53 protein-coding genes (2 of these 53 cut by a window edge) are annotated in these 57,671 nt (G+C 54.0%); 31 read left to right on the top strand and 22 right to left on the bottom strand.

Annotation, left to right across the window (positions count from 1 at the left end):
* From dksA to L384_RS22325, 14 genes are all read left to right on the top strand, one after another.
* On the top strand, positions 1-227 hold the 3' end of the coding sequence (gene dksA, locus L384_RS11505) for an RNA polymerase-binding protein DksA (protein WP_001155232.1). Its footprint begins 229 nt before the window's first position; 227 of the gene's 456 nt are visible here — the last part of the coding sequence; the start codon falls outside the window, past its left edge; the stop codon is at positions 225-227.
* A gap of 59 nt (positions 228-286) precedes the next feature.
* On the top strand, positions 287-1,177 hold the full coding sequence (gene gluQRS, locus L384_RS11510; RefSeq protein WP_023324171.1) for a tRNA glutamyl-Q(34) synthetase GluQRS: 891 nt from the start codon (positions 287-289) through the stop codon (positions 1,175-1,177).
* Between the two features lie 42 nt (positions 1,178-1,219).
* The gene (gene pcnB / locus L384_RS11515) at positions 1,220-2,617 is read left to right on the top strand and encodes a polynucleotide adenylyltransferase PcnB (RefSeq protein ID WP_071785222.1); all 1,398 of its coding nucleotides are present in this window, start codon (positions 1,220-1,222) and stop codon (positions 2,615-2,617) included.
* Positions 2,614-3,093, top strand: coding sequence for a 2-amino-4-hydroxy-6-hydroxymethyldihydropteridine diphosphokinase (gene folK / locus L384_RS11520; RefSeq protein WP_023324170.1), 480 nt, complete (start codon positions 2,614-2,616; stop codon positions 3,091-3,093). Before pcnB ends, folK begins: the two co-directional genes overlap by 4 nt.
* Before the next feature lie 123 nt (positions 3,094-3,216).
* The gene (gene panB, locus L384_RS11525) at positions 3,217-4,008 is read left to right on the top strand and encodes a 3-methyl-2-oxobutanoate hydroxymethyltransferase (RefSeq protein ID WP_003856280.1); all 792 of its coding nucleotides are present in this window, start codon (positions 3,217-3,219) and stop codon (positions 4,006-4,008) included.
* A gap of 11 nt (positions 4,009-4,019) precedes the next feature.
* On the top strand, positions 4,020-4,871 hold the full coding sequence (gene panC, locus L384_RS11530) for a pantoate--beta-alanine ligase (protein ID WP_003856282.1): 852 nt from the start codon (positions 4,020-4,022) through the stop codon (positions 4,869-4,871).
* 31 nt (positions 4,872-4,902) lie between these two features.
* Positions 4,903-5,283 carry an aspartate 1-decarboxylase gene (gene panD / locus L384_RS11535; RefSeq protein WP_003856284.1) on the top strand — a complete coding sequence of 127 codons (381 nt, stop codon included), beginning with the start codon at positions 4,903-4,905 and terminating at the stop codon, positions 5,281-5,283.
* 326 nt (positions 5,284-5,609) lie between these two features.
* The gene (locus tag L384_RS11540) at positions 5,610-6,221 is read left to right on the top strand and encodes a fimbrial protein (RefSeq protein WP_023324169.1); all 612 of its coding nucleotides are present in this window, start codon (positions 5,610-5,612) and stop codon (positions 6,219-6,221) included.
* 85 nt (positions 6,222-6,306) lie between these two features.
* On the top strand, positions 6,307-7,050 hold the full coding sequence (locus L384_RS11545) for a fimbrial chaperone (RefSeq protein WP_023324168.1): 744 nt from the start codon (positions 6,307-6,309) through the stop codon (positions 7,048-7,050).
* An 81-nt stretch (positions 7,051-7,131) separates the two neighbouring features.
* The gene (locus L384_RS11550) at positions 7,132-9,726 is read left to right on the top strand and encodes an outer membrane usher protein (protein ID WP_023324167.1); all 2,595 of its coding nucleotides are present in this window, start codon (positions 7,132-7,134) and stop codon (positions 9,724-9,726) included.
* Positions 9,727-9,764: 38 nt separating this feature from the next.
* Positions 9,765-10,334, top strand: a complete 570-nt coding sequence (locus L384_RS11555) for a fimbrial protein (protein ID WP_032610176.1) — start codon at positions 9,765-9,767, stop codon at positions 10,332-10,334.
* Between the two features lie 26 nt (positions 10,335-10,360).
* The gene (locus L384_RS11560) at positions 10,361-10,924 is read left to right on the top strand and encodes a fimbrial protein (protein ID WP_023324165.1); all 564 of its coding nucleotides are present in this window, start codon (positions 10,361-10,363) and stop codon (positions 10,922-10,924) included.
* A 14-nt stretch (positions 10,925-10,938) separates the two neighbouring features.
* Entirely contained in the window at positions 10,939-11,541 is a 603-nt protein-coding gene (locus L384_RS11565) for a fimbrial-like protein (RefSeq protein ID WP_023324164.1), read from the top strand.
* 20 nt (positions 11,542-11,561) lie between these two features.
* Entirely contained in the window at positions 11,562-12,647 is a 1,086-nt protein-coding gene (locus L384_RS22325; protein ID WP_048859459.1) for a fimbrial protein, read from the top strand.
* Between the two features lie 3 nt (positions 12,648-12,650).
* Here the strand turns inward: L384_RS22325 and L384_RS11570 are convergent, their stop codons facing one another.
* The 4 genes from L384_RS11570 to L384_RS11585 all read right to left on the bottom strand — a co-directional run bounded on the left by L384_RS11570 (position 12,651) and on the right by L384_RS11585 (position 16,208).
* Positions 12,651-13,898, bottom strand: a complete 1,248-nt coding sequence (locus L384_RS11570; RefSeq protein WP_032628042.1) for a polysaccharide deacetylase family protein — start codon at positions 13,896-13,898, stop codon at positions 12,651-12,653.
* A gap of 63 nt (positions 13,899-13,961) precedes the next feature.
* Positions 13,962-14,402, bottom strand: a complete 441-nt coding sequence (locus tag L384_RS11575; RefSeq protein ID WP_003856295.1) for a PTS sugar transporter subunit IIA — start codon at positions 14,400-14,402, stop codon at positions 13,962-13,964.
* Between the two features lie 112 nt (positions 14,403-14,514).
* Positions 14,515-15,285 (bottom strand): ABC transporter permease, encoded by a 771-nt coding sequence (locus L384_RS11580; protein ID WP_023324161.1) that lies wholly within the window; start codon positions 15,283-15,285, stop codon positions 14,515-14,517.
* On the bottom strand, positions 15,282-16,208 hold the full coding sequence (locus L384_RS11585) for an ABC transporter ATP-binding protein (protein ID WP_003856300.1): 927 nt from the start codon (positions 16,206-16,208) through the stop codon (positions 15,282-15,284). The genes L384_RS11580 and L384_RS11585 overlap by 4 nt, the downstream gene beginning before the upstream one ends.
* Before the next feature lie 107 nt (positions 16,209-16,315).
* Between L384_RS11585 and can the strand changes: the two genes are divergently transcribed.
* Positions 16,316-16,978, top strand: a complete 663-nt coding sequence (can, locus tag L384_RS11590; protein ID WP_003856301.1) for a carbonate dehydratase — start codon at positions 16,316-16,318, stop codon at positions 16,976-16,978.
* 64 nt (positions 16,979-17,042) lie between these two features.
* On the opposite strand, the gene hpt is transcribed toward can, so the two are convergent.
* Positions 17,043-17,579, bottom strand: a complete 537-nt coding sequence (gene hpt, locus L384_RS11595; RefSeq protein WP_003856303.1) for a hypoxanthine phosphoribosyltransferase — start codon at positions 17,577-17,579, stop codon at positions 17,043-17,045.
* A gap of 206 nt (positions 17,580-17,785) precedes the next feature.
* On the opposite strand from hpt, the gene L384_RS11600 reads away from it, so the two are divergent.
* Positions 17,786-20,176 (top strand): glucose/quinate/shikimate family membrane-bound PQQ-dependent dehydrogenase, encoded by a 2,391-nt coding sequence (locus L384_RS11600; protein ID WP_003856304.1) that lies wholly within the window; start codon positions 17,786-17,788, stop codon positions 20,174-20,176.
* Between the two features lie 86 nt (positions 20,177-20,262).
* Here the strand turns inward: L384_RS11600 and cueO are convergent, their stop codons facing one another.
* Positions 20,263-21,822: a multicopper oxidase CueO gene (cueO, locus tag L384_RS11605; RefSeq protein ID WP_032628039.1), complete on the bottom strand. Its 1,560-nt coding sequence runs from the start codon at positions 21,820-21,822 to the stop codon at positions 20,263-20,265.
* Positions 21,823-21,967: 145 nt separating this feature from the next.
* Here cueO and L384_RS11610 point away from each other — a divergent pair, with 145 nt between their 5' ends.
* From L384_RS11610 to speD, 3 genes are all read left to right on the top strand, one after another.
* Positions 21,968-22,315 (top strand): YacC family pilotin-like protein, encoded by a 348-nt coding sequence (locus L384_RS11610; protein ID WP_003856306.1) that lies wholly within the window; start codon positions 21,968-21,970, stop codon positions 22,313-22,315.
* 101 nt (positions 22,316-22,416) lie between these two features.
* Positions 22,417-23,286, top strand: coding sequence for a polyamine aminopropyltransferase (gene speE, locus L384_RS11615; RefSeq protein WP_023324159.1), 870 nt, complete (start codon positions 22,417-22,419; stop codon positions 23,284-23,286).
* A complete protein-coding gene (speD, locus tag L384_RS11620; RefSeq protein ID WP_003856308.1) occupies positions 23,287-24,081 on the top strand; it encodes an adenosylmethionine decarboxylase in 795 nt (264 codons plus the stop codon).
* Between the two features lie 31 nt (positions 24,082-24,112).
* Here the strand turns inward: speD and yacL are convergent, their stop codons facing one another.
* Both yacL and acnB read right to left on the bottom strand, forming a co-directional pair.
* Entirely contained in the window at positions 24,113-24,475 is a 363-nt protein-coding gene (gene yacL / locus L384_RS11625) for a protein YacL (protein ID WP_003856309.1), read from the bottom strand.
* A gap of 189 nt (positions 24,476-24,664) precedes the next feature.
* The gene (gene acnB, locus L384_RS11630) at positions 24,665-27,262 is read right to left on the bottom strand and encodes a bifunctional aconitate hydratase 2/2-methylisocitrate dehydratase (RefSeq protein ID WP_023315407.1); all 2,598 of its coding nucleotides are present in this window, start codon (positions 27,260-27,262) and stop codon (positions 24,665-24,667) included.
* A gap of 449 nt (positions 27,263-27,711) precedes the next feature.
* Here acnB and L384_RS11635 point away from each other — a divergent pair, with 449 nt between their 5' ends.
* Positions 27,712-29,196, top strand: coding sequence for a DUF3300 domain-containing protein (locus L384_RS11635; RefSeq protein WP_023324158.1), 1,485 nt, complete (start codon positions 27,712-27,714; stop codon positions 29,194-29,196).
* Between the two features lie 10 nt (positions 29,197-29,206).
* Positions 29,207-29,998: a DUF2950 family protein gene (locus L384_RS11640; RefSeq protein ID WP_023324157.1), complete on the top strand. Its 792-nt coding sequence runs from the start codon at positions 29,207-29,209 to the stop codon at positions 29,996-29,998.
* A 52-nt stretch (positions 29,999-30,050) separates the two neighbouring features.
* Here L384_RS11640 and lpdA read toward each other — a convergent pair whose 3' ends face one another.
* The 4 genes from lpdA to pdhR all read right to left on the bottom strand — a co-directional run bounded on the left by lpdA (position 30,051) and on the right by pdhR (position 37,115).
* Positions 30,051-31,475: a dihydrolipoyl dehydrogenase gene (lpdA, locus tag L384_RS11645; RefSeq protein ID WP_003856313.1), complete on the bottom strand. Its 1,425-nt coding sequence runs from the start codon at positions 31,473-31,475 to the stop codon at positions 30,051-30,053.
* Between the two features lie 175 nt (positions 31,476-31,650).
* Positions 31,651-33,549, bottom strand: a complete 1,899-nt coding sequence (gene aceF, locus L384_RS11650) for a pyruvate dehydrogenase complex dihydrolipoyllysine-residue acetyltransferase (RefSeq protein WP_023315404.1) — start codon at positions 33,547-33,549, stop codon at positions 31,651-31,653.
* Between the two features lie 14 nt (positions 33,550-33,563).
* Positions 33,564-36,227, bottom strand: coding sequence for a pyruvate dehydrogenase (acetyl-transferring), homodimeric type (gene aceE, locus L384_RS11655; RefSeq protein ID WP_003856315.1), 2,664 nt, complete (start codon positions 36,225-36,227; stop codon positions 33,564-33,566).
* A gap of 123 nt (positions 36,228-36,350) precedes the next feature.
* Positions 36,351-37,115: a pyruvate dehydrogenase complex transcriptional repressor PdhR gene (gene pdhR, locus L384_RS11660; RefSeq protein WP_006173806.1), complete on the bottom strand. Its 765-nt coding sequence runs from the start codon at positions 37,113-37,115 to the stop codon at positions 36,351-36,353.
* 537 nt (positions 37,116-37,652) lie between these two features.
* Here pdhR and aroP point away from each other — a divergent pair.
* The 3 genes from aroP to L384_RS11675 all read left to right on the top strand — a co-directional run bounded on the left by aroP (position 37,653) and on the right by L384_RS11675 (position 41,546).
* A complete protein-coding gene (gene aroP / locus L384_RS11665) occupies positions 37,653-39,023 on the top strand; it encodes an aromatic amino acid transporter AroP (protein WP_003856317.1) in 1,371 nt (456 codons plus the stop codon).
* A 164-nt stretch (positions 39,024-39,187) separates the two neighbouring features.
* On the top strand, positions 39,188-40,585 hold the full coding sequence (locus L384_RS11670; protein ID WP_003856318.1) for a glycoside-pentoside-hexuronide (GPH):cation symporter: 1,398 nt from the start codon (positions 39,188-39,190) through the stop codon (positions 40,583-40,585).
* Between the two features lie 10 nt (positions 40,586-40,595).
* Positions 40,596-41,546 (top strand): glycoside hydrolase family 43 protein, encoded by a 951-nt coding sequence (locus L384_RS11675; RefSeq protein ID WP_003856319.1) that lies wholly within the window; start codon positions 40,596-40,598, stop codon positions 41,544-41,546.
* 18 nt (positions 41,547-41,564) lie between these two features.
* On the opposite strand, the gene ampE is transcribed toward L384_RS11675, so the two are convergent.
* Both ampE and ampD read right to left on the bottom strand, forming a co-directional pair.
* A complete protein-coding gene (gene ampE / locus L384_RS11680; protein WP_023324156.1) occupies positions 41,565-42,419 on the bottom strand; it encodes a beta-lactamase regulator AmpE in 855 nt (284 codons plus the stop codon).
* Positions 42,416-42,979, bottom strand: a complete 564-nt coding sequence (gene ampD / locus L384_RS11685; protein WP_003856321.1) for a 1,6-anhydro-N-acetylmuramyl-L-alanine amidase AmpD — start codon at positions 42,977-42,979, stop codon at positions 42,416-42,418. Before ampD ends, ampE begins: the two co-directional genes overlap by 4 nt.
* 87 nt (positions 42,980-43,066) lie before the next feature.
* On the opposite strand from ampD, the gene nadC reads away from it, so the two are divergent.
* The 4 genes from nadC to hofC all read left to right on the top strand — a co-directional run bounded on the left by nadC (position 43,067) and on the right by hofC (position 47,137).
* A complete protein-coding gene (gene nadC / locus L384_RS11690) occupies positions 43,067-43,960 on the top strand; it encodes a carboxylating nicotinate-nucleotide diphosphorylase (protein WP_023324155.1) in 894 nt (297 codons plus the stop codon).
* Positions 43,961-44,133: 173 nt separating this feature from the next.
* Positions 44,134-44,571: a prepilin peptidase-dependent pilin gene (gene ppdD / locus L384_RS11695; RefSeq protein WP_003856324.1), complete on the top strand. Its 438-nt coding sequence runs from the start codon at positions 44,134-44,136 to the stop codon at positions 44,569-44,571.
* A 12-nt stretch (positions 44,572-44,583) separates the two neighbouring features.
* Positions 44,584-45,963, top strand: a complete 1,380-nt coding sequence (gene gspE, locus L384_RS11700) for a type II secretion system protein GspE (RefSeq protein WP_023324154.1) — start codon at positions 44,584-44,586, stop codon at positions 45,961-45,963.
* The gene (gene hofC, locus L384_RS11705; RefSeq protein WP_023324153.1) at positions 45,953-47,137 is read left to right on the top strand and encodes a protein transport protein HofC; all 1,185 of its coding nucleotides are present in this window, start codon (positions 45,953-45,955) and stop codon (positions 47,135-47,137) included. Before gspE ends, hofC begins: the two co-directional genes overlap by 11 nt.
* Positions 47,138-47,170: 33 nt before the next feature.
* Here hofC and L384_RS11710 read toward each other — a convergent pair whose 3' ends face one another.
* Positions 47,171-48,214 (bottom strand): GMP reductase, encoded by a 1,044-nt coding sequence (locus L384_RS11710; RefSeq protein ID WP_017383777.1) that lies wholly within the window; start codon positions 48,212-48,214, stop codon positions 47,171-47,173.
* A 228-nt stretch (positions 48,215-48,442) separates the two neighbouring features.
* Here L384_RS11710 and coaE point away from each other — a divergent pair, with 228 nt between their 5' ends.
* Genes coaE through yacG form a run of 3 tightly spaced genes read left to right on the top strand, consistent with a single transcriptional unit; the run spans position 48,443 to position 50,010 of the window.
* On the top strand, positions 48,443-49,063 hold the full coding sequence (gene coaE / locus L384_RS11715; RefSeq protein ID WP_003856328.1) for a dephospho-CoA kinase: 621 nt from the start codon (positions 48,443-48,445) through the stop codon (positions 49,061-49,063).
* Positions 49,063-49,806 (top strand): cell division protein ZapD, encoded by a 744-nt coding sequence (zapD, locus tag L384_RS11720; protein WP_003856329.1) that lies wholly within the window; start codon positions 49,063-49,065, stop codon positions 49,804-49,806. The genes coaE and zapD overlap by 1 nt, the downstream gene beginning before the upstream one ends.
* 9 nt (positions 49,807-49,815) lie before the next feature.
* The gene (gene yacG, locus L384_RS11725; RefSeq protein WP_003856332.1) at positions 49,816-50,010 is read left to right on the top strand and encodes a DNA gyrase inhibitor YacG; all 195 of its coding nucleotides are present in this window, start codon (positions 49,816-49,818) and stop codon (positions 50,008-50,010) included.
* Positions 50,011-50,044: 34 nt separating this feature from the next.
* On the opposite strand, the gene mutT is transcribed toward yacG, so the two are convergent.
* The 7 genes from mutT to ftsQ form a co-directional block, all read right to left on the bottom strand.
* Positions 50,045-50,437, bottom strand: a complete 393-nt coding sequence (gene mutT, locus L384_RS11730) for an 8-oxo-dGTP diphosphatase MutT (protein ID WP_032610174.1) — start codon at positions 50,435-50,437, stop codon at positions 50,045-50,047.
* Between the two features lie 57 nt (positions 50,438-50,494).
* Positions 50,495-53,200, bottom strand: a complete 2,706-nt coding sequence (gene secA, locus L384_RS11735; protein ID WP_003856335.1) for a preprotein translocase subunit SecA — start codon at positions 53,198-53,200, stop codon at positions 50,495-50,497.
* A gap of 58 nt (positions 53,201-53,258) precedes the next feature.
* The gene (secM, locus tag L384_RS11740; RefSeq protein ID WP_032628081.1) at positions 53,259-53,762 is read right to left on the bottom strand and encodes a secA translation cis-regulator SecM; all 504 of its coding nucleotides are present in this window, start codon (positions 53,760-53,762) and stop codon (positions 53,259-53,261) included.
* 280 nt (positions 53,763-54,042) lie between these two features.
* Complete coding sequence (gene lpxC, locus L384_RS11745; protein ID WP_003856337.1) at positions 54,043-54,960, bottom strand: UDP-3-O-acyl-N-acetylglucosamine deacetylase; 918 nt, start codon at positions 54,958-54,960, stop codon at positions 54,043-54,045.
* Between the two features lie 101 nt (positions 54,961-55,061).
* A complete protein-coding gene (gene ftsZ / locus L384_RS11750; RefSeq protein ID WP_003856338.1) occupies positions 55,062-56,213 on the bottom strand; it encodes a cell division protein FtsZ in 1,152 nt (383 codons plus the stop codon).
* Positions 56,214-56,276: 63 nt separating this feature from the next.
* Complete coding sequence (ftsA, locus tag L384_RS11755) at positions 56,277-57,533, bottom strand: cell division protein FtsA (protein WP_003856340.1); 1,257 nt, start codon at positions 57,531-57,533, stop codon at positions 56,277-56,279.
* Positions 57,530-57,671, bottom strand: the final stretch of a protein-coding gene (gene ftsQ / locus L384_RS11760; protein ID WP_003856342.1) for a cell division protein FtsQ. It continues 701 nt past the right edge of the window; 142 of the gene's 843 nt are visible here — the last part of the coding sequence; its start codon lies beyond the right edge, outside the window; its stop codon occupies positions 57,530-57,532. The genes ftsA and ftsQ overlap by 4 nt, the downstream gene beginning before the upstream one ends.

The following is a 57,671-nucleotide window of genomic DNA, read 5'->3' as shown; positions in this document are numbered from 1 at the left end:
CTCAGGAAGAAGAGTTCAGCCTCGAACTGCGTAACCGTGACCGCGAGCGCAAACTGATCAAAAAGATCGAAAAAACGCTGAAGAAGGTCGAGGACGAAGATTTTGGCTACTGCGAATCCTGCGGTGTTGAAATCGGTATTCGTCGCCTGGAAGCGCGTCCAACAGCCGATCTGTGCATCGACTGTAAAACGCTGGCAGAAATCCGCGAAAAACAGATGGCTGGCTAACGCCTGCCCTCTCACTACTCTGCTAAGGCGGGAGTCTCTCCCGCCTTGTTACCGTTGATATGTCTGAATCTCACTATATCGGGCGCTTTGCGCCATCTCCCTCCGGTGAATTACACTTCGGCTCATTAATTGCCGCGCTTGGCAGCTACCTACAGGCTCGCGCCCGTCAGGGTCAATGGCTGGTCCGCATTGAAGATATCGATCCTCCGCGTGAAGTTCCCGGTGCAGCAGAAACTATTCTGCGTCAGCTGGAACATTACGGTCTTCACTGGGACGGCGACGTACTCTGGCAGTCTCAACGCCATGATGCCTACCGTGAACGTCTGGCGTGGCTTGCTGAACAGGGCCTTTCCTATAACTGCACCTGCACGCGGGCGCGAATTCAAAGCGTGGGTGGCGTTTACGACGGCCACTGTCGTACGCGGCACAACGGTCCTGAGAATGCTGCCGTACGGCTGATACAGCGTTCTCCGGTGACGCAGTTTACCGACGTTCTCTCAGGAACCATTCAGGCGGATGAACGCCTGGCGCGTGAAGATTTTATTATTCACCGTCGTGATGGTTTGTTTGCCTATAACCTGGCGGTGGTTGTTGATGACCATTTCCAGGGCGTTACGGAAATCGTGCGCGGGGCGGATCTGGTTGAGCCTACCGTGCGGCAAATATCGCTTTACCAGCAGTTTGGCTGGACGGTGCCGGATTACATCCATCTGCCGCTGGCAGTCAATGATCAGGGAAATAAGCTGTCGAAACAGAATCATGCCCCGGCGCTGCCTGACGGCGATCCGCGCCCGGTTTTGATCGACGCGCTGCGATTTCTCAACCAGAATGTAACGCAGGAATGGCAGGATCTGAGTCTGGATGAATTGCTGAAAACGGCCATTGCTGACTGGGCGCTTATCGCCGTGCCAAAAATCCAGCATTCTCAAATGCGTTGCGCTGAGCTATGATTAGCCGCTTTTTTGATAACAAAACACACTACGAGGTGTACTATTTTTACCCGAGTCGCTAATTTTTGCCGTAAAGTGCTGAGCCGCGAAGAGAGCATGGCGAACGACGCTATTGCACAGCCACACATGTCGGTCATTCCGCGTGAGCAGCACAATATTTCCCGCAAAGATATCAGTGAAAATGCCCTCAAGGTGCTCTATCGTCTGAATAAAGCAGGCTACGAGGCCTATCTCGTCGGCGGCGGGGTGCGCGATTTACTGCTGGGCAAAAAACCAAAAGATTTCGACGTGACGACCAGCGCCACGCCTGAGCAGGTGCGTAAATTATTCCGCAACTGCCGTCTGGTTGGCCGCCGTTTCCGTCTGGCGCACGTGATGTTTGGACCAGAAATCATTGAAGTGGCGACCTTCCGCGGTCACCACGAAGCGGGCGTCAACGATCGCACGACTTCCCAGCGCGGCCAAAATGGCATGCTGCTGCGCGACAACATCTTCGGCTCTATTGAAGAAGATGCTCAGCGTCGCGATTTCACCATCAACAGCCTTTACTACAGCGTGGCGGATTTTACCGTGCGCGATTACGTCGGCGGTATGCAGGATCTGAAAGACGGCCTGATTCGCCTGATCGGCACGCCGGAAACGCGCTATCGCGAAGATCCGGTCCGAATGCTGCGCGCCGTGCGTTTCGCCGCCAAGCTGAACATGCGTATCAGTCCGGAAACCGCAGAGCCGATCCCGCGCCTGGCGACGCTGATTAACGACGTCCCCCCTGCCCGTCTGTTTGAGGAGTCGTTAAAGCTGCTCCAGGCAGGCTACGGGTTTGAAACCTACAATTTGCTGCGTGAATACAACCTGTTCCAGCCGCTGTTCCCGACCATTACCCGCTACTTCACCGAAAACGGTGACAGCGCAATGGAGAGGATGATTGCACAGGTGCTGAAGAACACGGATACCCGTATTCATAACGATATGCGCGTGAATCCAGCGTTCCTGTTCGCGGCCATGTTCTGGTATCCGCTGCTGGAAACGGCGCAGCGCATCACTCAGGAGAGTGGTCTCGCCTATTATGATGCGTTCGCGCTGGCGGCAAACGACGTGCTGGACGAAGGCTGTCGCACGCTGGCGATCCCGAAACGTATTACCACGCTGGTGCGTGATATCTGGCAGCTTCAGCTGCGTATGTCCCGCCGTCAGGGTAAACGCGCCTGGAAGCTGATGGAACATCCTAAGTTCCGCGCCGCGTTCGATTTGCTCTCTCTGCGTGCTGAAGTCGAAAGAAACCAGGAGCTACAGCGTCTGGCGCAGTGGTGGGGAGAATTTCAGGTCTCTGCACCACCAGAGCAGAAAGATATGCTTACGGATCTGGATGACGAGCCGGCACCGCGCCGTCGTCACCGTCGCCCGCGCAAACGCGCACCGCGTCGTGAAGGCACGGCATGACCCTTGCGTATATCGCCATCGGCAGCAATCTGGCCTCTCCGCTGGAGCAGGTTAACGCTGCCGTGCAGGCGCTGGGGAAGATCCCGCAAAGCCGCATCGTCGCGCTGTCCTCATTTTACCGTACGCCGCCGCTCGGCCCGCAGGATCAGCCTGATTATCTGAACGCCGCCGTGGTGCTGGAAACGACCCTTGACGCAGAAACGCTGCTGGATAATACCCAGCGTATTGAGCTACAGCAGGGTCGCGTCCGCAAAGCCGAACGCTGGGGACCGCGCACCCTCGATCTCGATATTATGCTTTTCGGCCACGAGGTGATTAACACCGAACGCCTCACCGTTCCGCATTACGACATGAAAAACCGCGGGTTTATGCTCTGGCCGCTGTTTGAAGTCACGCCCGATCTCACCTTCCCTGACGGCGCCTCGCTGCAAGCCGTTCTGCAAAATCTCAACGCGGATAAACCGGCCCGCTGGTAATCCCGCCTCTGCATCGATTAACCATTCCTTATTTGCGGTTAATCGATTGCCTAAAATCATTGTTCCCTCGAATGTTACTGTTAGAATGCGCAAAGATTCGCTTTTGGGCCATCAGGAAACAGTATGAAACCAACCACCATCTCCTTATTGCAGAAATGCAAACAGGAAAAAAAACGCTTCGCCACTATCACCGCGTATGACTACAGCTTCGCAAAACTGTTTGCCGAAGAAGGGATCAACGTCATGCTGGTCGGGGACTCGTTAGGGATGACGGTACAAGGACATGATTCCACTCTGCCGGTCACGGTCGAGGATATTGCTTACCATACCCGCGCCGTGCGCCGGGGTGCGCCCGCCTGCCTGCTGCTTTCCGATCTGCCGTTTATGGCGTATGCCACCCCGGAACAGGCCTTTGAAAATGCGGCGACAGTGATGCGTGCTGGCGCCAATATGGTTAAAATCGAAGGCGGCGCCTGGCTGGTCGATACGGTAAAAATGCTTACCGAACGCGCCGTGCCGGTTTGTGGTCATTTGGGGCTGACGCCGCAGTCTGTCAACATCTTTGGCGGATATAAGGTGCAGGGCCGAGGCGATGCGGCGCAGACGCTTTTTGATGATGCCGTGGCGCTGGAAGCCGCGGGCGCACAGCTGCTGGTGCTGGAGTGTGTACCGGTTGAGCTGGCTAAGCGTATCACTGAGGCGCTGTCGATTCCGGTGATCGGCATCGGCGCGGGCAACGTCACCGATGGCCAGATTCTGGTCATGCACGACGCCTTCGGGATCACCGGCGGCCACATTCCAAAATTTGCTAAAAATTTCCTGACAGAAGCAGGCGACATGCGTGCTGCTGTGCGGCAGTATATTGCCGAGGTTGAGTCCGGCGTTTATCCGGGCGAAGAACACAGTTTCCATTAAGGAGTCCAGGTGTGCTAATCATAGAAACTCTGCCGCTGCTGCGCCAGCATATCCGCCGTGCACGTCAGGAAGGTAAACGTATCGCCCTTGTTCCAACCATGGGCAACCTGCACGACGGCCATATGAAGCTGGTCGATGAAGCGAGAGCCCGTGCAGATATTGTGGTAGTCAGTATCTTCGTTAACCCGATGCAGTTCGATCGCGAAGACGATCTGGCGCGCTACCCACGTACCTTGCAGGAAGATTGCGAGAAGCTCAAAAAACGTCATGCGGATATCGTCTTCGCTCCGGCCCCCGCAGATGTATATCCCCAGGGCACCACTGAATCGACCTACGTCGATGTGCCGGGTATTTCGACCATGCTGGAGGGCGCCAGCCGCCCGGGCCATTTCCGTGGCGTTTCTACCATCGTCAGCAAGCTGTTTAACCTGGTGCAGCCGGACATCGCCTGTTTTGGCGAGAAAGATTTCCAGCAGCTGGCGCTGATCCGCAAAATGGTTGCCGATATGGGCTACGACATTGAGATAGTCGGCGTACCGATTGTGCGTGCGAAAGATGGCCTGGCGCTCAGCTCCCGTAACGGCTATCTGACCGCCGAACAGCGTAAAATTGCGCCGGGTTTAAGCAAAGTCATGAATACCATGGCAGAGCAACTGCTGGCAAAAGAGTTAACCGCAGAAGAAATTATCGCTCTGGCTGAACAGGCGCTGAACGAGAAAGGTCTTCGTGCTGACGACGTTCAAATTCGGGATGCCGATACGCTTCTGGCGCTTACAGAGACCAGCAAGCGTGCGGTAATTCTGGTGGCGGCATGGCTCGGTCAGGCCCGCCTTATCGATAACAAAGTGGTTGAACTGGCGTAGTTTTACTACCCGGAAGTGAAAGGTAAACGTAATGATTCGCAAAATGCTACAAGGTAAGCTTCACCGTGTGAAAGTCACCCAGGCCGACCTGCACTATGAAGGCTCCTGCGCGATCGACCAGGATTTTCTCGACGCGGCGGGTATTCTCGAAAACGAAGCTATTGATATCTGGAACGTTAATAACGGCAAGCGCTTTTCAACGTACGCGATTGCCGCTGAACGCGGATCTAAAATCATCTCCGTTAATGGGGCAGCAGCGCACTGCGCGGACGTAGGCGATATCGTCATTATTGCCAGCTTTGTGATGATGTCTGACGAAGAAGCACGTCGCTGGCAGCCTAAAGTGGCCTACTTTGAAGGCGATAATGAGATGAAACGTACCGCGAAGGCGATTCCGGTGCAGGTTGCCTAAGCCAATAGTACTGTTATAAATTACCCGGCAAAAATAGGTTGGGTAATTTATACATAATTAAAATGAATAGCGTTCTTTTTATATATTTTTATTAATATATTAAAGTCACCCTGCCGAACACCTGATCATCAAAATGATGAACAATTATTATCACTCACTATTAAATAATCACATTGGCTTAAAGATCGTTTAAGTATTTCTAACATCTTACGGCTTCTCACAACCATTACTCATCACTTAGAATCCTTTTCCCGAAGCATCTGTTCGGAACGAACATAAGCCTTGCTTATGTGCACTTTTCTAGCATTTAAATATGGATATAAAAAATGTCTTTTAATAAATTAGGTCTGGCAACTGTAGTAGCAATGGTTCTGAGTGCGGGTTCTGCAATGGCAGCTGATATTCCTTCAGATACAGGCACTATTACTTTCCACGGTATGGTTTCTAATAACACCTGTAAAGTATCCCTGGATCAGAAGATTGACCAGGATGGTAATGATTTTGACGTTAACCTGGATACCGTGTTTGTAAAAGACTTCGCTAATGCGCTGGGTACCACCAGCACCCTGGGAGAAAAGAAATTCTCCCTCACCCTGACAGGTTGTGATTCTGCTACCGTCAAACAGGCATCCGCTCAGTTTGATTCCTGGGCGGGTTCTTCTTCAACTTCCGGCGGTCTGCTGGTTCCACCATCAAACACTCAAGGCGCCGCTAAAAACGTCAATCTGGTACTGTCAAACGATGGCAACTCCGCTACCGATCAGATCAAACTGGATCAGACCAACAATACCCAGAAAGCAACGATTGATACCACAGGCGCAGGCGCACTTTACTACCGTGTAGCGTATACCCAAGGTCAGAACTGGGATGCGGCCAACAACCCAGTGTCAGCTGGTGTGGTTCAGGCACAAGCTGCATTCACCATGATCTACGAGTAATTTTAAAAGCATAGATAAAATGCTCATATTATCCCCTGACGTACGTCAGGGGACTATTGATATCATTCCAACAGGAAGTGGAAAAATGTTAAGCACATCATTTTATAAAGGATTTAAAGCTGCCTGCTTTACAGTTGCTGCTGTCGCGTCATTCCAGGCAAGCGCAGATATCGTTATTTCGGGAACACGTATTGTTTATCAGCAGTCGCAAAAAGATGTCATCGTTTCTTTAGACAACCGTGGCAAAAAGCCACTATTAGTTCAATCATGGCTCGATGACGGTCGCGATGACACCAATCCACAGGAATTAAAACTTCCTTTTATTATTACTCCACCAGTATCCCGAATTGATCCCCAAAAAGGTCAATCCGTTCGGATCTCGTACCTGGGTGGTTCATTGCCGCAAGATCGCGAATCCCTATTCTGGTTCAATGTGCTCGAGATTCCACCGAAGTCAAAAGTGAAAGACGGTGAAAATCCTAACCAGCTCCAGCTGGCATTCCGCACACGTATTAAACTCTTTTTCCGACCTGACGGCCTGAAAGGTACGCCAGGAAATGCAGCAGCCAGGGTAACGTGGTCGCAACAAAAACAAGGTAATACGCTAAACCTGATTGCACACAATGATTCCCCTTACAACGTTTCTATTTCAAATGTAAAGCTGAAATCAGCAAATAAAGAGTACCAGGTTGAGCATAAATCTATTTTACCGTTTAGTACTCAAATAATGCAGGTAAAAGGTTTAGGTAGTACTGCCACCGGCACTGTTGCTTACGAAACCATTAATGACAATGGCGGCTCTGATACTTTTGAAAGCAAAGTAAACTAATAACCGCATCACTGCCACATTATAAATATAATACGTATGAATGATTCATAGCATTCATACGACGACTTGTCTGGATGAAGCATGCTATTTCAACGATCAATTTTATGTCTCGCAATCTGTGCAGCATTTCCTCTGCATGCCAGCGAGACTGAAAAAAAAGCTGTAGACACCTCATCCGAAACAGAATCGGCCATTGAATTTAATGACCAGTTCCTTATCGATAATGGTGGAGGTATCAATGTCGATCGTTATGCTTATGGCAACCCAGTTCTGCCAGGTACTTACCGTGTAAAAGTGAATTTGAATGGCAATTCAAAATCCACGGTCGAGATGGCATTCATTGATAACAAAACGCCACGTGCCTCAGCATGTCTGACTAAACTCACGCTGACACAGGCAGGCGTTGATACCAGCATATTAGGCGATGATGTCAAAGACGACGAAACGTCTTGCGTAGATATCAAAAAATATTATCCCGGTGCTTCTGAAAATTTTGATAGTAGCAAGCAGGAAATGGATCTTAATTTCCCGCAAATCTACGTGCTTAAGCTTCCAGCAGGGTATGTCGATCCTTCATTATGGGATAATGGTGTTCCGGCCGGATTACTTTCATACGATCTTAATACCTGGCACAGCGAGTCAAACGGCACCAATTCAGATACCGCTTATGCGGGCTTGCATTATGGCCTGAACGTGGGGCCGTGGCGTTTACGTTCTCGCGGCAGTCTGAACTGGGACAGTGATAATGGCACACATTATTCCAGCCAGGATATATACCTCCAGCGAGACATCACACCACTTAACGCACAGATGGTAATGGGTGATTCCTACACACGCGGTGATGTCTTTGACTCGGTGAGCCTGCGTGGTGCGCGTATGTATAACGATGACCGCATGCTCCCGCAAGGCACCTCTGGCTACGCGCCAGTAATTCGTGGTGTGGCAAACAGTAATGCCAAAGTTAGCGTTATGCAAAGCGGCAATAAAATCTATGAAACCACCGTTCCACCCGGTGCTTTCGAGATCAATGACCTCAGTACAACAGGCTATGGTAATGATTTGATTGTCACTGTAGAGGAAGCCGATGGAAGTAAACGGACGTTTACCGTTCCGTTCTCCTCAGTTACACAAATGCTCCGCCCTGGCTCCAGCCGCTGGGATGTGGGTATAGGTGAGCTGAATGATGATTCATTGCATGATAAGCCAAACGTTGGCTACGCAACTTACGCGTATGGTCTGAATAATACCTTTACCGGTTACGTGGGTGCGCAATATACGGATATGGATTTCTACGCCGGCCTGCTTGGTCTGGCTATGAATACCCGTATTGGTGCATTCGCTTTAGATGTTACCGGGTCCTATGCCGATATCGACGGGCTGGACACGCTTAAAGGGCAGAGTTATCGGCTGACCTACAGCAAAATGCTTGAAGCCACTAACACATCTCTTAACGTGGCAGCTTATCGCTTCTCAACAGAAGATTATCTCAGCCTTAACGATGCCGCCTCATTGCAGGACAGTATTCACCACGAGGAATATGGCAATCGATCTTATGACAGCAATGCCGAGCTTTATGCTGATTATCAGCGTACCAAAAACCAGATACAGATCAGCCTGAACCAGCCATTGAATGTTAACGGTGATGAATACGGCTCACTCTATATTAGCGGTACCTGGCAGGATTACTGGAATGATTCCAGCTCCACTTCCGACTACAGCGTGGGTTACAACAATAGTTTTGCTTACGGTAGCTATAGCGTTTCTGTGCAACGCACGTACAACGAAACAGGGGAAAAGGATGACAGCGTTTATTTAAACGTCAGTATTCCATTCAGCATATTCAATAAGGATAACGCGCAGTCAGGCGGATTTAATAACGTCAACATGAGCCTGCGCACTGATTTAAAAGGCGGTACCAGTTTTAACTCTACGGCAAGCGGCAACTCCAAAAACAGTGAAGTGAGCTATTCCGTTAGCGCCTCATCAAGCGGGGGCAACTACGGCAACCTGAACCAGGTCAGTGGCTATAGCTCATGGAACAGTCCTTACGGGCCGCTCGGTGTCTCGGCGTCCTTTGGCGATGACAATAGTAAACAGTATTCCGCGAGTTATAACGGCGGAATGGTTGTTCACTCGGGTGGCGTTGTATTTACATCAGGCAGTATCGGCGAAACGGATTCACTTGCGCTGGTAAAAGCAAGTGGCGCAACGGGTGCTCGGCTGGGTTACGGCCAAAGCCGCATTAACAGTTCCGGGTACGGGATTATGCCGTATATGTCAGCCTACAGAGAAAACCGAGTATCGCTCGATATCAGCACTCTCGAAGCAGACGTTGAAATCAAAAATACAAGCGCAGTTGCCGTACCTCGCAATGGCTCCGTTGTATTTGTGAATTTTGAAACGGATGAAGGCCGTTCGCTTGTTCTGGAATTACAACGTTCTGATAACGGCTTTATTCCGCTAGGTGCTGACGTTCTGAATGAGAAAAACGAATCTATCGGAACGGTAGGCCAGGCAGGACAAGCTTATGTACGCGGTGTGGAAAACAAAGGCGCTCTCCGGGTGGTATGGGGAAGCGATGGTTCCAGCTCCTGCACGGTGCATTATCAGATTCCTGAAAATGCGAAGAAAGCAGGCTTAACCACGATTCTGAGTAATCAACAGTGCCAAATGTAATGATGTTAAAACAGGGAATCACACCCATGGGAAATAATATGAAGAAAAATCATTGCGGTTATTCATTAATCGCATTAGCAATGTTAGCGATGTCAGGTTCTGCTGCGGCAGCCGATCTCAATGTTAACTTTACTGCCAATATCCGCGAAACCACCTGCGATATGAAACTGGTCGGCGATACGGGTTCAGATACGCAGCAAACGCTGACTATCGGTAATAACGGACAGGTACGTTTAGATGATGTCAAAGCCGGAACGGCAAATGCCAATTTCAAAATTGTGCTCGTTGAATGCCCGGCATCACTGACCTCATTGAAAACCAAAGTATCGGGAACAAGATCTGGATATTTGTACTCAGGCCTTATTAACCAAATACAAAAAATCGACGGAGGTGCAGACTACTCTGCTGTTGAGATTGCCAGAGCCAGCGCACCGGATGCCCCGTTTATCATTAACTCTGAGGACGATAACGAGCGCCTGGTCTGGAGTCCGACAGAAATCCAGAATAAGGAAGTTGCTCTGGTGGCCACCTTACGTGAAACACAGGAAAACAGGATGACCATAGGTGATTTTCAGGCCGTGGCGACCTTTGAATTTATCTACGAGTGATTAGTGCAGGAAAACGGAGCAACATTATGAAATTCAATTTTACTTTTATCGCCCTGTCCGTTTCTGCCCTTCTGTTCTCGGGAATGGCAAGCGCAGCTATTACAGGCACCCCTAGTGTCGAATTAACGATTAAATCAAAAATTGTATCAGGCACATGTACCGCAAAAGTACTTAACGATGCAGGCACAGCTTCCACTGAAATTGCGTTCGGCGACGTATACAAATCCGATCTGGTGAACAAAACCCGTGTCGAGCCGCTCAAGATTAGTTTCACCAACTGTTCTGGAGTAACCAAGGCAACGGTGTCCGCTGCGAAAGGCGCTGGTGGTGAATGCAGTGGCGTCAACAAGACGGGTGATTCTTACTCCGGCGGCTTAGCAACGGGCTTTGAGATCTGGTCGGGTGTTGTAGATACTGGCGAGCTTATGAGCTGCAACACGCCTCCGGCTGCTAAGGATGTCACCATTACTGATGGTACCGGTGAATTCCCGATGAATTCCCGTATCGTTATCGGACAAGGCCAAACCATTGCTGAAGTAGGCGCGGGGGCGGTTAATGCGCCAGTCACGTTTACTATCACTTATCCATAATACCAGGAACCAGCATGCAACAATCACCGTTTACTTTATACCAGCCCGGTCTTGTGTTGCTTATGGGCTTGGCTGGTGGCATCTTGCCTGGCGTAGGCCAGGCAAGCTCAGGATTAGACGTAAATATTACCGCTAACATTGTTAATAGCACTTGTAAGATGACCGTGGAAAATGACGGCGAAATTTATCTCCCCAATGTAATGCGCAGCTGGTTTTATAACCCGGATGGTAGCGATCGTTTTACTGCAACCGATGATGCAGGCGGTACGCCTTTTAAGATCCATGTAGATGATTGCTATGGAGACAGCAGTACGGCTAAAAAGCTGAGTTTTAGCTTTTCGCCGCAGTCGGGTTTCTGGCCAGGACAAAATCAGGTTTTCAAAAGTGATGATACCGCCGCAGGCGCGGCAAAAAATGTCGGCGTCGTCGTTTTCTCTGAAAAATATAAAAAGAATGTTTTAAACAACGACGGCACGTCAAAAATCACTTATGACGTAAGCGGTCAGGATACTGCATTTTTAACGGATTATCAGTTCTATGCCCGATATCAAAATATTGGCGTAGTGGCTGGTGGTGTCGTTACCAGTAAAGTATTAGTTGACGTCACTTACGAATAATAATCAGAACAGGAAAAAGGATGAGAATGTTCAACTTTATAAGACAGGGTTTCACCGTGAAAGGCACAATGGCGTTTGCCATGGCGAGCGTGTTATTAACCCTCAGCCACTCCTGCTGGGCAGCTGAGTGTCGCATGAATAATGGAAAAGGCGGCACAACCACGCTGATCAATTCCGAATATTCAGGTGGCACCGTACGTCTTCCCCCTCCGGGTAATTATGCCAGTACTCTTTTTAACGTTAACCTGACACCGGGCATTCAGGCCGAATGTGGTCCAGGGAACGATGGTTTTAACCTCGTCTCACAAACAAACTCGACCTTGCTAAAGGGGGGCAGTTATGGCAGGGCTATGTTTGAAACAAATATTCCGGGGATTTATTATTCCGTAAGGGTCCACACCGCAGAAAGCGATGGAGGCATGGGTGGCTATTTCGCTATGAATACTACTGACTGGACTACCGTTGCATCCTCCGGAAATTCTGATCCCTGGGATAATAAATGGATTAACACCTCAGTTCAAATTTATATTGATGAAGGTTATAGAGGCAACCCGAACAAAGAAACCTCAATCAGACCCAAACCCGGCACTCTGGGTAAAATGGCTATTGGTAATCCAAATGATTCTAACAACCAACCATGGACATTTGTGGTCAACGAAGACTCATTCCAGATCCCGATCGTTCTTCCAACCTGCGACATGGCCATGCTTTCAGATGGCACTAATGATGTTAACCTGGGAGAATATTATGTTTCAGACATTAAAAACAATCGGGTTAAGGATATCCCTTTTTCAATTAGCTTAAGCAATTGTACCAGTGTGGCAAATATCACAACCAAACTCACCACCTCAAAGCTAACCGGAAAAAATAATGATCTTCTTGGAAATACGCTTTCGTCCGGAGCTGAGGGCGCAGGCGTGAAAATTATGTATAACGGAACCTCTCAACTCCTGCCGAATAATCCTGACTCATCCTATGTCATAACGGATTACCAAACCCCGGAATCCAAGCAAATTAATTATGTTGCTCAACTGGTAGCAAACGGAAGCACAGTGAAACCGGGGTCGTTTAAAGCCACCGGCGTATTCACCCTTTCATACGACTAACCGCTATCCCTGCGGCTGATTACTGATCAGCCGCGACATCGTCTCCAGTGAGTCCGTTCTTAATATATACAAACGCTTCAACAGGAACGGATTATCCCCCGGCTTCACCTTCCCTTTCACCGTGGTCACCGCCAGATGAAACCCCGCATCGTTCGCCGCTTTAATCGCTTTATTGTCATAGCCGCCAAACGGATACGACACATACAACACGCGCGGGTTGAACTGCGCCAGTGCACGACGTGATCGTTCAAAATCAAACAGGATCACGTGATAGCTACGGCTCAACAGGATGGGGTGTTTATAGCCATCCACGCGATGCAGGAAATGGGTGTGAGACTGAATGTCGAACACATCCTGGATGCCCTTGATTTCCTGAACGCTCATAAACTGTAGCGATTTTGGATCCCACTTCTGCGGATGGCCTTTGATACGTGATGAAATTATAAACGCCGTCGCGTTGAAGCCATATTCTTTCAGAACAGGGTACGCGTAGCGGCTCACCGATTTGAGACCATCATCAAAGGTGATCACCACTGCTTTCGCGGGTAGGTTCATCTTGTTACGCACGTACCCTTCAAGCTGGTACATCGTCAGCGTGGTATAGCCTTGATCGCGTAACCAGGCCATCTGATTATTAAACGCACGTACGCTGGTCGTCGTTGAGGTATGTCGAAAACGGGTGTTCTCTTCATCACGCAAAATATGATGGTAAGTCAGAACCGGTAGCCCGTTATCTTCCTGTGCATCGAGGCTGCTGATCCACGCCAGACGATTACCGATGCGAATTTGAAACCAGGTCTGGTTCAGGCGGTCTTTCAGCTTATTCAGAATCGGATAGCGAAGATTGGCGCTTAAGGTGCCAAAGGGCGCGCTTCCGCTGCTGGGGGCGTTATACACCGGCGTGTCTTTCCAGGTAATGAGGTTTTGATTACTGAGCGGCTTGTTCAAGTCACCCAGGCTATCCTCAACGCGTTGTTTGCCCTGAACTTTTTCAAGGTGGTCTTTATCAATAAACCCCGTACCGAATCCGAAACGAAATTCATAGTAATCCGCCGCGGCCGGAAAGACAGCGAGGATCTGCCCGCCGCGAACATTCCCTACATTTACAACGGCATTTCCCACCTGCGCCCAGATGGCCGCATCTTCGGTGGTTTGCATATATTGGGCAGGAAGGCCTTGCTGACTGGTCAGGCTGGCAGACGCACCACCGGAAACCAGCAGCAGAAGGATAAAGATAACGCGCATGAGCATGGGATATAAATCGATACGGAAAATCAGTCGCCATTGTAGCAAAAGCGACATCAATACCAATGTTTAATGCTTATACAGATCGTGAAGCAGAACGAAAGGCGGGTTCTTCTGCTGCTGGTGCCACAGGCTGCTCACGCCCGGGGAGCCCTGCGCCACAATGGCGTGGCGAAACTCAGCGCTGCTCAACGTTGCGCGCAGCGGATACATCGCTTCGAGTAAAGGCAGGCTGATACCGGAGATCACTTCACAATTATCATGCTTATGGCTCATTAACGCCGCTGAACGGTAAGGCGCCGCGCCCGATTTGTCGGTGAGAAAAATCACGCCATCACCGGTGTCGGTTTCATGCAGCGCGTCGCACATCATCCGGCTGAGCATATTGGTGCTCAGCCCTCGCCAGTAATTTACCGCACGACATTGCGCCAGGGGACCAAACCGGGCCTCCAGCTTCAGCAGCATTTCCTGCGCCACTTCATCGTGGCAGGTGATCACCCATCCCAGCATAACGTCTCTCCTTAGCAGGCGAGTAGTTTACCGAAGTGAAGGTTAGTTTACGGTGATAACTGTCAAAGAAAGCGCCCGGCAGACGGTACGTCGCCGGGCAGAAGGCAGAGGATTAGCTGCGCAGCCCACGTCCACGCTGAATCAGATACCAGCACAGCAGGTAGAAGGCGATAATGAACACCACCAGCACCACCACCGTGGTAAACAGCGGGACATCGGTAATGCCGAGGAAACCAAAGCGGAAGCCGCTGATCATATAGACAATCGGGTTCAGGTGCGACAGCGCCTGCCAGAACGGCGGCAGCAGCGTCAGGGAGTAGAACACCCCGCCCAGATAGGTCAGCGGCGTCAGCACAAAGGTCGGGATCAGGCTGATGTCGTCAAAGGTTTTAGCGAACACCGCATTCAGCAAGCCGGCCAGTGAGAACAGAATCGCGGTGAGCAGCAGCGTCAGCGCCACGAAAAGCCAGGAGTGAACCTGAAACGGCACGAAGAACAGCGAAATGGCCGTTACCAGGATACCCACGCACAGCCCGCGCGCCACGCCGCCACCCACGTAACCGGCGATGATGACGTGCGTAGGCACCGGCGCCACCAGCAGCTCTTCAATGTTGCGCTGGAACTTGGCGCTGAAGAATGAGGACGCCACGTTCGCGTAGGCGTTGGTGATCACCGCCATCATGATCAGGCCCGGCACGATAAACTGCATATAGGTGAAGCCGTGCATCTCACCAATGCGGGAGCCAATAAGGTTGCCGAAAATGATGAAGTAGAGCGTCATGGTGATCACCGGCGGCACCAGGGTTTGCACCCAGATACGCATAAAGCGGTTAATCTCTTTCGCCCAGATGCTTTTCAGCGCGACCCAGTAAAGATGCGTCATGCCTTGTCTCCTTGTTTGTCGTGCACCAGAGAGACAAACAGCTCTTCCAGTCGGTTTGCTTTGTTACGCATGCTTAATACCTGAATGCCCTGCGCACTCAACTGTGAGAACACGCTGTTAATACCCTGCTCGCGCAGCACTTCTACCTCCAGCGTCGAGGTATCGACCAGGCGATAGTTGTAGCCCTCCAGTTTCGGCAGCGCGCTTTTCGCCGCCAGATCGAGGATAAAGGTCTCTGATTTGAGCTTGGAGAGCAGATTCTTCATCGAGGTGTTTTCCACCAGCTCACCGTGCTGAATGATGCCGATATTGCGGCACAGCATTTCCGCCTCTTCCAGGTAGTGCGTGGTCAGAATGATGGTGGTGCCTTTGTCGTTCAGATCTTTCAGGAAACCCCACATGGAGCGACGCAGTTCAATATCCACACCAGCGGTCGGCTCATCAAGGATAAGCAGCTTTGGCTCGTGCATCAGCGCGCGGGCAATCATCAGGCGGCGCTTCATCCCTCCGGACAACATCCGCGCGCGCTCGTTACGTTTCTCCCACAGATCAAGCTGTTTCAGGTACTTTTCGCTGCGCTCAAGCGCCTCTTTGCGCTCCACGCCATAGTAACCCGCCTGGTTAACAACAATCTGCTGTACCGTCTCAAACGGGTTAAAGTTGAACTCCTGCGGCACCAGCCCCAACTGGCGCTTGGCGTTGACCACATCTTTTTGCAGATCGTAGCCAAACACGCTGACGCGGCCCGAGGTTTTATTGACCAGTGAACTGATGATCCCGATGGTGGTGGATTTCCCTGCCCCGTTCGGCCCCAGAAGCGCGTAGAAATCTCCCGCTTCGACTTTAAGATCTATCCCGCGCAGCGCCTGAACGCCCCCCGGGTAGGTTTTTTTGAGCTGTTCAAGCTCCAGTGCAATCGCCATGAATTCAACTTACCTTAAGTTCTGACACACGTTGTGTGGTTTCATTAAAAGTCGGGTTACCCTATAGTAGCGCAACGCAATCACTTGGTTACAGGTCGCTAACCTCCATGAACGACATTGATACACTCATCAGCAACAATGCACTATGGTCAAAAATGCTGGTGGAGGAAGACCCCGGATTTTTTGGAAAACTCGCGCAAGCGCAGAACCCGCGCTTTCTCTGGATTGGATGTTCCGACAGCCGCGTCCCCGCCGAACGTCTGACTGGTCTTGAACCTGGCGAACTGTTTGTTCACCGCAATGTGGCTAACCTGGTTATTCATACCGATCTCAACTGCCTTTCGGTTGTTCAGTATGCCGTCGACGTTCTTGAGGTTGAGCACATCATTATTTGTGGTCACTACGGCTGCGGCGGCGTGCAGGCGGCAGTCGAAAATACAGAGCTGGGGTTAATCGATAACTGGCTGCTGCACATTCGTGATATCTGGTTCAAACATAGCTCACTGCTGGGCGAAATGCCGCAGGAGCGCCGTCTCGACACGCTGTGTGAGCTGAACGTGATGGAGCAGGTGTATAACCTGGGCCATTCGACGATTATGCAGTCTGCCTGGAAACGCGGGCAGAAGGTCTCTATCCACGGCTGGGCGTACGGTATTCACGACGGCCTACTGCGCAATCTGGAAGTGACCGCCACCAACCGCGAAACGCTGGAACAGCGTTACCGCTCGGGAATTGCCAACCTCAAGCTTAAGCACGTTAACCATAAATAACAAAGCCGGGGGTTTTCACCCTCTCCCTGTGGGAGAGGGCTGGGGTGAGGGCATCAGCCCGCAATTATTCGTCCAGAATCACCACTTTCCCAACATACGGCAGATGGCGATAACGCTGTGCGTAATCAATGCCATAACCCACCACGAACTCATCCGGGATGGAGAAACCAACGAACTCCACCGGCACCTGCACTTCACGGCGCTCAGGCTTATCCAGCAGAGTACAAATCGCCAGTGATTTAGGTTCACGCAGGCTCAGGATCTCACGCACTTTAGAGAGCGTGTTGCCGGAGTCGATGATGTCCTCAACAATCAACACATCTTTGCCACGAATATCTTCATCCAGATCTTTCAGGATTTTCACATCACGGGTTGTGGACATGCCGCTGCCGTAACTGGAGGCGGTCATAAAATCGACCTCGTGCGGCACCTGCACTTCACGGCACAGGTCTGCCATGAACATGAAAGAGCCACGCAACAAACCGACCAGCACCATTTCGCTGCCGCTGTCCTTGTAATGTTCGGTGATTTGACGACCCAGTTCGGCGATACGCGCTTTGATCTCGGCTTCCGGGATCATCACTTCAACAGTATGTTTCATATTACTAACCAAATGATTTTAGTGAAAATCTCTCAATGCGGATGACTCTCGCTCCGGCATCGATACGCAAGCCAGCCATTATACCAGTAAATGGATAAGCCTGGCGTATGAGTTATAAAAAGCAATATTTGTGATTCCGATCACAGTTGTTAATACCTATAATTAATTGCTAGCAAATAATTAACAAAACTGACGAGTACTTTTCTATGGCTGAAACAAAAACTAAACAGCCGCGTCTACTGGTGACATTAACAGCCGCGTTTGCCGCATTCTGCGCGCTGTATTTGTTAATCGGTGGCGTATGGCTGGTCGCGATTGGCGGCTCCTGGTACTACCCGATTGCGGGTCTGGTTATGGTTGGCGTAACCGTCCTGCTTTTACGCAGAAAACAATCTGCTCTGTGGTTGTACGCAGCGTTACTGCTCGCAACCATGATCTGGGGCGTCTGGGAAGTCGGGTTCGACTTCTGGGCGCTGACGCCGCGCAGCGACATTCTGGTCTTCTTCGGTATCTGGCTGATCCTGCCGTTTGTCTGGCGTCGTCTGATTGTCCCTTCCAGTGGCGCCGTGGCCGGTCTGGTCGTTGCTCTGCTGATTAGTGGCGGCATCCTGACCTGGGCCGGTTTTAACGACCCGCAGGAGATCAATGGCACGCTGAACGCGGAATCCACGCCGGCTGCGGCTATTTCGCAGGTGGCGGACGGTGACTGGCCTGCTTATGGTCGTAACCAGGAAGGTCAACGCTACTCCCCGCTGAAGCAGATCAACGCGGACAACGTGAAAAACCTGAAGGAAGCCTGGGTATTCCGTACCGGCGACCTGAAGATGCCAAACGATCCGGGTGAGCTGACCAACGAAGTGACCCCGATTAAAGTGGGCAACATGCTCTACCTGTGTACGGCGCACCAGCGCCTGTTCGCGCTCGACGCGGCCACCGGTAAAGAGAAATGGCACTTTGATCCACAGCTGAACTCCAACCCGTCGTTCCAGCACATCACCTGCCGCGGCGTCTCTTACCACGAAGCGCGCGCAGATAATGCCAGCCCGGAAGTCATTGCCGACTGTCCTCGCCGCATTATGCTGCCGGTGAACGATGGCCGCCTGTTTGCCATCAACGCTGAGACCGGTAAGCTGTGCGAAACCTTCGCTAACAAAGGCATTCTGAATCTTCAGACCAACATGCCGGACACTACGCCGGGTCTGTATGAGCCGACCTCCCCGCCAATCATCACTGATAAAACCATCGTGATTGCCGGTTCGGTAACGGATAACTTCTCTACCCGCGAAACCTCCGGCGTTATCCGTGGTTTCGACGTGAACACCGGTAAACTGCTGTGGGCCTTCGACCCGGGCGCGAAAGATCCTAACGCGATCCCATCCGATGAACACACCTTTACCTTTAACTCACCGAACTCCTGGGCACCGGCAGCGTATGACGCGAAGCTGGACCTGGTTTACCTGCCGATGGGCGTGACCACGCCGGATATCTGGGGCGGTAACCGCACGCCGGAGCAGGAACGTTACGCCAGCTCCATCGTGGCGCTGAACGCAACGACCGGTAAACTGGCATGGAGCTACCAGACCGTTCACCACGATCTGTGGGATATGGATATGCCGTCCCAGCCGACGCTGGCGGACATTACCGTTAACGGTAAAACCGTTCCGGTGATTTACGCCCCGGCCAAAACCGGCAACATCTTCGTGCTGGATCGCAGCAACGGTAAGCTGGTTGTTCCTGCGCCAGAAAAACCGGTTCCGCAGGGCGCGGCCAAAGGCGACTACGTCACCAAAACGCAGCCGTTCTCTGACCTGAGCTTCCGTCCGAAGAAAGATCTCAGCGGTGCAGACATGTGGGGTGCCACCATGTTTGACCAGCTGGTGTGCCGCGTGATGTTCCATCAACTGCGCTATGAAGGCATCTTCACGCCGCCTTCAGAGCAGGGCACGCTGGTCTTCCCGGGTAACCTGGGGATGTTCGAGTGGGGTGGGATCTCCGTTGACCCTAACCGTCAGGTCGCCATCGCTAACCCAATGGCGCTGCCGTTCGTTTCCCGTCTGATCCCACGCGGTCCGGGTAACCCAATGGAGCAGCCGAAAGATGCGAAAGGCAGCGGTACCGAAGCCGGTATCCAGCCGCAGTATGGCGTTCCTTATGGTGTTACTCTGAATCCGTTCCTTTCTCCGTTCGGTCTGCCGTGTAAACAGCCTGCCTGGGGTTATATCTCCGGTCTGGATCTGAAGACCAATAAGATCGTCTGGAAAAAACGTATTGGTACGCCACAGGACAGCATGCCGTTCCCGATGCCTGTTCCAGTGCCGTTCAATATGGGTATGCCAATGCTGGGTGGCCCAATCTCCACCGCCGGTAACGTGCTGTTTATCGCGGCAACCGCAGATAACTACCTGCGCGCGTACAACATGACCAACGGTGAAAAACTGTGGCAAGGCCGTCTGCCAGCCGGTGGACAGGCAACGCCGATGACCTATGAAGTGAATGGCAAACAGTATGTTGTCATCTCCGCGGGTGGTCACGGTTCGTTTGGCACGAAGATGGGCGACTATATTGTCGCGTATGCACTGCCTGACGACGCTAAGTAACGAAAAAGCCCGGTGGCGCTAACGCTTACCGGGCCTACGATTTCCATATGTAGGCCGGGTAAGGCGAAGCCGCCACCCGGCTTTTTTTATACGGTAAAACCGAGCATCATCCCCGTATCTTCATGCTCCAGCAGATGACAGTGGGCCATATAGGCAAACTCTTTCGGTGCCTCGTGGTCGAACTTCACCAGCACCTCGCTGACGCCGCCTTCCACCCTCACCGTATCTTTCCAGCCCGCGCGATGCGGCTCCGGCGCTTTACCATTTTCAGACAGAATACGGAACTGCGTGCCGTGGATATGGAACGGGTGCAGCATCATGTCCCCTTCGCCTGAAATCACCCAGCGTTCAAACTGCCCTTTCGTGGCGGCGAACATGGGCGTGTTCATATCGAACGCTTTGCCGTTGATGCGGTTGGCATTGTGGAAATCGAAACCATGGCCGCCGTGATCCATGCCGCCCATATTGCCGTGGTCCATATTCATATGGCCCACCATCTGGCCGTGATGCATTCCCGCCATGGCCTGATTGCCGTACTTCTTCATCAGCGCCTGCATGCCCATCATGTCGAGCATCGGGTCCATGGAGAGCTGAAGTTTACGCTGCGTAAGCCCGTCCAGCGACGGGAGTGCTGGCAGCGTGGTGAGGGTCTCCGGCAGCGTACCGGAGGCGGTGATCTGTAGCGGCTGAATGCGCAGGACCGGATGCGGCTTATCAAACGGCGCGACGGCCATCCCCATCTGGCTGACCGGCAGGGTCACCAGGTCAAACGCTTTGCCATCGCTGATATCCACCAACACCTCGAAGCGCTCGCCCATCAGCATCGGCAGCTCGCTCACCTTCACCGGCTCCGGCAGCAGGCCGCCGTCGCTTGCCACTACGTAAAGCGGGCGTTTATCGCTGGTGGCGAAGTTCAGCGAGCGGGCGTTACAGCCGTTAAGCAGACGTAAGCGCAGCCAGCCTTTTGGCGCGGCATGCTGCGGGTAGATCGCGCCGTTGGTCAGCAGCGTATCGCCAAACCAGCCTACCGCCGCGCTCATTACGTCCAGCTGATAGTCAATTTGCCCGTCAGCGCTGAATTTTTTATCCTGCACAATCACCGGGACATCGTCGATACCCCACTGTTTCGGCAGGCGCAGCAGGCGGCTTTCATCGTCTTCAATCAGCACCAGCCCGGCCAGCCCCATCGCCACCTGATGGCCCGTTTTGCCATGCTGATGCGGGTGGAACCAGCAGGTCGCCGCGCGTTGTTCCGGGGTAAAGGTTACGCTGCGTTTACCACCAGGCCTGATGACGCCCTGAGGCCCCCCATCCACTTCGCCCGGGACTTCCAGCCCGTGCCAGTGCAGCGTGGTCTCTTCCGCAAGCGTGTTATGAATGTCTACCGTCACCGCCTTCCCTTTGCGTAACTGCAACGCCGGGCCGAGCAGATTGCCGTTATAGCCCCACGTCGTGGCGGCGTGCTGACCGAACGTGGTTTTACCGGCCTGCACCACAAGCTGAATGCGGCTGCGGGCATCTGGGGCGAGTAATTCAGGAATGGGTAAAGCCGGTCTGTCGGCGGCAAAAACGGCGCGGCTCCAGAGAGGTATCGCGCTGGCAACCCCCAGCGCGGCAGAAAATTTTAAAAAATCACGACGTTGCATGTGCATTTCCTTATTTTCAGCAGGCGATCTTTTGAGCATAAACCCTCCCCTTACCGGAAGGTCAAGCACGGCGGCAATAATAAAGATCGTCGGCCTGGCATCAAGTATGCTAACGTTAATTTTCCGTGATGCAGTGGTAAAGGCAATGAAGACGTTTTTCAGAACAATTTTGTTCGCCAGCCTGATGGCGATGTGTGCGAACAGTTACGCGCTAAGTGAAAACGAAGCGGAAGATATGGCCGATCTGACGGCAGTTTTTGTTTTTCTGAAAAACGATTGTGGTTACCAGAATTTACCCAATGGGCAAATTCGTCGCGCACTGGTCTTTTTTGCCCAGCAGAATCAATGGGACCTCAGCAACTACGACAGCTTCGACATGAAGGCGCTCGGTGAAGACAGCTACCGTGATTTAAGCGGTATTGGCATTCCCACTGCTAAAAAATGCAAAGCGCTGGCTCGCGATTCACTCAGCCTGCTCGCCTACGTGAAGTAACCTTCCCGACGCCCCTTGTTGACCCGCTAACCGCCTCACGGTGGTGTTGTGTTGCGCCCATCTGCCGGATGTAATGGATGTTAACGAAGGAGGTGCTCCCCATGACCGAAAAAACGGTATGGCAAGAAACGCTGCACGACCATTTTGGTCAGTATTTTGCCGTGGATAACGTGCTCTATCATGAGAAAACCGATCATCAGGATTTGATAATATTCGAAAACGCCGCTTTTGGCCGCGTGATGGCGCTGGACGGCGTGGTGCAAACCACCGAGCGCGACGAGTTTATCTATCACGAAATGATGACCCACGTCCCGCTGCTGGCCCACGGCCACGCGAAGGACGTGCTGATTATCGGCGGCGGCGACGGCGCGATGCTGCGTGAAGTCTCTCGCCATCAGAATGTCGAAACCATCACCATGGTGGAAATTGACGCCGGGGTCGTGTCGTTCTGCCGCCAGTATCTGCCCAACCATAATGCCGGCAGCTATGACGATCCGCGGTTTAATCTGGTTATCGACGATGGTGTCAATTTTGTTAACCAGACCACGCAAACGTTTGATGTCATTATCTCTGACTGTACCGACCCTATCGGTCCGGGCGCGTCGCTGTTTACCTCGTCGTTTTACGAAGGCTGCAAGCGCTGCCTGAAGCCTGCCGGAATTTTTGTGGCGCAAAACGGCGTTTGCTTCCTGCAACAGGATGAAGCGCTTGATAGCCACCGTAAGCTGAGCACCTATTTTGCTGACGTCAGCTTCTACCAGGCGGCGATCCCCACTTACTACGGCGGGATCATGACCTTTGCCTGGGCGACGGATAACGACGTCCTGCGCCATCTCTCCACCGAAATTATCCAGGCCCGCTTCCATCAGGCCGGGCTCCAGTGCCGCTACTACAACCCGGCGATCCACACCGCAGCCTTTGCGTTGCCTCAATATCTGCAAGACGCGCTGTCCTCAAAGGAGGTGAACTAATTGAAAAAGCTTAAACTGCATGGCTTTAACAATCTGACCAAAAGCCTGAGTTTTTGTATTTACGATATCTGCTACGCCAAAACAGCAGAAGAGCGCGATGGTTACATCGCCTATATCGATGAACTCTACAACGCCAACCGTCTGACCGAGATCCTGACAGAGACCTGCTCGATTATCGGCGCGAACATCCTCAATATCGCGCGCCAGGATTATGAGCCTCAGGGAGCGAGCGTCACCATTCTGGTGAGTGAAGAGCCGGTTGACCCACAGCTTATCGACAAAACCGAACACCCCGGCCCGCTGCCGGAAGTGGTGGTTGCTCACCTGGATAAAAGCCACATCTGCGTGCACACCTACCCGGAAAGCCACCCGGAAGGCGGGCTGTGTACCTTCCGCGCGGATATTGAAGTGTCCACCTGCGGCGTGATTTCACCGCTGAATGCGTTGAATTATTTAATCCACCAGCTGGAATCGGACATCGTCACCATTGATTATCGCGTACGCGGTTTTACCCGTGATATCAACGGCATGAAGCACTTCATTGATCATGAGATCAACTCCATTCAGAACTTCATGTCCGAGGACATGAAGTCGCTGTACGACATGATGGATGTGAACGTCTATCAGGAGAATATCTTCCACACCAAAATGTTACTTAAGGAATTCGACCTTAAGCACTACATGTTCCACACGAAGCCGGAAGATTTAAGTGAGGAAGAGCGAAAGGTCATTACCGACCTGCTCTGGAAAGAGATGCGCGAAATTTACTACGGCCGTAACATTCCGACCGTGTAAACGTGACCCGGAGCAGGGACGCTTCGGGGAGTTACTTCTGTTTCATAAAGTCGCGGTAGGCGTTCACCACGCTCAGGAAATCTTCCACGCCGCACAGCGACAGGCTCTCTTCGTCGTAGTAGCTCATCCCCTCTTCCATTTCATCACCCGAGAACTCAAGCTGGTTGGCGCGCACCATCACCTCTTCGCCATCCATCCACAGGGTGTATTCGTGCCCGGCGCGTTGCCAGGAGCGTTCACTGCCTTTCACCGTTTCCGCCGCCTGCTCAACTTCATCCAGCAGCGCGAGGTTCTCTTTCACCTCTTCGTTAAACCAGTGTCCAACGGCTTCGTGCCCCATCGACATTCGCACTTTCACCACGCCGGTGATGTCGCGCAGAAATTCGTAATCCATAGTGTTTTCCTCTGCAAAGCCATTAAGGTAATTATCGCAGCAGCGAGGAAGAAAAAAAGCGTGGGAGGTGGGAGGAATGAAAATAAAAAGGTGAGAGCAAGACCTGCGGCCTGATGCCCTCACCCCGTCCCTCTCCCACGGGAGAGGGTGCAAACACTAAAAACCGTCTCGTAGAGACGGTTTTGCTGTTTATACCGCCGTCTGGAAGATCACCCCGTCTGCCTTCTCGGTGTACTGAGAGAGCTGGTCGAAGTTCAGGTAGCGATAGGTATCCACCGCCGTCTTATCCACCTGAGCCACAAAGGTCTGGTACTCTTCCGGCGTTGGCAGTTTGCCAATCAGCGCCGCAACCGCCGCCAGTTCCGCAGAGGCCAGGAAGACGTTCGCACCGGTACCTAAACGGTTCGGGAAGTTACGGGTCGAGGTGGAGACCACCGTCGCGCCGTCGGCTACGCGCGCCTGGTTGCCCATACACAGGGAACAGCCAGGAATTTCGATACGCGCACCGCTCTTACCAAACACGCTGTAGTAGCCCTCTTCGGTCAGTTGAGCCGCGTCCATACGGGTTGGCGGCGCCACCCACAGACGGGTTGGCAGCTGGCCTTTGTGGGTATCCAGCAGCTTGCCAGCTGCACGGAAGTGGCCGATGTTGGTCATGCACGAACCGATGAACACTTCGTCGATCTTCTCGCCCTGAACTTCGGACAGCGGACGCGCGTCGTCCGGATCGTTCGGTGCACACAGGATTGGCTCTTTGATATCCGCCAGATCGATGTCGATCACCGCCGCGTACTCTGCGTCAGCATCGGCTTCCAGCAGCTGCGGATCGGCCAGCCATTTTTCCATGCCCTGGATACGACGCTCCAGCGTACGACGGTCGCCGTAGCCTTCTGCAATCATCCACTTCAGCAGCACGATGTTAGAGTTCAGATACTCAATAATCGGCTCTTTGTTCAGCTTGATGGTACAGCCCGCAGCCGAACGCTCAGCGGAGGCATCGGTCAGCTCGAAAGCCTGCTCAACTTTCAGATCCGGCAGACCTTCAATTTCCAGAATGCGGCCAGAGAAGATGTTTTTCTTCCCTTTTTTCTCAACGGTCAGCAGACCCTGTTTGATGGCATACAGCGGGATCGCGTGAACCAGGTCGCGCAGGGTAATACCCGGCTGCATTTTACCTTTGAAGCGCACCAGCACCGATTCCGGCATATCCAGCGGCATCACGCCGGTCGCGGCAGCAAACGCCACCAGACCGGAACCCGCCGGGAAGGAGATACCGATTGGGAAACGGGTATGGGAGTCACCGCCGGTACCGACGGTATCCGGCAGCAGCATGCGGTTCAGCCAGGAGTGGATAACGCCGTCGCCCGGACGCAGAGACACGCCACCGCGGTTCATGATGAAATCTGGCAGCGTGTGGTGCGTGGTCACGTCAACCGGCTTCGGATACGCCGCAGTGTGGCAGAAGGACTGCATCACCAGATCGGAAGAGAAGCCCAGGCACGCCAGGTCTTTCAGCTCATCACGGGTCATTGGACCGGTGGTGTCCTGAGAGCCGACGGAGGTCATCTTCGGCTCGCAGTACGCGCCAGGACGGATACCAGCGACGCCGCAGGCGCGACCGACCATTTTTTGTGCCAGCGAGAAGCCACGGTTGCTTTCCGCCACGTCTTTCGCCTGACGGAACACGTCGCTGTGCGGCAGACCCAGCGCTTCACGCGCTTTGGTGGTCAGGCCACGGCCGATGATCAGCGGAATGCGGCCACCAGCACGTACTTCGTCGATCAGCACGTCGGTTTTCAGCTCAAAGCTTGCCAGCAGCTCATTAGTTTCGTGATTACGCACTTCGCCTTTATACGGGTAAACGTCAATCACGTCGCCCATGTTCAGGTTAGAGACATCCACTTCGATCGGCAGCGCGCCAGCATCTTCCATGGTGTTGAAGAAGATTGGCGCAATTTTGCCGCCGAGGCACAGGCCGCCGCCGCGCTTGTTTGGCACGTGCGGAATGTCGTCGCCCATGAACCACAGCACGGAGTTGGTGGCGGACTTACGGGAAGAGCCGGTACCCACAACGTCACCCACGTAAGCCAGCGGGAAACCTTTTTGTTGCAGGGCTTCGATCTGTTTGATCGGGCCAACGCTGCCCGGCTGGTCCGGCTCAATGCCTTCACGGGCGTTTTTCAGCATCGCCAGGGCGTGCAGAGGGATATCAGGACGAGACCACGCGTCCGGTGCCGGGGAGAGGTCATCGGTGTTGGTTTCACCGGTCACTTTGAAGACGGTAACGGTAATTTTTTCAGCAAGCTGAGGGCGGTTCAGGAACCATTCGGCATCGGCCCAGGACTGCATCACCTGCTTCGCATAGACGTTGCCTGCTTTGGCTTTTTCTTCCACATCGTAGAAGTTATCGAACATCAGCAGCGTTGAAGAGAGCGCTTTAGCGGCAATCGGTGCCAGCTTGTCGTTATCCAGCGCGTCAATCAGCGGATGAATGTTATAGCCACCCTGCATGGTGCCGAGCAGTTCAATCGCTTTTTCAGGAGTAACCAGTGGGGAGGTGGCTTCGCCTTTGGCAACGGCGGCAAGGAATCCGGCTTTTACGTAGGCAGCTTCATCTACGCCAGGCGGTACACGGTTGATCAGCAGATCTAACAGGAATTCTTCTTCGCCCTCAGGCGGGTTCTTCAGCAGCTCGACGAGCGCGGCCATTTGGGTTGCATCTAACGGTTTGGGTACAATTCCCTCGGCGGCACGTTCTGCTACGTGCTTACGGTATTCTTCTAGCACGACGGTTCTCCTCGCTCTCATTGTCATATGCGGCGGGCGTTCTCTTCACGCTCCTGTGAGACAGCAGTTTGTAGGGTAAATGCCCGATACCGCGTCGGGCAGCATAGCAGGATTTCTGCACAGTGTTAATCTGTTTACAAAAAAGCAACATTAAAAAATTTGCTGAATCGTTAAGCATGATGTAGCACCCCGTCACCGGGCCCGGAAGCAGTTCCGTAAGTCTGTCGTCCCCCCGGCAACGCGCTGCTGGTCGCTCGCAAGAGCGGCCTTCTGAATTTCCGTCGCCTGCTCAGCCATCCGATATAATTGTGTAATAAATACTCACACTCTTTATCCGGATGCTTCAGAGTTTTTCCCAACAAAAGTCAAAACTGTAAAACACGGGTGAATGATACTCGCGGCAACAGCAACGCCTCACGGCACTGCACTCGTCTCGTTGGAGTCAATCTATGAAGTTGCCTTTTAAACCACATCTTCTTGTTCTGCTTTGCAGTGCGGGGCTGTTTGCCGCCTCGGGCGTCATGTTCGTTAAAAGCCGCGCAACGGAACCCGCTCCCGCACCTGCGCCGGTAGCCCCGCAGCTCCCCGACCCGGCAGCACAGCCTGCCCCGGTGGCCACCCCTGCCTATACCGCCGCGCAGATCGATCAGTGGACCGCGCCCATTGCGCTCTACCCCGACGCGCTGCTGTCGCAAATTCTGATGGCCTCAACCTATCCGGCGAGCGTGATTCAGGCCGCCCAGTGGTCAAAGGACAACCCTAAAATGCAGGGCGATGCCGCCATTCAGGCGGTCAGCGGGCAGCCATGGGATGCCAGCGTGAAATCGCTGGTCGCCTTTCCGCAGTTAATGTCGCTGATGGGGGAAAACCCGTCGTGGGTACAAAGCCTCGGCGACGCCTTTCTGGCCCAGCCAAAGGATGTGATGGATTCCGTGCAGCGTCTGCGCCTGCTGGCGAAGCAGACAGGCACATTGCAATCCACCCCGCAGCAGACAGTCACCACCGTGAAAAAATCTGCGCCAGCCTCCGCCAGTACAGCCGCGACGTCAACGTCGGCTAGTCCGACGGTGATTAAAATTGAGCCAGCCGATCCACAGGTGGTTTATGTCCCTACCTACAACCCTTCCACCGTTTACGGCACGTGGCCAAATGCCAGCTATCCGCCGGTGTATCTGCCTCCGTCTCCCGGCCAGCAGTTTACCAATAGTTTTGTCAGAGGCTTTGGCTATAGCCTCGGCGTAGCCACCACCTATGCGCTGTTCAGTAACATCGACTGGGACGATGACGACGATCATCATCACGATCATGATGACGATCACCACGGCGGTTATTCGCATAACGGCGATAACATTAATATTAATGTTAATAACTTCAATAAGATCACCGGCGAGCACCGTACCGATAATCACCAGGTCTGGCAGCATAATCCGGCCTACCGCAACGGCGTGCCCTACGCCAATAGCCAGCTTGCCAGCCGCTATCATCAGACTTCAGTGCCGGGCGGGTTGAGCGCTACCCGGCAGCAGCCGGTCAACCGCGATAGCCAGCGGCAGGCCGCGATGGCGCAGGTACAGCAGTCGACGGGCAAAACGCTCACACAGCTACAGCATGGCGACGCGCATTTCCCACAACATTCAGCGTCCGCGCAGCAACTGAAGCAGCTCTCTCAGCGCAGCAACTATCGCGGCTACGACAGCGCGCGGCCCCACGCACAACAGATGAATAATACTCTTGCGCAAACCAGACGCCCGACGCAGGTTCAGCATCAGCCGCTGCGGGCAAACGCCCTGAGCGGCAACGACAGCCGTTCGGCCAGCTGGCAGGCCCAGCACCAGCGCGGGCTGCAAAGCCGCCAGCACGCGTCGCTGAACAGTGAGCAGCGTGCCAGCTTCCGCCAGCAGCTGTCCGAACACCATGAATTCCACCGTCGTTAAGGGAGCCGCTATGAACATGAAACCGATCGGTGGAATGCTGTTGTTGATGGTATCCACCTTCGCCTTCGCCCAGCAATCTTTCTCCACACCTGAGCAGGCGGCCAATGCCCTGACGAAGGCCATCAGCGAGCAGAATGAGAGCGCGATGGCCGACCTGCTGGGGGATAACTGGCGCGACTATCTGCCACCTGAAGGGGTTGATCCGGAGGCGGTGGCACGATTCCTGCGTGACTGGAAGATAAACCATCGTACCGAAATCAGCGGCGATATTGCCCATCTGTCAGTTGGCGATAACGGCTGGCAACTCCCCATACCGGTAGTGAAGAAAAAAGAGGGCTGGCAATTTGATATGCAGAAAGCGGCTGATGAGATCCTGATCCGCGAAATCGGCCGCAACGAACTCGCGGCTATCGAAGCGCTGCACGCCTACGTCGACGCACAGCGGAGCTACTACGCCATGAACCACCGCTATGCGCAGAAGATTGTCAGCACGCCAGGGCTAAAAGACGGCCTGTACTGGCCCATCTCGCCGGGCGAAGCGCCAAGCCCGCTGGGTCCCGCCTTTAGCCCGCCGGAGCCTGGTATGGGCTATCACGGCTATCGGTTCCGCATTCTGTCGGATAAAAATGGCTTTGCGATGGTTGCCTGGCCCGTAAGCTATGGTCAGACGGGGGTAATGAGCTTTGTCGTTAACCAGGAAGACAAGGTTTATCAGGCAAATCTCGGCAACGATTCGGCGCAGAAAGCGCAGGCGCTCGCTGCATACCACCCGGATAAAACCTGGCAGCCTGTCACCCCCTGAACGCAGTGCATAAAAAAAGCGGCCTGAGGCCGCTTTTTTCATCTGAAGAAACTTATTTCTTCTTCGCTTTCGCGTTTGGCAGGTCGGTGATGCTACCTTCAAACACTTCTGCCGCCAGGCCCACGGACTCGTGCAGAGTCGGGTGAGCGTGGATGGTCAGCGCGATGTCTTCCGCGTCACAGCCCATTTCGATAGCCAGACCGATTTCACCCAGCAGCTCGCCGCCGTTGGTACCGACAATCGCACCACCGATTACACGGTGAGTTTCTTTGTCGAAGATCAGTTTGGTCATACCGTCTGCGCAGTCGGACGCGATAGCACGGCCAGAAGCAGCCCACGGGAAGGTGGCGGTTTCGTAGCTGATGCCTTTCTCTTTCGCTTCTTTCTCAGTCAGACCAACCCATGCAACTTCTGGCTCGGTGTAGGCGATAGATGGGATCACTTTCGGATCGAAGTAGTGCTTCATGCCGGCGATAACTTCAGCGGCAACGTGACCTTCGTGAACACCTTTGTGCGCCAGCATTGGCTGACCGACGATATCGCCGATAGCAAAGATGTGCGGCACGTTGGTACGCAGCTGTTTGTCAACGCGGATGAAGCCACGGTCGTCCACTTCCACGCCAGCTTTGCCCGCGTCGAGGTTTTTACCGTTCGGCACACGGCCGATAGCCACCAGTACGGCGTCGTAACGCTGTGGTTCGGATGGGGCTTTTTTGCCTTCCATGGAAACGTAAATACCGTCTTCTTTCGCTTCAACGGCAGTCACTTTGGTTTCCAGCATCAGGTTGAATTTCTTGCTGATGCGTTTGGTGAAGACTTTAACGATGTCTTTGTCGGCAGCCGGGATAACCTGGTCGAACATTTCAACCACGTCGATCTCTGAACCCAGCGCATGGTACACGGTACCCATTTCCAGACCGATGATACCGCCGCCCATAACCAGCAGACGCTTAGGAACGGTTTTCAGCTCCAGCGCATCGGTGGAATCCCACACGCGTGGATCTTCATGTGGAATGAATGGCAGTTCGATTGGGCGAGAGCCTGCCGCGATGATCGCGTTGTCGAAGTTAATCACGGTTTTACCGTTTTCACCTTCCACTTCCAGGGTGTTCGCACCGGTGAATTTACCCAGACCGTTTACCACTTTCACTTTACGGCCTTTGGCCATACCCGCCAGACCGCCGGTCAGCTGAGTGATAACTTTCTCTTTCCAGGTACGAATTTTGTCGATGTCGGTCTTCGGCTCGCCGAAGACGATACCGTGTTCAGCCAGCGCTTTGGCTTCTTCGATAACTTTCGCTACGTGCAGCAGCGCTTTAGAAGGGATACAGCCGACGTTCAGACAAACACCGCCGAGGGTGCTGTAACGTTCTACGATGACGGTTTCCAGACCTAAATCCGCGGCGCGAAATGCTGCGGAGTAACCTGCCGGGCCTGCCCCAAGTACTACGACCTGAGTTTTGATTTCTGTGCTCATCATGACCTCTTAATGTATACCCGTCGTCCACCGGGTCGTTCTATCCGCCCGTATTTTACAAAATTGTTAACAATTTTGAAACAACAAACGGCTCACGAATTATCGCTTTCACCAATAACCTCAAAAACCCCATGAGATTATCAGAAAAAAGCCGGCCGATTGGCCGGCTTTTCGATTACATCACCAGGCGGCGAATGTCGCTCAGCATGTTGTTAATGATGGTGATGAAACGCGCACCATCAGCCCCGTCGATCACGCGGTGGTCGAAGGACAGAGAGATTGGCATCATCAGACGCGGTACGAACTCTTTGCCATTCCACACCGGCTCCATCGCGGACTTGGACACACCGAGGATAGCCACTTCCGGCGCGTTCACAATCGGCGCGAAGTGGGTGGTACCCAGGCCGCCGATGCTGGAGATGGTGAAGCAGCCGCCCTGCATTTCGCCGGCAGTCAGCTTACCATCACGCGCTTTCTTGGAGATGGTGGTCAGTTCACGGGACAGCTCTGTGACGCTCTTCTTGTTCACGTCTTTGAAGACCGGAACAACCAGACCATTTGGCGTATCAACCGCAACACCGATGTTGATGTATTTCTTCAGCGTCAGCTTCTGGCCGTCTTCGGACAGGGAGCTGTTGAAGCGTGGCATCTGTTCCAGCGCCGCCGCAACCGCTTTCATGATGAAGACCACTGGGGTGAACTTCACGTCCAGCTTACGCTTCTCAGCTTCGGCGTTCTGCTGTTTACGGAACGCTTCCAGATCGGTGATATCGGTCTTATCGAAGTGGGTAACGTGCGGGATCATCACCCAGTTACGGCTCAGGTTAGCACCGGAGATTTTCTGGATGCGGCCCAGTTCCACTTCTTCGATTTCGCCGAACTTGCTGAAGTCCACTTTCGGCCATGGCAGCATGCCCGGGATACCGCCGCCAGCGGCTGCCGCAGGTGCAGCTTCGGCGCGTTTCACCGCGTCTTTCACGTAAGCCTGAACGTCTTCGCGCAGGATACGACCTTTACGGCCGGTGCCCTTCACTTTCGCCAGGTTCACGCCGAATTCGCGCGCCAGGCGACGGATCAGCGGAGTTGCGTGGACGTAAGCGTCGTTTTCAGCGAACTCAGATTTTTCTGCTTTAGCAGCAGGGGCAGCAGCCGGTTTAGCAGCCTGAGCCGGTGCAGCAGCCGGTGCCGGAGCAGCCGCAGCAGCAGGAGCGGCGGCAGGTGCAGCGCCTTCCACTTCGAAGACCATGATCAGAGAGCCGGTAGAGACTTTGTCGCCGGTGCTGATTTTGATCTCTTTAACGGTACCCGCGAACGGCGCAGGCACTTCCATGGAAGCTTTGTCGCCTTCAACGGTGATCAGTGACTGTTCAGCGGCAACTTTGTCGCCCACTTTCACCATCACTTCGGTCACTTCAACTTCGTCACCGCCGATGTCTGGTACGTTAACGTCTTTCACGCCGCCAGCAGCCGCTGGTGCAGCAGCCGGAGCCGGAGCAGCTTCCGCTTTCGCTGGAGCCGCAGCGCCTTCAGAGCCCGCCACTTCGAAAATCATGATCAGGGAACCCGTAGACACTTTGTCACCGGTGTTGATCTTGATCTCTTTAACGGTACCGGCGAATGGCGCTGGTACTTCCATAGAGGCTTTATCGCCTTCTACGGTGATCAGTGACTGCTCAGCCGCAACGGTATCGCCCACTTTCACCAGGATTTCAGTGACTTCAACTTCGTCACCGCCGATGTCAGGCACGTTCACTTCTTTCGCTGCCGCGGCCGCTGCTGGAGCAGCAGCAGGAGCGGCTTCTTTCTTCTCTTCCTGCGCAGGTGCAGCTGCTGCTGCACCGTCGGCGGAATCGAAAATCATGATCAGTTTGCCAGTCTCGGTTTTATCGCCAACAGAGACTTTGATCTCTTTAACGATGCCAGCCTGAGGAGACGGGACTTCCATAGAAGCTTTGTCGCCTTCTACGGTGATCAGCGACTGTTCAGCTTCAACTTTGTCGCCCACTTTGACCAGGATTTCGGTGATTTCAACTTCATCAGCCCCGATGTCCGGTACATTGATTTCGATAGCCATTATTCTTTTACCTCTTACGCCAGACGCGGGTTAACTTTATCTGCATCGATGTTGAATTTAGTAATTGCGTCTGCAACCACTTTCTTATCGATTTCGCCACGTTTAGCCAGTTCGCCCAGTGCTGCTACAACCACGTAGGAAGCATCAACTTCGAAGTGGTGACGCAGGTTTTCGCGGCTGTCAGAACGACCGAAGCCGTCAGTACCCAGTACGCGATAATCATCAGCTGGAACGTAAGTACGAACCTGCTCAGCGAACAGTTTCATATAGTCAGTAGACGCCACCGCTGGCGCGTCGTTCATCACCTGAGCGATGTACGGAACGCGTGGGGTTTCCATTGGGTGCAGCATGTTCCAGCGCTCACAATCCTGGCCATCACGCGCCAGTTCAGTGAAGGAGGTAACAGAGTACACATCGGAACCCACACCGTAGTCTTTCGCCAGGATCTGCGCTGCTTCACGAACGTGACGCAGGATAGAACCGGAGCCCAGCAGCTGAACTTTACCTTTGCTACCTTCGATGGTTTCGAGTTTGTAGATACCTTTACGGATACCTTCCTCGGCGCCTGCTGGCATTGCCGGCATGTGGTAGTTTTCGTTCAGGGTGGTGATGTAGTAGTAAATATTCTCTTGCGCTTCACCGTACATGCGCTGCAAGCCGTCATGCATGATGACTGCCACTTCGTACGCGTAAGACGGATCGTAAGAGATACAGTTAGGGATAGTCAGTGACTGAATGTGGCTGTGACCATCTTCGTGCTGTAGACCTTCACCGTTCAGGGTCGTACGACCAGAAGTACCCCCGATCAGGAAGCCGCGAGCCTGCTGGTCGCCTGCCTGCCAGCACAGGTCACCGATACGCTGGAACCCGAACATGGAGTAGTAGATGTAGAACGGGATCATCGGCAGGTTGTTGGTGCTGTAAGAGGTCGCAGCAGCCAGCCAGGATGCGCCTGCACCCAGTTCGTTGATACCTTCCTGAAGGATCTGGCCTTTCTCGTCTTCTTTGTAGTATGCAACCTGCTCACGGTCCTGCGGGGTGTACTGCTGGCCGTTCGGACTGTAGATACCGATCTGACGGAACAGACCTTCCATACCGAAAGTACGCGCTTCGTCGGCGATGATTGGAACCAGACGATCTTTGATCGACTTGTTCTTCAGCATCACGTTCAGGGCACGAACGAAAGCGATAGTGGTAGAGATCTCTTTGTTCTGCTCTTCCAGCAGCTGAGAGAAATCTTCCAGCGCTGGCAGTTCCAGCTTCTCGGTGAAGTTAGGCTGACGAGCAGGCAGGTAGCCTTTCAGCGCCTGACGACGTTCGTGCAGGTACTTGTGTTCTTCAGACCCTTCCGGGAAGGTGATGTAAGACAGTTTTTCTACCTGCTCATCGGTCACTGGAACGTTGAAACGGTCGCGGATATAACGCACGCCGTCCATGTTCATTTTCTTAACCTGGTGAGCAATGTTCTTACCTTCTGCGGTATCACCCATGCCGTAACCTTTGATGGTGTGGGCCAGGATCACAGTCGCTTTACCTTTGGTTTCACGCGCTTTTTTCAGTGCAGCGTAAACTTTCTTCGGATCGTGACCACCGCGGTTCAGCGCCCAGATCTGCTCGTCAGTCCAGTCTGCAACCAGGGCTGCGGTTTCAGGATATTTGCCGAAGAAGTGCTCACGAACGTAGGCACCGTCTTTGGATTTGAAGGTCTGGTAGTCGCCGTCAACGGTTTCGTTCATCAGCTGGATCAGTTTACCGCTGGTGTCTTTACGCAGCAGTTCATCCCAACGACCGCCCCACATCACTTTGATCACGTTCCAGCCAGCACCTGCGAAGATGCCTTCCAGTTCGTTGATGATCTTGCCGTTACCGGTTACCGGACCATCCAGACGTTGCAGGTTACAGTTGATGATGAAGCACAGGTTGTCCAGTTTCTCACGGGTCGCGATGGTGATCGCGCCTTTAGATTCTGGCTCATCCATTTCACCGTCGCCCAGGAAGGCGTAAACGGTCTGCTCAGAGGTGTCTTTCAGACCACGGTGTTCCAGGTACTTCAGGAATTTAGCCTGATAGATCGCACCGATTGGACCCAGACCCATAGATACGGTCGGGAACTGCCAGAACTCAGGCATCAGTTTAGGGTGCGGGTAAGAAGACAGACCCTTACCGTGAACTTCCTGACGGAAGTTGTTCATCTGCTCTTCAGTCAGACGACCTTCCAGGAAGGCACGTGCATAGATGCCCGGAGAGATGTGGCCCTGGAAGTACACCAGATCGCCGCCGTCTTTCTCGTTAGCTGCACGGAAGAAGTGGTTGAAGCACACTTCGTAAATGGTCGCAGAAGACTGGAAGGACGCCATGTGGCCACCCAGTTCCAGGTCTTTCTTGGATGCGCGCAGAACGGTCATGATGGCGTTCCAGCGGATAGCAGAACGGATACGGCGTTCCAGATCCAGATTGCCCGGGTATTCCGGTTCGTCTTCGACGGCAATCGTGTTTACGTAGTTGCTAGCCCCTGCACCTGAAGCCACTTTCACGCCGCCTTTGCGTGCTTCAGAAAGCAGCTGATCAATCAGATACTGAGCGCGCTCAACACCTTCTTCACGGATGACCGATTCGATCGCCTGTAGCCAGTCGCGAGTTTCGATCGGATCCACGTCATTTTGGAGACGTTCTGACATGGGGGTATTCCTTATCTATCTAATACGTTGATTTGTCTGGAACCTGTCCCATTGTATTTTCGCCAGAAAACACAATAAGACAGGTTCTGCGTTTAGTTGCCGCGCTCTAAAAGTACCTGGCGCTTAATCCTTTCGTTGCTGTATGCGGCGTAATGAACGTTCGCGACGCGATTGTTCACGGCTGCGGTCCAGCAAGATTTCCTCAATGAAAGCCAGATGGCGGTGCGACGCTTCGCGCGCCTGCTCCGGTTCCCCGGCCATTATCGCCTCGAATACTCGGGTGCGATGGTTGCTTACCAGCGGGAGCATCTCCCGACGGGCATACAACAATTCAAAATTCTGACGAACGTTCTGGGCCAGCATCGGCTCCATGCAGCGTAGCAGATGGAGGAGCACCACGTTGTGCGCCGCTTCGGTGACGGCAATTTGATACTGGACGACGGCGCTGGACTCGGCGTCTAAATCGCCGGACTGCTGTGCCCGTTCAATGGCCTGATGCAGCTCGCGAATACGTACGCGGTCTTCATCAGTGCTGCGAAGGGCGGCGTAATAGGCCGCGATACCTTCCAGCGCGTGACGGGTCTCAAGCAGATCAAACTGGGATTCTGGGTGGTCAGAGAGAAGTTCTACCAGCGGGTCGCTGAAGCTCTGCCACAGGCTGTTTTGCACAAAGGTTCCGCCACCCTGGCGACGGAGCAACAGGCCCTTTGCTTCGAGACGTTGAATCGCCTCACGCAGAGAGGGACGTGAAACGTCGAACTGTTTTGCCAGCTCGCGTTCTGGCGGGAGCTTCTCGCCCGGGCGCAGTGTCCCTTCGAGAATTAAAAACTCCAGCTGCTGCTCAATCACATCGGAAAGTTTTGGTTGGCGAATTTTGCTGTAGGCCATATTCCCTGTCTTACGCCTTTTTGCCCGGAGTCAATTGGTCTTACCAATTTCATGTTCGTATCGCTAAAGTAACAAAGTATTCACCTTCTGTCCATATTGGTTTTGATTGAAATCAGTAAACCCGGCACATTTTAACAACCTTACAGAACTAACGTTTCAGGAATGTAACTTTGCACAAATGAAATGGTTACTACCAAAGAGGCAGTTTTAACCATAATGAAACGAGGGTTTTTGCAATCTGAAGCGATTCAACAAGGCAAAAAAAGAAAATTCGCCCTCTTCTAACGCATTTCTATTCTATAGGTTGGGGTATGAGGGGTTAACGTACCGATTTACAATTGGTTTCTTTTTATTCAAGTCGTCATCGCCCCTTCATAAAGCAGGTGCATTCGCTGGCGCTTACCACTATTCTGGCGCTAACGGAAGCCATCTCCGCTTTTTTCGGTATCGTTAACCGTAAAGAAATAAATACAGAATATGGACTTTCATAATTACACACGCACAGCGTGAACATAACAACCACACACGAGGTTTCAAATGGAAGCTCAACAGCATGGCGATCAGCTAAAGCGCGGCCTTAAAAACCGCCATATACAGCTCATCGCCCTGGGCGGTGCTATTGGTACTGGCCTGTTTCTGGGCAGTGCATCGGTTATCCAGTCGGCCGGTCCGGGCATTATTTTGGGGTACGCGATAGCGGGTTTCATTGCATTTCTGATTATGCGTCAGTTGGGGGAAATGGTTGTTGAGGAGCCGGTCGCAGGCTCATTCAGCCACTTCGCCTATAAATACTGGGGCAGCTTCGCAGGTTTCGCCTCGGGCTGGAACTACTGGGTTCTATACGTTCTGGTTGCCATGGCCGAGCTGACCGCCGTCGGGAAATACATTCAGTTCTGGTACCCGGAGATCCCTACCTGGGCGTCTGCGGCGGCCTTCTTCGTCCTGATTAACGCCATTAACCTCACCAACGTAAAAGTGTTCGGTGAGATGGAGTTCTGGTTTGCCATCATCAAAGTGATTGCCGTTGTAGCGATGATCATCTTCGGCGGCTGGCTGCTGTTCAGCGGCAACGGCGGCCCGCAGGCCACCGTGCGCAACCTTTGGGAGCAAGGCGGGTTCTTGCCTCACGGCATGACCGGCCTGGTGATGATGATGGCGATAATTATGTTCTCCTTCGGCGGTCTGGAGCTGGTGGGCATCACCGCCGCGGAAGCCGACAACCCGGAACAGAGCATCCCGAAAGCCACAAATCAGGTTATCTACCGCATCCTGATCTTCTATGTGGGCTCCCTGGCGGTGCTGCTCTCGCTGCTGCCATGGACGCGCGTCACGGCGGATACCAGCCCGTTTGTGCTCATCTTCCACGAGCTGGGCGATACCTTCGTGGCGAACGCGCTCAACGTCGTGGTGCTGACCGCTGCGCTCTCCGTTTATAACAGCTGCGTTTACTGCAACAGCCGTATGCTGTTCGGCCTGGCGCAACAGGGCAACGCACCGAAAGCGCTGCTCACCGTTGATAAGCGTGGCGTACCGGTTAATACCATCATCGTGTCGGCGGTCGTGACGGCGCTGTGCGTGCTGATTAACTACCTGGCCCCGGAATCAGCCTTCGGTCTGCTGATGGCGCTGGTGGTTTCCGCCCTGGTGATTAACTGGGCAATGATTAGCCTCGCGCACATCAAGTTCCGCCGCGCCAAGCAGCAGCAGGGCGTAACCACGCGCTTCCCTGCCCTGCTCTATCCGCTGGGGAACTGGGTTTGCCTGCTGTTCATGGCAGCTGTACTGGTCATCATGCTCATCACCCCAGGCATGGCGATTTCCGTCTACCTGATCCCGGTCTGGATTGCGATCCTCGGCGTGGGTTATATGGTGAAACAGAAAAATGCCAAAACGGTGAAAGCGCACTAAATGTTTTCTCGCTGTACTCGCGGTTGCGGGTACAGCGTCTTGTTACCTTCCTCACAAATTCGCGCCAACAGCAAAATCCTCCATATCACCGCCTTTATATTGCAACGCATATATTCGTTTGCCAGCGAATAATTCTCTCCATACCGAAACCCGGAGAGCTGTCGATGAATAACAACAAACTGTCAGTAAAAGAAAAGATCGGCTATGGCATGGGTGACGCCGGATGCAACATTATCTTTGGCGCCATCATGTTATTTGTTAACTATTTTTATACGGATATTTTTGGTCTGGCTCCTGCACTGGTTGGCGTTTTACTCCTGTCCGTGCGCGTCATTGATGCCGTAACGGACCCGATCATGGGCGCGATTGCTGACCGTACCCGCAGCAAATATGGCCGGTTTCGTCCATGGCTGCTGTGGATTGCCTTCCCCTATGCGCTGTTCAGCATTCTGATGTTCACCACGCCAGAGTGGAGCTATAACAGCAAAGTTATCTATGCCTTTGTCACCTACTTCCTGCTGTCGCTGACCTATACCGCCATCAATATTCCGTACTGCTCGCTCGGCGGCGTGATCACCAACGACCCGAAAGAGCGCGTTGCCTGCCAGTCCTACCGTTTTGTTATGGTTGGTATCGCCACGCTGCTGCTGTCGCTAACGCTCCTGCCAATGGCCGACTGGTTCGGTGGGGATAACAAAGCCAAAGGCTACCAGATGGCGATGACCGTGCTGGCGCTGATTGGTACCTGCATGTTCCTGTTCTGCTTCGCCACGGTGCGCGAGCGTGTGCGTCCGGCGGTGCAAACCCATGACGAACTGAAAAACGACCTGAAAGACGTGTGGAAGAACGACCAGTGGGTGCGGATCCTGCTGTTAACCCTGTGCAACGTCTGCCCTGGCTTTATCCGCATGGCGGCCACCATGTATTACGTCACCTGGGTCATGGGGCAAAGCACCCATTTCGCCACGCTGTTTATCAGCCTGGGCGTTGTCGGCATGATGTTCGGCAGTATGCTGGCGAAAGTGCTGACCGACCGCTGGTGCAAGCTGAAGGTCTTCTTCTGGACCAACATCGCGCTGGCGATTTTCTCCTGCGCCTTCTACTTCTTCGACCCGAAAGCGACGACAACCATTGTTGTGCTTTACGTCCTGCTGAACATCCTGCACCAGATCCCATCCCCGCTGCACTGGTCCCTGATGGCCGACGTGGACGACTACGGTGAATGGAAAACCGGGAAACGTATCACCGGGATCAGCTTCTCCGGCAACATCTTCTTCCTGAAACTGGGTCTGGCGATTGCCGGGGCAATGGTCGGTTTCCTGCTCTCCTGGTACGGCTACGATGCGGGCGCAAAAGCGCAGAGCGCGGATGCCATCAACGGGATCGTGCTGCTCTTTACCGTCATTCCTGGCATTGGATACTTAATTACCGCGGGCGTAGTACGTCTGCTGAAAGTGGACCGTGAGACCATGAAGCAGATCCAGTCCGATCTGGAAAAGCGTCGCACCAACTATCGCGAGCTGAACGATTATCAGGAACTCAAAGCCGCTGAGACTAAATAAGGAAAGCCGAATGCAAACCTGGCCAAACCCGTTTATTGAACAACGCGCCGACCCGTATATCCTGCGTCACGATGGGCAATATTACTTTATCGCCTCCGTACCGGAGTACGATCGGCTGGCGATCCGCCGCGCGGACTCGCTGGAAGGTTTACGCAATGCCGAAGAGGTGGTTGTCTGGCGCAAGCCCGACACCGGCCCGATGAGCCAGCTGATCTGGGCACCGGAACTGCATCATATCGACGGCAGGTGGTACATCTATTTTGCCGCCACGCATACCCAGGCGCTCGATCAGCTCGGGATGTTCCAGCATCGCATGTTTGCCATTGAATGCGCAGATCGCGATCCGCTCACCGGTACGTGGGTAGAAAAAGGGCAAATCAAAACCCCGTTTGACACCTTCGCGCTGGATGCCACCACCTTTGTTCATCAGGGTAAACGCTGGTATCTGTGGGCGCAAAAAGCCCCGGATATTTCCGGTAACTCGAATCTTTACCTGTGTGAAATGGAAAATCCGTGGACGCTGAAAGGCGAGCCGGTGATGCTCAGTAAACCGGAATATGACTGGGAGTGCCGCGGGTTCTGGGTCAATGAAGGCCCGGCGGTGCTGTTCCATGGCGATAAGCTGTTTATCAGCTATTCCGCCAGCGCCACCGACGAGAACTACTGCATGGGATTACTGTGGGCAGACCTGAATGCCGATCCGCAAAACCCGGCTAACTGGCATAAATCCCCGCGCCCGGTGTTCGTCACCAGCTACGAAAACCGTCAGTATGGGCCAGGCCATAACAGCTTTACGCAGACGCCGGAGGGCGAAGATGTGCTGGTCTACCACGCGCGAAACTACACTGAAATTGAAGGCGATCCGCTTTACGATCCCAATCGCCATACTCGCCTGAAACTCATCCGCTGGAACGAAAACGGGATGCCTGAATTCGGCATCCCGCCCGCAGATACACCGTAACGGCTTCGGCGCGCTGGCTTAAACCAGCGTGCCGTAAATCGTCAGCAGCGCCACAATCACCACCACCACAAACGACGTTTTCTTCGCCATCGAGACGGCAGCCTTTGGCGTTGCGACTTTGTCCGTGTGCGGCTCACGCGCCAGCGAGAACTGTGCCAGTCGGGTTAAAACCTGATACTGCGAGGTATGGCGGTCTGCAAGGGAGACAAACCACGCGGGCAGCGCCTTTTCACCGTGACCGATGAGGGCATAGACCACGCCTACCAGACGCACCGGAAGCCAGTCGAGCACGTGCAGGATGGCATCAATGCCGGACTGTAGACGTTCATGCGGCGTAAGATAGCGGGCAAGCCAGGTCTGCCAGGCGCGCAGGAACGCGTAACCCATCAGCAGTACCGGCCCCCAGGGTCCGCCCACCACGAACCAGAACAGCGGCGCCAGGTAGTAACGGAAGTTAATCCACAGCAGCGCGTTTTGCAGCTCCCGCAGAAACTCGCGTTCATCGCAGTCCGGCGGTACGCCGTGGATCATCGTCAACTCGCTCGCCATCGCGCCGCGCGCGTGGGCATCATCCCGGGAAGCGGCTTTCAGATACGCGTGATAGTGCAAACGCACCTTGCCCGCGCCAATACACAACACGCCGAGCAGGATCCACATCACCAGCAGCGGCACGTTGAAAAAGAGGCCGTAAAGCGAGCGTAGCAACAGGAACGTAATCACCATCACGCCTGCCGTCATCAGCAGCGTGCGCAGCATGGAAAAATGTCTGATGCGGCGGAATAACACCTCCAGCCGATGATCCAGATGCCAGTGCTCGCCGAGCTTAAACAGGCGTTCAGCGATCATAACCAGCAGCATGGTAAACAACGTCATGTTATCTCCTTATCTGACGACGTGGTAAGCATGGCGTGAAACCGGGACCAGTCAAAAGCCGGGCCGGGGTCGGTTTTTCTTTCGGGGGCGATGTCGCTGTGCCCTGTAATATTGTCTGCAATGGCGGGATAGCGCCCGATTAACGTTTGCGTTACAGCAACCAGTTTCTCATATTGCGCATCGGTGTAAGGCGTGGTGTCCGTTCCTTCCAGTTCAATTCCAATGGAGAAATCATTGCACCGCTCGCGCCCCTGATACTTCGACACGCCGGCATGCCAGGCACGCTTATCAAAAGGAACATACTGAACCACTTCGCCATCACGACGGATCAGACAGTGCGCCGATACGCGCAGATGCGCAATCTCAGCAAAGAAGGGGTGGGCATCGGGATCTATCGTTCCAGTGAATAACGCATCGATCCACGGACCGCCAAACTCACCCGGCGGGAGACTAATATTGTGAACCACCAGCAGTGTGGGCTTTTCATCCTCCGGGCGGCAGTCGTGGTGCGGCGACGGTACATGCCGCGCGTCCACCAGCCATCCGTTTTCTAACAACATGCTGGAACTCCTTATCTATGGTGCTGTTACTCGGTTCAGAGTAGCATGTTTCAATATTATGATTCGTTACCAATTTGGAGTTTTATCATGCCGCCTCGCCGCTATAACCCCGACCACCGACGTGACGCGCTTCTGGAACGTATTAATAGTGATATCCCGGCAAGCGTTGCCCATGCCCTGAGAGAAGACCTCGGCGGTGACGTCAGCGCCGATAACGATATTACCGCCCAATTGTTGCCAAAAGAGACACGCTCGCATGCGGTGGTTATCACCCGTGAAGCAGGGGTTTTCTGCGGCAAACGCTGGGTTGAGGAGGTCTTTACCCAGCTGGCGGGCGACGAGGTGCAGGTAACATGGCACGTGGAGGACGGCGATAGCGTCACGCCAAATCAGCCACTGTTCGAACTGGACGGCCCGTCCCGCGTCTTGCTGACTGGTGAACGCACCGCGCTCAATTTTGTGCAAACGCTCTCTGGCGTTGCCAGTGAAGTACGCCGCTACGTTGACCTGCTGGCAGGCACCCGCACGCAGCTGCTGGATACCCGTAAAACCCTGCCGGGCCTGCGCACCGCGCTGAAATACGCGGTACTCTGCGGTGGCGGCGCCAACCATCGTCTGGGGCTATCCGATGCCTTCCTGATCAAAGAGAACCACATTATTGCCTCTGGCTCGGTGCGTCAGGCCGTGGAAAAAGCCTTCTGGCTGCATCCGGATGTGCCCGTCGAAGTGGAAGTGGAAACGCTGGAGGAGCTGGACGAGGCCATTAAAGCGGGGGCTGACATCATCATGCTCGATAACTTCGACACGGAGCAGATGCGTGAAGCGGTCAAACGCACAAACGGCCAGGCGCAGCTTGAGGTGTCCGGCAACGTGACGTTCGACACCATCCGCGAATTTGCTGAAACCGGCGTCGATTACATCTCCGTAGGCGCCCTGACCAAGCACGTCCGCGCCCTCGACCTCTCGATGCGCTTCAAATAAATTATCCCCCCTCTCCGCCCGGAGAGGGGAAATACGAAACCGCTCGCAATTACGCTGTCCTTCTCTGCAACACTGAATCATTTCCCTGAAAGCCCCTTCACGTTCACGCTTTTGCCCCTCGTTTCTGCGCGCAGTCACTGCCACAGTAGCGCCACTTAACATAAGGAGCAGACATGAACAGACAACAAGGATTTACCCTGATTGAGCTAATGGTGGTCATTGGCATTATTGCCATCCTGAGCGCGATTGGCGTCCCGGCCTATCAGAACTACCTGCGAAAAGCGGCGCTCACCGATATGCTGCAAACGTTCATCCCCTACCGCACCGCCATTGAGCTTTGCGCCCTGGATCGTGGTGGTGTGGATCGCTGCGACGCAGGCACCAATGGCATCCCCTCCCCGACAACCACACGTTACGTTTCAGCGATGAGCGTGGCGAAGGGGATCGTATCGTTAACAGGGCAGGAAAGCCTTAACGGACTTGAAGTGCTCGTGACACCGATCTGGAGCGACGGTAACGGTATGACGGGCTGGACGCGTGACTGCAAAATTGCGTCCGACACGGCGCTCAGACAAGCCTGTGAAGATGTTTTCCGCTTCGACAACAACTGACAGGAGTGGACAATGAATACCGAGCAGCTTATGACGCTCTGTCAGCGCCATCACGCACTGCTACTCGCAAGCGACACCGAGATGATCAGCATTGCGGTGGTGGGTAATCCTGCCTCTGAGCTGATGGAAGCGTTACGCTTCGCCACGCAGAAACGTATTGATATTGAGTGCTGGACGGCTGAACGGATGGAAAAAAGGCTTCAGTCCCTCTCATCATCACACCTGCCGGGCATCGCGCCAAACTCAGCCGCTGACGTGCTCAGTACAACCTTGCAGCAGGCAGTAAACCAGCGGGCTTCTGACATCCATATTGAACCGACGGAGCACGGTTACCAGATCCGTTTGCGAATCGACGGTGTTCTCTACCCGCAACCGCCGATCTCTGCCGCCCTCGGGACGACGCTTGCCGCACGCCTGAAGGTGCTGGGTCAACTGGATATTGCGGAGCGCCGCCTGCCGCAGGACGGTCAGTTTACGGTGGAGCTGGCAAGCGTCCCCGTCTCTTTTCGTATCGCAACCCTTCCCTGTAGCGGTGGAGAAAAAATCGTGCTTCGTCTGCTTCACCAGGTACATCAGGCTCTGGAGCTTGAACAGCTGGGGATGAGCGCAGACCAGCAGGCCCGTTTTGCCGGGGCGCTTAACAGCCCTCAGGGGTTGATTCTGGTCACCGGCCCGACCGGTAGCGGGAAAACGGTGACGCTGTACAGCGCGTTACAGGCGCGAAATACCCCTGACGTTAATATTTGCAGCGTGGAAGATCCCGTTGAAATCCCGCTTGCAGGCTTAAACCAGACGCAGATTAATCCGCGTGCGGGGCTGACCTTCCAGAGCGTGCTGCGCGCCCTGCTCAGGCAGGATCCTGACATCATTATGGTAGGTGAAATTCGTGACGGCGAAACGGCAGAAATTGCCATTAAGGCGGCACAAACCGGGCATCTGGTGCTGTCCACCCTCCATACTAATTCGACGACTGAAACGCTGGTACGGCTGCAACAGATGGGTGTCGCGCGCTGGATGATCTCTTCAGCGCTCTCGATGGTGATTGCCCAGCGGCTGGTGCGCCGTTTATGCCCGTACTGCCGACAGGAAGCCAGCCGCCACACCGAATTACCCCGCACGCTGTGGCCCCGGCCGCTTCCTCGCTGGCAACCCACCGGCTGCGATCGCTGCTACCACGGTTTTTATGGTCGCGTAGCCATTTTTGAAGTGCTCGTCATCGACGACACGCTGCGGCAGGCCATCGCCAGCGGAGCAAGCACGGAGGTGATTGGGTCCAGCGCTCGTCAGGCGGGAATGACCTCTTTGTTTGAGCATGGCTGCATGGCCGTAGAGCAAGGGCTGACTACGCTCGAAGAGTTGTTGCGCGTCCTGGGAATGCCAGATGGCTGCTAATTCGCTCTGGCGCTGGCGTGCCCTGACCACCGAGGGGGAGGTGCAAACCGGCACCCTCTGGGCCATCGACCGTAACGCAGCTTACACGGCTCTGGTGCTTAAACAGCTGCACCCGCTGGCGCTAAAACGCTGCCAGCAGCACCACCGATGGCAAGTGCAGCACTGCTACGATATTTTTCGCCAGCTCGCCACGCTGCTACAGGCCGGACTCACGCTGTCCCAAAGCCTGCACATGCTGGCGGAACAGCATCCTTTGCAGCACTGGCAGGCGCTGCTGCACAGTCTTGCTGATGACCTGAGCGAAGGTTTCGCTCTGTCAGAGGCCATGAAGAAATGGCCAGAGGTGTTTAGCCCCCTTTATGTCTCGATGGTGAAGACGGGTGAACTGACGGGTAAGCTCGAAGCCTGCTGCCGTCAGCTTGCGCAGCAACAAAAATCCCAGCAGCAGCTCAGTGCAAAGGTGAAGAAAGCGCTGCGCTATCCGCTGATCATCCTGACGCTGGCCGTTTTCGTGGTGCTGGCGATGGTCACGCTGGTTTTGCCTGAGTTTGCTGCAATCTACAAAACGTTCAACACCCCGCTCCCTTTGCTCACGCAGGCAGTCATGGGGCTGGCGGCCTTGGTTCAGGCGCATATCCTCACCCTTTTGGCCCTGCTCGTGGCAATGGTTGTCATCGCCTGTAAGCTGCGGCGGCATCCGCGCTGGCAGTACGTCCTGTTACATGTACCGGTGATGGGCACGCTGATGCGTGGGCAAAAACTGGGGCAAATTTTTACCGTGCTGTCATTAACCCAGCAGGCCGGAATTGCCTTTTTACAAGGACTGGAGAGTGTGGAGGAGACCGTTGAGTGTGGCTACTGGCAGGAGAAACTCCGTGAGATACGCAGCGATATCGAACAGGGGATGCCCGTGTGGTGCTCCTTCCAGAAGGCCTCTGTTTTTACGCCACTGTGTATTCAGCTCATTCGCACCGGAGAAGTGTCGGGTTCACTGGATGTCATGCTGATGAATCTGGCCCGCCATCATACGGAACAGACATTTCAGCAGGCAGACAATCTGGCGGCGCTTCTTGAGCCTTTGCTACTGGTCGTGACAGGTCTGATTATTGGCACGCTGGTGGTGGCAATGTATCTGCCGATTTTCCATCTGGGGGATGCAATGAGCGCGGGGTAACGCTGGCGCACGGACGCGCGCCAGCCGTAGCCGTCAGAGGCTATTGAAAACGCGGTTTTCCTGCTCCTGAACGCGGATAAACGTCGTGCGTTTAGTCAGCTCTTTCAGGCGGGAAGCCCCAACGTAGGTGCAGGCAGAACGCAGTCCGCCGAGGATATCGCGCGCCGTGTTTTCGACCGGACCACGCAGTGGTAGCTTAACGGTTTTGCCTTCCGCCGCACGGTATTTCGCGACACCACCCACGTGACGGGTCATCGCGGATTCAGAGCTCATTCCGTAGAACAGCATGAATTTCTCGCCGTTCTCTTCCACCACGGTACCGCCGCTCTCTTCGTGGCCTGCCAGCATGCCGCCGAGCATCACGAAATCCGCGCCGCCGCCGAAGGCTTTCGCGACATCGCCTGGCATGGTGCAGCCACCGTCGCTGATGATCTGGCCGCCCAGACCGTGCGCAGCGTCAGCGCATTCAATTACCGCAGACAGCTGCGGATAACCCACACCGGTTTTCACGCGCGTGGTGCAAACGGAGCCCGGGCCAATGCCTACTTTCACAATGTCGGCTCCGGAGAGGATCAGCTCTTCACACATTTCACCGGTCACCACATTGCCCGCGATGATGGTTTTGGTTGGCCAGGCTTCACGCGCCTTGCTGACGAACTGGACGAAATGTTCGGAATAACCATTTGCCACGTCAATGCAGACAAAATTCAGCGCCGGATTGGCGTTCAGGATCTGTTTGGTTTTCTCGAAATCTGCATCAGACGTACCGGTCGAGACCATCACATGCTTCACCACGTCAGCCGAGGCGGAGGCGACAAACGCATCCCACTCTTCAGCGCTGTAGTGTTTGTGTACCGCAGTAAGGATGTCGAATTGCGCCAGTGCGGTCGCCATCTCGAAGGTCCCGACGGTGTCCATGTTGGCCGCGATAATCGGCACGCCAGACCACGTCTGACCGGAATGCTTAAAGGTGAATTGACGTTCGAGTTCAACGTCTGAGCGACTTTTCAGTGTAGAGCGTTTAGGGCGGATAAGAACGTCTTTGAAACCTAACTTCAGATCTTCTTCGATACGCATGTGCGGATTCCTGGGGTTAGAGGCAAATATATTAAAAGCACAACTCCAGTGACGCTATCATACGCACTAATACCTGCTCCGCAAGACTGCGAAATTCTCTTTTTTTACGCTACAATCCTATAAATTTACCTGGTAAAAAGCGGGTAAAGAGAGCTAAACATTGGCTGTTGTAAGTTTGAATTTTAAGCAACTGATTTTAAAACTGAATAATTCCCAGGATCTGATTTAATGGGGTATATCGTCGCATTAACCGGCGGCATCGGTAGTGGTAAAAGCACCGTTGCGCACGCGTTTGCTCGTCTCGGCATCACGATTATCGACGCCGATATCATTGCCCGTCATGTGGTAGAACCCAATACACCCGCCTTAAACGCCATCGAAGCGCATTTTGGTCGCCGTGTGATACAGGCTGACGGCACCCTGAATCGTCGGCAGCTGCGTGAGTGCATATTTTCCGATCCAGCGGAAAAAGCCTGGCTTAATGCCCTGCTCCACCCCATTATCCACCAGGAAACTCAGCGTCAAATTGCCGCAGCCCGTTCGCCCTATGTGTTGTGGGTCGTCCCGTTACTGGTGGAAAATCAGCTTCAGAATAAAGCAGACAGAACGCTGGTGATTGACGTTTCCCGCGAAACGCAAATCCAGAGAACCATGGCGCGTGACCATGTTTCACGCGAACATGCTGAACAAATTCTTGCCGCACAGGCCACGCGCGAAGCGCGCCTCGCCGTTGCGGATGATGTTATTGATAATAACGGCGCACCAGATGCCATTGCATCGGATGTTGCTCGTCTGCACGCGCAGTATCTGACCTTCGCCGCGCAGGCCGTTGCACAGGAAAAACCATAATGTCGACTCATATCCTTTTTGAGCACCCGCTTAACGAAAAAATGCGTACCTGGCTACGCATAGAATTTCTTATTCAACAGCTTTCACAACATCTGCCTGTCAACGATCACGCCACCGCGCTGCATTTTTTCCGCAACGTGGGCGATCTGCTGGATGTGATTGAACGCGGTGACGTCCGCACTGAGCTGTTGAAAGAGCTGGAGCGCCAGCAGCGTAAATTACAGGCCTGGGCCGAAGTACCGGGCGTGGATCAAAGTCGTATTGACGCTTTACGCCAGCAGCTGAAAAACAGCAGCACGACGCTGATGGCCGCGCCGCGCGTTGGCCAGTTTTTACGAGAGGATCGTCTGATTGCGCTGGTGCGCCAGCGCCTGAGCATACCGGGCGGTTGCTGTAGCTTTGACCTGCCAACGCTGCATATGTGGTTGCACATGCCGCAGGAACAGCGCGATCGCCAGGTGAACAGCTGGCTGGGCAGCCTGGAGCCGATGAATCAGACGTTATCCTTGATCCTCGATCTTGTGCGTAACTCTGCCCCGTTCCGCAAACAAACCAGTCTCAACGGTTTCTATCAGGATAACGGCGACGACGCCGATCTTCTGCGCCTGAATCTGTCTCTTAGCGAGCAGCTTTACCCGCAAATTTCCGGACATAAAAGCCGTTTCGCGATCCGCTTTATGCCGCTGGACAGTGAACATGGCACCGTGCCGGAACGCCTCGATTTTGAACTGGCCTGTTGTTAAGGAGTGCCGATGTCTGACGTAACCACCGTAAACTGCCCAACCTGTGGGAAAACTGTCGTCTGGGGAGAAGTGAGTCCATTTCGCCCATTCTGCTGCAAGCGCTGTCAGCTTATAGACCTGGGCGAATGGGCGGCGGAAGAGAAACGCATTCCGAGCGAAGGCGATCTCTCGGATAGCGATGACTGGAGCGAAAACCAGCAGTAACGTTCAAAGCCTGCTGGCGCTTCGCTTAGCAGGCCTACGGTTGTGCAACCAGCCGGAGTATCACAGGCTCATTGGCGGGCGGGAATTTTTCCGCATCGCTGGCCTGAAGCTCAATCCAGTTACCCGGCTGCCCCTCTTTACCCCACGGTTCACCTTCCCAGCTTTCCACCAGCCAGAACCACAGCGTGATGTGACGATCCGGAAACTGGTACTCCAGCTTATCGAACAGCGTTGCGCCATGCGGGGTGATCCCCACCTCTTCCTGAAGCTCACGCACCAGCGCCTGCTCCGGCGTTTCACCTGATTCGATTTTCCCGCCGGGGAATTCCCATTTGTTGGCCATGTGCGCATCGGCGGCACGTTGGGTAATGAAGATCTGGTTTTGCGGGTTGCGAATGATCCCGACAGCAATTTGCAGTGTTTTCATCATGTCACTTCCATAAAAAAGGCGCAGATATCTGCGCCTTTTCAGTTTGTTATGTTCTTAGCTCAGACGGCCGTGGCACGCCTTGTATTTTTTGCCGGAACCGCATGGGCACGGATCGTTACGACCAACTTTACGATCGCCCGTCTGCGCTGCGATTGCTGCTGCGGCTTCGCTCTCATCGGTCTGATGGCTCAACTGCTGCATCTGTGCCAGACGCTCAGCTTCTTCACGACGCTGCTGCTCCATCGCTTCCACTTCTTCCGGCATACGCACCTGAACTTTGCTCAGAGTGCTGATGACTTCATACTTCAGCGACTCCAGCATGGCGGCAAACATGGAGAAGGATTCACGCTTGTACTCCTGCTTCGGATCTTTCTGCGCATAACCTCGCAGGTGGATACCCTGACGCAGGTAGTCCATTGCCGCCAGGTGCTCTTTCCACAGGGAGTCCAGGGTCTGCAACATTACGCCTTTCTCGAAGTGACGCATCATCTCTGCGCCAACCACTTCTTCCTTACGCTTGTAGACGTCCAGCGCGGTTTCGTAGATACGCTCGCGCAGGGTCTCTTCGTGCAGCTCAGGCTCTTTGTCCAGCCACTCTTTGATTGGCAGTTCGAGATCGAAGTCGTTTTTCAGACGTTCCTGCAAGCCTTCGATATCCCACATTTCTTCCAGAGACTGCGGTGGAATATGAGCGTCGATAGTGGCTTTGAACACATCTTCGCGAATGCTGTTGATGGTTTCGCTCACGTCGGACACGTCCAGCAGTTCGTTACGCTGGGTGTAGATCGCACGACGCTGGTCGTTGGCAACGTCATCATATTCCAGCAGCTGCTTACGAATATCGAAGTTGCGGCTTTCCACTTTACGCTGGGCGTTGGCAATCGCTTTGGTAACCCACGGGTGCTCGATCGCTTCGCCAGGTTTCATGCCCAGTTTACGCATCATGCCGGACACACGGTCAGAGGCGAAAATACGCATCAGCGCATCTTCCATAGACAGATAGAAGCGGGAAGAACCGGCATCACCCTGACGACCCGCACGACCGCGCAGCTGGTTATCGATACGACGAGATTCGTGACGCTCGGTACCAATGATGTGCAGACCACCGGATGCCAGCACCGCGTCGTGACGCACTTGCCAGTCGGCTTTGATCTGCGCGATTTGCTCTGGGGTTGGGTTTTCCAGCTCCGCCACTTCGGCCTGCCAGCTACCGCCGAGCATAATATCGGTACCACGACCCGCCATGTTGGTGGCGATGGTTACGGCTGCCGGGTAACCCGCCTGCGCAACGATATCTGCTTCTTTAGCGTGGAACTTGGCGTTCAGAACGTTGTGTTTGATGCCTGCTTTAGTCAGCTCGTTAGACACCACTTCGGACTTCTCGATGGAGATGGTCCCCACCAGTACCGGCTGACCCTTCGCGGTACGTTCGCGAATATCTTCGATGATCGCCTGAATTTTTTCCGCTTCAGTCATGTATACCAGGTCCGGCATATCCTTACGGATCATCGGACGGTTGGTAGGTACTACCACGGTATCCAGCTTATAGATGGAGCTAAACTCAAACGCTTCGGTATCTGCGGTACCGGTCATCCCCGCCAGCTTCTCGTACAGACGGAAGTAGTTCTGGAAGGTGATGGATGCCAGCGTCTGGTTTTCGTTCTGAATATCCACGCCTTCTTTGGCTTCCACGGCCTGGTGCAGGCCATCGGACCAGCGACGTCCCTGCATGGTACGGCCGGTGTGTTCATCGACGATGATGACTTCCCCGTCTTTAACGATGTAGTCAACGTCGCGGGTGAACAGCGCGTGCGCGCGCAGTGCAGCCGTTACGTGGTGCATCAGCATGATGTTGCTCGGGGAGTACAGAGACTCGCCCTCTTCCATAATGCCTTCAGCAACCAGCAGCTCTTCGATTTTCACCAGGCCGCGTTCGGTCAGGTTGACCTGACGCGCTTTTTCATCCACGGAGAAGTGACCTTCACCCTGGAAGGTATCGGAGTCTTCTTTCTCCTGACGCAGCAGGTGAGGAATGATTTTGTCGACTTTACGGTACATCTCGGAGCTGTCTTCGGCAGGGCCGGAGATGATCAGCGGGGTACGCGCTTCATCGATCAGAATGGAGTCAACCTCATCCACCAGCGCATAGTGCAGTTTACGCTGGACGCGCTCTTCCGGGCTGAACGCCATGTTGTCACGCAGGTAGTCGAAGCCGTATTCGTTGTTGGTGCCGTAGGTGATGTCCGCATTGTAGGCTTCACGCTTGGCAGGTGCCGGCAGGCCGGACATGTTAATGCCCACGGTCATGCCGAGGAATTCGAACAGTGGACGGTTGTTTTCGGCGTCGCGCTGCGCCAGATAGTCGTTGACGGTAACAACGTGAACACCCTTACCCGTCAGCGCATTCAGGTAAGCCGGCAGCGTTGCAGTCAGGGTTTTACCTTCACCGGTACGCATTTCCGCGATGCAGCGCTCGTTGAGCACCATCCCGCCCAGCAGCTGCACGTCGAAGTGACGCATGCCGAACACGCGTTTACTGGCCTCACGTACTACGGCAAAGGCTTCCGGGATCAGGCTTTCTAAGGTTTCGCCTTTCTCCAGACGCGCACGGAACTCCGCGGTTTTTGCTTTCAGTTCATCATCAGAGAGCTTCTCCATCGCCGGTTCCATACCGTTGATGACGTTTACCGCTTTGCGCATGCGGCGCAGGGTACGATCGTTACGACTACCAAAAACTTTGGTTAACAATTTGATTAGCATAATAAATTCTCAAACGCCCCAGTCGGGCAGATAAATTAAGGTATTGAAAAAGGTTAATTTAGCTGAGGCGTTGAGGCCCGGCACGGATGCCGTGAACCTGGCTAATCCATGTCGAAACAGAGAAGGATGCAGGGGAAACAAAATCCGTTTTCGCCGTCTGATTCACGGTCACTGGCGGCTGGTTGTCCTGCGTCAGAAGCGCATTAAGCGTATCGAGCAGGGCAAGATGCTGAGCCTGGACCGGCAGCGTTTCTTCCGCAACAGGCATCGTCTGCGGCGCCATCGCGAACGACAGATGGCGGATAACCGTGCGAATCGCGTGCTGCTGCCAGTAATCAACGGAGAAATTGGGACGACGGCTGGCTTCAAGCCATGCGAGATTAGTGAAGTTAACCCGTGTGGTGAGATCGTGTTTAGTCGTCGTGGAACGTGCTGGCGTCGCCGCGTCTGCGCTGTTGCTGAGCACAGGCAAGCCGAGACTCGCCGCGACCATCCCCAATAAGAGATGCGGCCAGAAGTAACGTCTGCCAAATTGTCGCCAGCGCGTCAGTATTCCGCTCACTTGCTCCACCACGTTCGCCCGCCAGTGCAGGCTGAGTTTAGTTATTCTTTTTTAGCGCCCAGATATTACCACTAAAGCCAATACACGGCAGCAGGAATGACACCTTGCAGCAGGTAAAAACGGTCAATAATGCAGCGAACACACCGTTATTCGGCACCCGACACAGGCCAGGGGTGAAAGGGACAAATTAAAGAAGGGCAGAAATAAAAACGACTGGCTTCCCTGGTCGGAGAGAGTACCAGGTGAACCAGTCGCTTTTCTTACGAAACGGGTTTAACCGTTACGCCAGGACCATAGTCGGTGCTTTGAACGCCAGCGGCAGTTCAGCTTCGTCTTCGAAGGTCACATATTCCCAGGCTTCCTGTTTTGCCAGGACGGCCTGCAACAGTTTGTTGTTCAGTGCATGACCGGATTTAAACGCGGTAAAGGCACCAATGATGTTGTGACCACACATGAAGAGGTCGCCGATCGCGTCCAGCATTTTGTGACGAACAAATTCATCTTCAAAACGCAGGCCGTCTTCGTTCAGTACGCGATAATCGTCAACAACGATGGCACAATCGAAGCTGCCGCCCAGGCACAGGCCGCGGGATTGCAGATATTCGATATCACGCATAAAGCCGAAGGTACGTGCTCGGCTGATCTGGCGCATGAACGCATCCGCAGAGAAGTTCATCGCATAGCGCTGGGTGCTGGAGTCAATCGCCGGATGGTTAAAATCGATGGTGAAGTCCAACGAAAAACCATTGTACGGTTTGAATTCAGCCCATTTGTCGCCATCTTCGACGCGAACGGTCTCTTTAATGCGAACAAATTTCTTCGCGCAGTTCAGTTCTTCGATGCCGGCATCCAGCAACAAATAAACGAACGGAGCAGCACTCCCGTCCATGATCGGGATTTCTGGCGCATCGACTTCAACCATAATGTTGTCGATACCCAGACCCGCCAGGGCGGCGTTCAGGTGCTCTACGGTAGAAATCCGCACGTCATGCTCGTTCACCAGACAAGTACAGAGCATAGTATCACGCACAGATTTGGCATCGGCCGGAAAATCTACCGGTGGATTCAAGTCGGTGCGACGATAGATGACCCCGGTATTGGCCGGCGCAGGGCGTAACGTCAGTGTGACTTTCTTGCCGGTATGTAAACCGACACCCGTCGCCTGAACGATACGTTTAAGTGTCCTTTGTTTGATCATCGTATAATCTCGCCAAATTAACTATCCAACCGAGAGTGTATATCACTAACGGTGGGCCAGTTTAGCACAAAGAGCGCAAATCCCCAAATTCCAGCCAATTCTTAGTCAGCTTGCTTACGCAGGAACGCCGGGATATCCAGATAATCTGGCTCTTTTGCCGTTTGTGGAGTCGGGTCGTTCACCACTTTCGCAGCGGGTTTTTGCTCCTGAGTCAGAGGCGCCATACCGTGCTGCTGGTAACGATCCATAACCGGCTGCTGAGTCTGTTTGTTAGTCACCAGGGTGATCTCAGGACGCTTGTCCATACCGATACCGGTGGCCACAACGGTCACACGCAGTTCGTCGTTCATTTCCGGATCAAGGGAGGTACCGATAACGACGGTCGCGTTGTCAGAGGCGAATGCACGGATGGTGTTACCCACAGTTTCGAACTCATCCAGACGCAGGTCAAAGCCAGCGGTAATGTTGACCAGCACGCCGCGCGCGCCAGACAGATCGATATCTTCCAGCAGTGGAGAGGAGATCGCCATTTCAGCAGCTTCTTCCGCACGGTCTTCGCCGCTCGCCACGCCAGAGCCCATCATCGCGTAGCCCATCTCGGACATCACGGTACGAACGTCTGCAAAGTCGACGTTCATCAGGCCAGGACGGGTAATCAGTTCAGCAATACCCTGAACCGCGCCTTTCAGCACGTCGTTTGCCGCGCCAAAGGCGTCCAGCAGAGAGATACCGCGACCCAGCACTTTCAGCAGCTTGTCGTTCGGAATGGTAATCAGAGAGTCCACGTGCTTGGACAGCTCGGTGATACCCTGCTCCGCGAAAGCCATACGCTTCTTACCTTCAAAGTTGAAAGGCTTGGTCACGACAGCAACGGTCAGAATACCTAAATCTTTAGCGACTTCCGCCACAACGGGTGCTGCACCGGTACCTGTACCGCCGCCCATACCCGCTGCGATGAAGACCATGTCTGCACCGTCCAGTGCAGCGCGCAGCGCTTCACGATCTTCTTCAGCCGCGTTGCGGCCCACTTCCGGGTTAGCCCCTGCTCCCAGACCTTTGGTGATGCCACCACCGATCTGAATCGTCTGGCCAACAGCCGTTTTACGCAGCGCCTGCGCATCGGTGTTCACCGCGAAGAATTCAACACCTTCGATGCGCTCGCGCACCATGTGCTCTACGGCGTTACCGCCGCCGCCACCGACGCCGATGACTTTAATCACCGCGTCGTTGGTTAATTCCATAGGTTCAAACATAATCTCTCTCTCCGTTGTGCCTGTCGCCCGAGACCGCTAATTCTCTCCGGTCTCTTAAAAAAATTAAAATTCTTTTCGCAGCCAGGTGTTAAGTCGTTTGACCCACGACCCCACCGAGACGCGTTTTTCCACCTCTGCCTCACCACTTAAATGGGACTCTTTCCCGTAGTGCAGCAGGCCCACCGCCGTTGAATAGTACGGCTCCTGGGCATAATCCGTTAAACCGGTGATATTCAGCGGCGCACCAATACGCACCTGCGTATGGAACACGCGCTGAGCGCAGGCCGCAAGACCTTCAATTTGCGCTGCCCCGCCGGTTAATACAATCCCCGCCGCGAGATGATGTTTCACACCCTGCTGGCGAAGCTGTTCCTGTAACTGCAAAATCTCTTCGTTGACCAGGTTGAGCAGCTCGGTATAACGCGGCTCAATTACCTCTGCCAGCGTCTGGCGTTGCAAGCTGCGCGGCGGTCGACCGCCTACGCTCGGCACTTCAACGCTCTCGTCTTTGCCGACGATAGAGCCCAGCGCGCAACCATGGCGCACTTTAATCGCCTCTGCATCGCTCGGTGGCGTACCAAAGGCGTAAGCGATATCGCTGGTAACCACATTCCCGGCGTACGGGATCACTTTAGTGTGGCGTAACGCACCGCCGGTATAGACAGCCATGTCCATTGTACCACCACCAATATCGACCACACAGACGCCCAGTTCACGTTCGTCTTCGGTCAGCACGGAATAGCTCGCGGCAAGTCCGGCGAAAATGAGTTGGTCAACTTTCAGGCCACAACGTTCAACGGCTTTTACAATGTTCTTCGCCATATCGTTGTGACATGTGATCAGGTGCACTTTTGCCTGCATACGCACGCCCGACAGACCGACCGGATTCTTGATGCCTTCCTGGTAGTCGATCGCGTATTCCTGCGGGATCACATGCAGCACACGGTGCTCGTCGCGAACACGCACGGATTTCGCCGTGTGGACAACGTTCTCAACGTCTTCCTGCGTCACTTCTTCTTCGGAAATCGGCACCATACCGATTTCATTCTGGCAGCTGATATGCTTACCAGAAAGGGCCAGATAGACAGAGGAAATTTGGCAATCTGCCATCAATTCAGCCTGGTCGATGGCGCGCTGAACGCATTTCACCACCGACTCAAGGTCGTTTACCCCACCTTTATCCATACCACGGGAGGGGCAGCTGCCCACGCCAATGATATTGACCATACCGTCGGGCAGAACTTCCCCTACCAAAGCGGCAACCTTCGCGGTGCCAATCTCCAGTCCTACTACCAATTTTCTGTCCGTCGACTTGATCATTGTTGTTCTGCCTGTACCTGTGCCTGATTTTGTTGCTGATTAGGTTCCTCGACCGGAGCCGGCTCCCAACCGACTGCTGCGCCTGAGTCATAGCGCAAATCAACGTAGCTTATCCGTTTGCCATCCGTCTGCGCCTGC

Source organism: Enterobacter sp. MGH 38 (assembly GCF_000492855.1).
GTDB lineage: Bacteria > Pseudomonadota > Gammaproteobacteria > Enterobacterales > Enterobacteriaceae > Enterobacter > Enterobacter hormaechei_C.
The sequence above is the reverse complement of the archived record's forward strand: the minus strand, read 5'-3'. Positions and strand labels throughout refer to the sequence as shown.

What these genes read in the sequence shown, in the direction of transcription:
- folK (WP_023324170.1), top strand. Translation starts at nt 2,614, where the DNA reads ATGACCCTTGCGTATATCGCCATCGGCAGCAATCTGGCCTCTCCGCTG.
- lpxC (WP_003856337.1), bottom strand. Translation starts at nt 54,960, where the DNA reads ATGATCAAACAAAGGACACTTAAACGTATCGTTCAGGCGACGGGTGTC.
- gluQRS (WP_023324171.1), top strand. Translation starts at nt 287, where the DNA reads ATGTCTGAATCTCACTATATCGGGCGCTTTGCGCCATCTCCCTCCGGT.
- secA (WP_003856335.1), bottom strand. Translation starts at nt 53,200, where the DNA reads ATGCTAATCAAATTGTTAACCAAAGTTTTTGGTAGTCGTAACGATCGT.
- L384_RS11565 (WP_023324164.1), top strand. Translation starts at nt 10,939, where the DNA reads ATGCAACAATCACCGTTTACTTTATACCAGCCCGGTCTTGTGTTGCTT.
- L384_RS11585 (WP_003856300.1), bottom strand. Translation starts at nt 16,208, where the DNA reads ATGGCGATTGCACTGGAGCTTGAACAGCTCAAAAAAACCTACCCGGGG.
- cueO (WP_032628039.1), bottom strand. Translation starts at nt 21,822, where the DNA reads ATGCAACGTCGTGATTTTTTAAAATTTTCTGCCGCGCTGGGGGTTGCC.
- ftsZ (WP_003856338.1), bottom strand. Translation starts at nt 56,213, where the DNA reads ATGTTTGAACCTATGGAATTAACCAACGACGCGGTGATTAAAGTCATC.
- lpdA (WP_003856313.1), bottom strand. Translation starts at nt 31,475, where the DNA reads ATGAGCACAGAAATCAAAACTCAGGTCGTAGTACTTGGGGCAGGCCCG.
- L384_RS11550 (WP_023324167.1), top strand. Translation starts at nt 7,132, where the DNA reads ATGCTATTTCAACGATCAATTTTATGTCTCGCAATCTGTGCAGCATTT.
- L384_RS11575 (WP_003856295.1), bottom strand. Translation starts at nt 14,402, where the DNA reads ATGCTGGGATGGGTGATCACCTGCCACGATGAAGTGGCGCAGGAAATG.
- L384_RS11555 (WP_032610176.1), top strand. Translation starts at nt 9,765, where the DNA reads ATGAAGAAAAATCATTGCGGTTATTCATTAATCGCATTAGCAATGTTA.
- panD (WP_003856284.1), top strand. Translation starts at nt 4,903, where the DNA reads ATGATTCGCAAAATGCTACAAGGTAAGCTTCACCGTGTGAAAGTCACC.
- L384_RS11710 (WP_017383777.1), bottom strand. Translation starts at nt 48,214, where the DNA reads ATGCGTATCGAAGAAGATCTGAAGTTAGGTTTCAAAGACGTTCTTATC.
- L384_RS11545 (WP_023324168.1), top strand. Translation starts at nt 6,307, where the DNA reads ATGTTAAGCACATCATTTTATAAAGGATTTAAAGCTGCCTGCTTTACA.
- aceF (WP_023315404.1), bottom strand. Translation starts at nt 33,549, where the DNA reads ATGGCTATCGAAATCAATGTACCGGACATCGGGGCTGATGAAGTTGAA.
- ppdD (WP_003856324.1), top strand. Translation starts at nt 44,134, where the DNA reads ATGAACAGACAACAAGGATTTACCCTGATTGAGCTAATGGTGGTCATT.
- ampD (WP_003856321.1), bottom strand. Translation starts at nt 42,979, where the DNA reads ATGTTGTTAGAAAACGGATGGCTGGTGGACGCGCGGCATGTACCGTCG.
- yacG (WP_003856332.1), top strand. Translation starts at nt 49,816, where the DNA reads ATGTCTGACGTAACCACCGTAAACTGCCCAACCTGTGGGAAAACTGTC.
- zapD (WP_003856329.1), top strand. Translation starts at nt 49,063, where the DNA reads ATGTCGACTCATATCCTTTTTGAGCACCCGCTTAACGAAAAAATGCGT.
- L384_RS11675 (WP_003856319.1), top strand. Translation starts at nt 40,596, where the DNA reads ATGCAAACCTGGCCAAACCCGTTTATTGAACAACGCGCCGACCCGTAT.
- ampE (WP_023324156.1), bottom strand. Translation starts at nt 42,419, where the DNA reads ATGACGTTGTTTACCATGCTGCTGGTTATGATCGCTGAACGCCTGTTT.
- L384_RS11570 (WP_032628042.1), bottom strand. Translation starts at nt 13,898, where the DNA reads ATGCTCATGCGCGTTATCTTTATCCTTCTGCTGCTGGTTTCCGGTGGT.
- aroP (WP_003856317.1), top strand. Translation starts at nt 37,653, where the DNA reads ATGGAAGCTCAACAGCATGGCGATCAGCTAAAGCGCGGCCTTAAAAAC.
- L384_RS22325 (WP_048859459.1), top strand. Translation starts at nt 11,562, where the DNA reads ATGAGAATGTTCAACTTTATAAGACAGGGTTTCACCGTGAAAGGCACA.
- can (WP_003856301.1), top strand. Translation starts at nt 16,316, where the DNA reads ATGAACGACATTGATACACTCATCAGCAACAATGCACTATGGTCAAAA.
- pdhR (WP_006173806.1), bottom strand. Translation starts at nt 37,115, where the DNA reads ATGGCCTACAGCAAAATTCGCCAACCAAAACTTTCCGATGTGATTGAG.
- panB (WP_003856280.1), top strand. Translation starts at nt 3,217, where the DNA reads ATGAAACCAACCACCATCTCCTTATTGCAGAAATGCAAACAGGAAAAA.
- L384_RS11580 (WP_023324161.1), bottom strand. Translation starts at nt 15,285, where the DNA reads ATGACGCATCTTTACTGGGTCGCGCTGAAAAGCATCTGGGCGAAAGAG.
- L384_RS11610 (WP_003856306.1), top strand. Translation starts at nt 21,968, where the DNA reads ATGAAGACGTTTTTCAGAACAATTTTGTTCGCCAGCCTGATGGCGATG.
- L384_RS11560 (WP_023324165.1), top strand. Translation starts at nt 10,361, where the DNA reads ATGAAATTCAATTTTACTTTTATCGCCCTGTCCGTTTCTGCCCTTCTG.
- aceE (WP_003856315.1), bottom strand. Translation starts at nt 36,227, where the DNA reads ATGTCAGAACGTCTCCAAAATGACGTGGATCCGATCGAAACTCGCGAC.
- nadC (WP_023324155.1), top strand. Translation starts at nt 43,067, where the DNA reads ATGCCGCCTCGCCGCTATAACCCCGACCACCGACGTGACGCGCTTCTG.
- L384_RS11635 (WP_023324158.1), top strand. Translation starts at nt 27,712, where the DNA reads ATGAAGTTGCCTTTTAAACCACATCTTCTTGTTCTGCTTTGCAGTGCG.
- L384_RS11670 (WP_003856318.1), top strand. Translation starts at nt 39,188, where the DNA reads ATGAATAACAACAAACTGTCAGTAAAAGAAAAGATCGGCTATGGCATG.
- L384_RS11540 (WP_023324169.1), top strand. Translation starts at nt 5,610, where the DNA reads ATGTCTTTTAATAAATTAGGTCTGGCAACTGTAGTAGCAATGGTTCTG.
- gspE (WP_023324154.1), top strand. Translation starts at nt 44,584, where the DNA reads ATGAATACCGAGCAGCTTATGACGCTCTGTCAGCGCCATCACGCACTG.
- yacL (WP_003856309.1), bottom strand. Translation starts at nt 24,475, where the DNA reads ATGGATTACGAATTTCTGCGCGACATCACCGGCGTGGTGAAAGTGCGA.
- coaE (WP_003856328.1), top strand. Translation starts at nt 48,443, where the DNA reads ATGGGGTATATCGTCGCATTAACCGGCGGCATCGGTAGTGGTAAAAGC.
- L384_RS11640 (WP_023324157.1), top strand. Translation starts at nt 29,207, where the DNA reads ATGAACATGAAACCGATCGGTGGAATGCTGTTGTTGATGGTATCCACC.
- speE (WP_023324159.1), top strand. Translation starts at nt 22,417, where the DNA reads ATGACCGAAAAAACGGTATGGCAAGAAACGCTGCACGACCATTTTGGT.
- ftsA (WP_003856340.1), bottom strand. Translation starts at nt 57,533, where the DNA reads ATGATCAAGTCGACGGACAGAAAATTGGTAGTAGGACTGGAGATTGGC.
- hofC (WP_023324153.1), top strand. Translation starts at nt 45,953, where the DNA reads ATGGCTGCTAATTCGCTCTGGCGCTGGCGTGCCCTGACCACCGAGGGG.
- hpt (WP_003856303.1), bottom strand. Translation starts at nt 17,579, where the DNA reads ATGAAACATACTGTTGAAGTGATGATCCCGGAAGCCGAGATCAAAGCG.
- L384_RS11600 (WP_003856304.1), top strand. Translation starts at nt 17,786, where the DNA reads ATGGCTGAAACAAAAACTAAACAGCCGCGTCTACTGGTGACATTAACA.
- mutT (WP_032610174.1), bottom strand. Translation starts at nt 50,437, where the DNA reads ATGAAAACACTGCAAATTGCTGTCGGGATCATTCGCAACCCGCAAAAC.